General features: G+C 39.3%; 58 protein-coding genes and 1 riboswitch (1 of these 59 running past the window's edge). Of the genes, 6 read left to right on the top strand and 52 right to left on the bottom strand.

What is annotated here, in order from left to right:
* The 17 genes in view from HOD97_06245 to HOD97_06165 are tightly spaced (at most 56 nt apart) and all read right to left on the bottom strand, a layout consistent with a single transcriptional unit that may run on beyond the window.
* Window positions 1-371, bottom strand: the beginning of a protein-coding gene (locus HOD97_06245; GenBank protein MBT4281196.1) for an NADH:ubiquinone reductase (Na(+)-transporting) subunit F. The gene continues 859 nt to the left of window position 1, outside the view; only the first 371 of its 1,230 coding nucleotides appear in the window; its start codon is at window positions 369-371; its stop codon lies beyond the left edge, outside the window.
* Window positions 371-982, bottom strand: coding sequence for an NADH:ubiquinone reductase (Na(+)-transporting) subunit E (gene nqrE / locus HOD97_06240; GenBank protein MBT4281195.1), 612 nt, complete (start codon window positions 980-982; stop codon window positions 371-373). Before nqrE ends, HOD97_06245 begins: the two co-directional genes overlap by 1 nt.
* On the bottom strand, window positions 982-1,608 hold the full coding sequence (locus HOD97_06235) for an NADH:ubiquinone reductase (Na(+)-transporting) subunit D (GenBank protein ID MBT4281194.1): 627 nt from the start codon (window positions 1,606-1,608) through the stop codon (window positions 982-984). The genes nqrE and HOD97_06235 overlap by 1 nt, the downstream gene beginning before the upstream one ends.
* Complete coding sequence (gene nqrC, locus HOD97_06230) at window positions 1,608-2,324, bottom strand: NADH:ubiquinone reductase (Na(+)-transporting) subunit C (protein MBT4281193.1); 717 nt, start codon at window positions 2,322-2,324, stop codon at window positions 1,608-1,610. The genes HOD97_06235 and nqrC overlap by 1 nt, the downstream gene beginning before the upstream one ends.
* Entirely contained in the window at window positions 2,314-3,489 is a 1,176-nt protein-coding gene (locus HOD97_06225; protein MBT4281192.1) for an NADH:ubiquinone reductase (Na(+)-transporting) subunit B, read from the bottom strand. Before HOD97_06225 ends, nqrC begins: the two co-directional genes overlap by 11 nt.
* Window positions 3,490-3,492: 3 nt before the next feature.
* Window positions 3,493-4,839 (bottom strand): Na(+)-translocating NADH-quinone reductase subunit A, encoded by a 1,347-nt coding sequence (locus HOD97_06220; GenBank protein MBT4281191.1) that lies wholly within the window; start codon window positions 4,837-4,839, stop codon window positions 3,493-3,495.
* Between the two features lie 19 nt (window positions 4,840-4,858).
* Window positions 4,859-6,352 (bottom strand): NADH-quinone oxidoreductase subunit N, encoded by a 1,494-nt coding sequence (locus HOD97_06215; GenBank protein MBT4281190.1) that lies wholly within the window; start codon window positions 6,350-6,352, stop codon window positions 4,859-4,861.
* 9 nt (window positions 6,353-6,361) lie between these two features.
* On the bottom strand, window positions 6,362-7,912 hold the full coding sequence (locus tag HOD97_06210) for an NADH-quinone oxidoreductase subunit M (GenBank protein ID MBT4281189.1): 1,551 nt from the start codon (window positions 7,910-7,912) through the stop codon (window positions 6,362-6,364).
* Window positions 7,913-7,938: 26 nt separating this feature from the next.
* The gene (gene nuoL, locus HOD97_06205) at window positions 7,939-9,996 is read right to left on the bottom strand and encodes an NADH-quinone oxidoreductase subunit L (GenBank protein ID MBT4281188.1); all 2,058 of its coding nucleotides are present in this window, start codon (window positions 9,994-9,996) and stop codon (window positions 7,939-7,941) included.
* A complete protein-coding gene (gene nuoK, locus HOD97_06200; GenBank protein ID MBT4281187.1) occupies window positions 9,996-10,301 on the bottom strand; it encodes an NADH-quinone oxidoreductase subunit NuoK in 306 nt (101 codons plus the stop codon). Before nuoK ends, nuoL begins: the two co-directional genes overlap by 1 nt.
* Window positions 10,301-10,789, bottom strand: a complete 489-nt coding sequence (locus HOD97_06195; protein MBT4281186.1) for an NADH-quinone oxidoreductase subunit J — start codon at window positions 10,787-10,789, stop codon at window positions 10,301-10,303. The genes nuoK and HOD97_06195 overlap by 1 nt, the downstream gene beginning before the upstream one ends.
* Window positions 10,789-11,367, bottom strand: a complete 579-nt coding sequence (locus HOD97_06190; protein MBT4281185.1) for a 4Fe-4S dicluster domain-containing protein — start codon at window positions 11,365-11,367, stop codon at window positions 10,789-10,791. Before HOD97_06190 ends, HOD97_06195 begins: the two co-directional genes overlap by 1 nt.
* Before the next feature lie 4 nt (window positions 11,368-11,371).
* Window positions 11,372-12,448: an NADH-quinone oxidoreductase subunit NuoH gene (nuoH, locus tag HOD97_06185; protein MBT4281184.1), complete on the bottom strand. Its 1,077-nt coding sequence runs from the start codon at window positions 12,446-12,448 to the stop codon at window positions 11,372-11,374.
* Window positions 12,445-13,575, bottom strand: coding sequence for an NADH-quinone oxidoreductase subunit D (locus tag HOD97_06180; GenBank protein MBT4281183.1), 1,131 nt, complete (start codon window positions 13,573-13,575; stop codon window positions 12,445-12,447). Before HOD97_06180 ends, nuoH begins: the two co-directional genes overlap by 4 nt.
* A gap of 1 nt (window position 13,576) precedes the next feature.
* Window positions 13,577-14,212, bottom strand: a complete 636-nt coding sequence (locus HOD97_06175) for an NADH-quinone oxidoreductase subunit C (GenBank protein MBT4281182.1) — start codon at window positions 14,210-14,212, stop codon at window positions 13,577-13,579.
* A gap of 56 nt (window positions 14,213-14,268) precedes the next feature.
* Complete coding sequence (locus HOD97_06170) at window positions 14,269-14,760, bottom strand: NADH-quinone oxidoreductase subunit B (GenBank protein MBT4281181.1); 492 nt, start codon at window positions 14,758-14,760, stop codon at window positions 14,269-14,271.
* A complete protein-coding gene (locus HOD97_06165) occupies window positions 14,747-15,184 on the bottom strand; it encodes an NADH-quinone oxidoreductase subunit A (GenBank protein ID MBT4281180.1) in 438 nt (145 codons plus the stop codon). Before HOD97_06165 ends, HOD97_06170 begins: the two co-directional genes overlap by 14 nt.
* Window positions 15,185-15,252: 68 nt before the next feature.
* Here HOD97_06165 and HOD97_06160 point away from each other — a divergent pair, with 68 nt between their 5' ends.
* Both HOD97_06160 and HOD97_06155 read left to right on the top strand, forming a co-directional pair.
* Window positions 15,253-16,215: a proline dehydrogenase gene (locus HOD97_06160; GenBank protein MBT4281179.1), complete on the top strand. Its 963-nt coding sequence runs from the start codon at window positions 15,253-15,255 to the stop codon at window positions 16,213-16,215.
* Window positions 16,216-16,233: 18 nt separating this feature from the next.
* Entirely contained in the window at window positions 16,234-16,635 is a 402-nt protein-coding gene (locus HOD97_06155) for a CoA-binding protein (GenBank protein MBT4281178.1), read from the top strand.
* 65 nt (window positions 16,636-16,700) lie between these two features.
* Here the strand turns inward: HOD97_06155 and HOD97_06150 are convergent, their stop codons facing one another.
* The 13 genes from HOD97_06150 to HOD97_06090 form a co-directional block, all read right to left on the bottom strand.
* Window positions 16,701-17,591, bottom strand: a complete 891-nt coding sequence (locus tag HOD97_06150) for an NAD(+)/NADH kinase (GenBank protein MBT4281177.1) — start codon at window positions 17,589-17,591, stop codon at window positions 16,701-16,703.
* Window positions 17,588-17,818, bottom strand: coding sequence for an exodeoxyribonuclease VII small subunit (xseB, locus tag HOD97_06145; protein MBT4281176.1), 231 nt, complete (start codon window positions 17,816-17,818; stop codon window positions 17,588-17,590). Before xseB ends, HOD97_06150 begins: the two co-directional genes overlap by 4 nt.
* Window positions 17,819-17,844: 26 nt before the next feature.
* Window positions 17,845-19,056 carry an exodeoxyribonuclease VII large subunit gene (gene xseA, locus HOD97_06140; protein ID MBT4281175.1) on the bottom strand — a complete coding sequence of 404 codons (1,212 nt, stop codon included), beginning with the start codon at window positions 19,054-19,056 and terminating at the stop codon, window positions 17,845-17,847.
* A 172-nt stretch (window positions 19,057-19,228) separates the two neighbouring features.
* Window positions 19,229-19,516 (bottom strand): integration host factor subunit beta, encoded by a 288-nt coding sequence (locus HOD97_06135; GenBank protein ID MBT4281174.1) that lies wholly within the window; start codon window positions 19,514-19,516, stop codon window positions 19,229-19,231.
* A gap of 30 nt (window positions 19,517-19,546) precedes the next feature.
* Entirely contained in the window at window positions 19,547-21,178 is a 1,632-nt protein-coding gene (locus tag HOD97_06130) for a LysM peptidoglycan-binding domain-containing protein (protein MBT4281173.1), read from the bottom strand.
* Between the two features lie 53 nt (window positions 21,179-21,231).
* Complete coding sequence (gene rfaE2 / locus HOD97_06125) at window positions 21,232-21,705, bottom strand: D-glycero-beta-D-manno-heptose 1-phosphate adenylyltransferase (GenBank protein ID MBT4281172.1); 474 nt, start codon at window positions 21,703-21,705, stop codon at window positions 21,232-21,234.
* The gene (locus HOD97_06120) at window positions 21,683-22,780 is read right to left on the bottom strand and encodes a DUF2851 family protein (protein ID MBT4281171.1); all 1,098 of its coding nucleotides are present in this window, start codon (window positions 22,778-22,780) and stop codon (window positions 21,683-21,685) included. Before HOD97_06120 ends, rfaE2 begins: the two co-directional genes overlap by 23 nt.
* A 5-nt stretch (window positions 22,781-22,785) precedes the next feature.
* Complete coding sequence (locus HOD97_06115) at window positions 22,786-23,499, bottom strand: 1-acyl-sn-glycerol-3-phosphate acyltransferase (GenBank protein MBT4281170.1); 714 nt, start codon at window positions 23,497-23,499, stop codon at window positions 22,786-22,788.
* On the bottom strand, window positions 23,500-24,765 hold the full coding sequence (serS, locus tag HOD97_06110; GenBank protein MBT4281169.1) for a serine--tRNA ligase: 1,266 nt from the start codon (window positions 24,763-24,765) through the stop codon (window positions 23,500-23,502).
* A gap of 71 nt (window positions 24,766-24,836) precedes the next feature.
* Window positions 24,837-26,246: a sugar transferase gene (locus HOD97_06105; GenBank protein MBT4281168.1), complete on the bottom strand. Its 1,410-nt coding sequence runs from the start codon at window positions 26,244-26,246 to the stop codon at window positions 24,837-24,839.
* 192 nt (window positions 26,247-26,438) lie between these two features.
* Window positions 26,439-27,407: an NAD(P)-dependent oxidoreductase gene (locus tag HOD97_06100; GenBank protein ID MBT4281167.1), complete on the bottom strand. Its 969-nt coding sequence runs from the start codon at window positions 27,405-27,407 to the stop codon at window positions 26,439-26,441.
* A gap of 15 nt (window positions 27,408-27,422) precedes the next feature.
* A complete protein-coding gene (locus tag HOD97_06095) occupies window positions 27,423-28,547 on the bottom strand; it encodes a glycosyltransferase family 4 protein (protein MBT4281166.1) in 1,125 nt (374 codons plus the stop codon).
* A 78-nt stretch (window positions 28,548-28,625) separates the two neighbouring features.
* A complete protein-coding gene (locus HOD97_06090; GenBank protein ID MBT4281165.1) occupies window positions 28,626-29,015 on the bottom strand; it encodes an adenylyltransferase/cytidyltransferase family protein in 390 nt (129 codons plus the stop codon).
* A 415-nt stretch (window positions 29,016-29,430) separates the two neighbouring features.
* On the opposite strand from HOD97_06090, the gene HOD97_06085 reads away from it, so the two are divergent.
* Entirely contained in the window at window positions 29,431-30,171 is a 741-nt protein-coding gene (locus tag HOD97_06085) for a hypothetical protein (protein ID MBT4281164.1), read from the top strand.
* Between the two features lie 25 nt (window positions 30,172-30,196).
* Here HOD97_06085 and HOD97_06080 read toward each other — a convergent pair whose 3' ends face one another.
* The 16 genes from HOD97_06080 to HOD97_06005 all read right to left on the bottom strand — a co-directional run bounded on the left by HOD97_06080 (window position 30,197) and on the right by HOD97_06005 (window position 47,522).
* Window positions 30,197-31,414: an oligosaccharide flippase family protein gene (locus HOD97_06080; protein MBT4281163.1), complete on the bottom strand. Its 1,218-nt coding sequence runs from the start codon at window positions 31,412-31,414 to the stop codon at window positions 30,197-30,199.
* A 12-nt stretch (window positions 31,415-31,426) separates the two neighbouring features.
* Window positions 31,427-32,671 (bottom strand): phospholipid carrier-dependent glycosyltransferase, encoded by a 1,245-nt coding sequence (locus HOD97_06075; GenBank protein MBT4281162.1) that lies wholly within the window; start codon window positions 32,669-32,671, stop codon window positions 31,427-31,429.
* A 22-nt stretch (window positions 32,672-32,693) separates the two neighbouring features.
* A complete protein-coding gene (locus HOD97_06070) occupies window positions 32,694-34,019 on the bottom strand; it encodes a hypothetical protein (protein ID MBT4281161.1) in 1,326 nt (441 codons plus the stop codon).
* A gap of 6 nt (window positions 34,020-34,025) precedes the next feature.
* Window positions 34,026-35,051, bottom strand: a complete 1,026-nt coding sequence (locus tag HOD97_06065) for a hypothetical protein (protein ID MBT4281160.1) — start codon at window positions 35,049-35,051, stop codon at window positions 34,026-34,028.
* Window positions 35,051-36,370: a UDP-glucose/GDP-mannose dehydrogenase family protein gene (locus HOD97_06060; protein MBT4281159.1), complete on the bottom strand. Its 1,320-nt coding sequence runs from the start codon at window positions 36,368-36,370 to the stop codon at window positions 35,051-35,053. The genes HOD97_06065 and HOD97_06060 overlap by 1 nt, the downstream gene beginning before the upstream one ends.
* 34 nt (window positions 36,371-36,404) lie before the next feature.
* Window positions 36,405-38,177: a hypothetical protein gene (locus HOD97_06055; protein MBT4281158.1), complete on the bottom strand. Its 1,773-nt coding sequence runs from the start codon at window positions 38,175-38,177 to the stop codon at window positions 36,405-36,407.
* 318 nt (window positions 38,178-38,495) lie between these two features.
* Complete coding sequence (gene tsaD / locus HOD97_06050) at window positions 38,496-39,491, bottom strand: tRNA (adenosine(37)-N6)-threonylcarbamoyltransferase complex transferase subunit TsaD (GenBank protein MBT4281157.1); 996 nt, start codon at window positions 39,489-39,491, stop codon at window positions 38,496-38,498.
* The gene (locus HOD97_06045; GenBank protein ID MBT4281156.1) at window positions 39,488-40,432 is read right to left on the bottom strand and encodes a hypothetical protein; all 945 of its coding nucleotides are present in this window, start codon (window positions 40,430-40,432) and stop codon (window positions 39,488-39,490) included. The genes tsaD and HOD97_06045 overlap by 4 nt, the downstream gene beginning before the upstream one ends.
* Before the next feature lie 57 nt (window positions 40,433-40,489).
* On the bottom strand, window positions 40,490-42,430 hold the full coding sequence (locus HOD97_06040; protein MBT4281155.1) for a 30S ribosomal protein S1: 1,941 nt from the start codon (window positions 42,428-42,430) through the stop codon (window positions 40,490-40,492).
* An 8-nt stretch (window positions 42,431-42,438) separates the two neighbouring features.
* On the bottom strand, window positions 42,439-43,104 hold the full coding sequence (locus HOD97_06035) for a (d)CMP kinase (protein ID MBT4281154.1): 666 nt from the start codon (window positions 43,102-43,104) through the stop codon (window positions 42,439-42,441).
* A 73-nt stretch (window positions 43,105-43,177) separates the two neighbouring features.
* Window positions 43,178-43,918, bottom strand: a complete 741-nt coding sequence (locus HOD97_06030; protein MBT4281153.1) for an rRNA pseudouridine synthase — start codon at window positions 43,916-43,918, stop codon at window positions 43,178-43,180.
* On the bottom strand, window positions 43,905-44,471 hold the full coding sequence (gene scpB / locus HOD97_06025) for an SMC-Scp complex subunit ScpB (GenBank protein ID MBT4281152.1): 567 nt from the start codon (window positions 44,469-44,471) through the stop codon (window positions 43,905-43,907). Before scpB ends, HOD97_06030 begins: the two co-directional genes overlap by 14 nt.
* Window positions 44,471-45,202 (bottom strand): segregation/condensation protein A, encoded by a 732-nt coding sequence (locus HOD97_06020; GenBank protein MBT4281151.1) that lies wholly within the window; start codon window positions 45,200-45,202, stop codon window positions 44,471-44,473. Before HOD97_06020 ends, scpB begins: the two co-directional genes overlap by 1 nt.
* On the bottom strand, window positions 45,192-46,163 hold the full coding sequence (gene trpS, locus HOD97_06015) for a tryptophan--tRNA ligase (protein MBT4281150.1): 972 nt from the start codon (window positions 46,161-46,163) through the stop codon (window positions 45,192-45,194). The genes HOD97_06020 and trpS overlap by 11 nt, the downstream gene beginning before the upstream one ends.
* A 19-nt stretch (window positions 46,164-46,182) precedes the next feature.
* Complete coding sequence (locus HOD97_06010) at window positions 46,183-46,689, bottom strand: HNH endonuclease (protein ID MBT4281149.1); 507 nt, start codon at window positions 46,687-46,689, stop codon at window positions 46,183-46,185.
* Between the two features lie 35 nt (window positions 46,690-46,724).
* Window positions 46,725-47,522 carry a C40 family peptidase gene (locus tag HOD97_06005; protein ID MBT4281148.1) on the bottom strand — a complete coding sequence of 266 codons (798 nt, stop codon included), beginning with the start codon at window positions 47,520-47,522 and terminating at the stop codon, window positions 46,725-46,727.
* 110 nt (window positions 47,523-47,632) lie between these two features.
* Window positions 47,633-47,806: riboswitch (cobalamin riboswitch) on the top strand.
* Between the two features lie 74 nt (window positions 47,807-47,880).
* On the opposite strand from HOD97_06005, the gene HOD97_06000 reads away from it, so the two are divergent.
* Window positions 47,881-49,926 (top strand): TonB-dependent receptor plug domain-containing protein, encoded by a 2,046-nt coding sequence (locus tag HOD97_06000; GenBank protein MBT4281147.1) that lies wholly within the window; start codon window positions 47,881-47,883, stop codon window positions 49,924-49,926.
* A gap of 2 nt (window positions 49,927-49,928) precedes the next feature.
* Here the strand turns inward: HOD97_06000 and HOD97_05995 are convergent, their stop codons facing one another.
* Genes HOD97_05995 through HOD97_05985 form a run of 3 tightly spaced genes read right to left on the bottom strand, consistent with a single transcriptional unit; the run spans window position 49,929 to window position 53,037 of the window.
* Entirely contained in the window at window positions 49,929-51,548 is a 1,620-nt protein-coding gene (locus tag HOD97_05995) for a hypothetical protein (GenBank protein ID MBT4281146.1), read from the bottom strand.
* The gene (locus HOD97_05990; GenBank protein ID MBT4281145.1) at window positions 51,538-52,056 is read right to left on the bottom strand and encodes a hypothetical protein; all 519 of its coding nucleotides are present in this window, start codon (window positions 52,054-52,056) and stop codon (window positions 51,538-51,540) included. Before HOD97_05990 ends, HOD97_05995 begins: the two co-directional genes overlap by 11 nt.
* 12 nt (window positions 52,057-52,068) lie before the next feature.
* Window positions 52,069-53,037 (bottom strand): HD domain-containing protein, encoded by a 969-nt coding sequence (locus HOD97_05985; protein ID MBT4281144.1) that lies wholly within the window; start codon window positions 53,035-53,037, stop codon window positions 52,069-52,071.
* 66 nt (window positions 53,038-53,103) lie between these two features.
* On the opposite strand from HOD97_05985, the gene HOD97_05980 reads away from it, so the two are divergent.
* Window positions 53,104-53,580, top strand: coding sequence for a GNAT family N-acetyltransferase (locus HOD97_05980; protein MBT4281143.1), 477 nt, complete (start codon window positions 53,104-53,106; stop codon window positions 53,578-53,580).
* On the opposite strand, the gene HOD97_05975 is transcribed toward HOD97_05980, so the two are convergent.
* The 3 genes from HOD97_05975 to mltG are packed head-to-tail and all read right to left on the bottom strand — an operon-like array spanning window position 53,577 to window position 57,234.
* Complete coding sequence (locus HOD97_05975) at window positions 53,577-54,002, bottom strand: transcriptional repressor (GenBank protein MBT4281142.1); 426 nt, start codon at window positions 54,000-54,002, stop codon at window positions 53,577-53,579. The genes HOD97_05980 and HOD97_05975 overlap by 4 nt on opposite strands.
* Complete coding sequence (locus tag HOD97_05970; GenBank protein MBT4281141.1) at window positions 54,002-56,176, bottom strand: UvrD-helicase domain-containing protein; 2,175 nt, start codon at window positions 56,174-56,176, stop codon at window positions 54,002-54,004. Before HOD97_05970 ends, HOD97_05975 begins: the two co-directional genes overlap by 1 nt.
* A 17-nt stretch (window positions 56,177-56,193) precedes the next feature.
* The gene (mltG, locus tag HOD97_05965) at window positions 56,194-57,234 is read right to left on the bottom strand and encodes an endolytic transglycosylase MltG (protein MBT4281140.1); all 1,041 of its coding nucleotides are present in this window, start codon (window positions 57,232-57,234) and stop codon (window positions 56,194-56,196) included.
* A gap of 143 nt (window positions 57,235-57,377) precedes the next feature.
* Here mltG and HOD97_05960 point away from each other — a divergent pair, with 143 nt between their 5' ends.
* On the top strand, window positions 57,378-57,608 hold the full coding sequence (locus tag HOD97_05960) for a hypothetical protein (GenBank protein MBT4281139.1): 231 nt from the start codon (window positions 57,378-57,380) through the stop codon (window positions 57,606-57,608).
* The last annotated feature ends 63 nt before the right edge of the window (window positions 57,609-57,671 follow it).

Genomic DNA, 57,671 nt, shown 5'->3' with positions numbered 1-57,671 from the left:
ACGTGAATTTTTAAGTCTTGCTTAACCTTTACCTGACAAGATAATCTCCAATTTTCTATTGCATCTCCTCTGCTAATATGTCCCGTCTCAGTTGGAAGAATATCACCGCCACCCTCAAAAACTTGGCATAAGCACATGGCACAAGTCCCGCCGCCACCGCACGCTGAGGGAAGAAATATATTTTGGCTCGCAAGCGCTGAAAGTAGCGTACCGCCAGGATGAATTTTGATTTCATTAGCCACATCGTCATTTATGGTAATGGCAACTTCGCCTTGAGGTAATAAATATGCTTGAGCAACATTCAAGATGACAACCAAAAATAATATAACACCGGTAAATACCAGAACTCCAGAGACTGCGGTTTCGAACATTACAAATCGATCCCCGAAAATGCCATAAAAGCCATTGATAGCAACCCTGTTAATAACATCGTAATTCCAAGTCCTTTCAAATGAACCGGAACATTTGAATATCTCAATTTGTACCGAATAGAAGCCATCGAAGCAATCGCAAGAAACCAGCCAAGACCGGAACCAAAGCCAAAAACGGTAGATTCTAAAAAGGTATAGTCTCGTTCAACTAAAAATAAAGACCCGCCCAAAATAGCGCAGTTCACGGCAATCAGGGGAAGGAAAATCCCTAAATTATGGTATAGCTTTTGCGAAAATCTATCCAATACCATCTCCACAAGCTGCACCATGGCAGCAATAACAGAAATAAATACAATGAAGTTAAGATAACTTAAATCTACATTGGGTAATCCTGCCCACTTCAACGCACCTTTTTCAAGAAAATAGTGATGGATAACCCAATTCGCTGGCGCTGTTATAGTCAAAACAAATGTAACGGCAAAACCGAGTCCAATGCTGGTATCAACTCGTTTTGAAATCGCTAGAAAAGAACACATCCCCAGAAAATACGCTAGAAGGATATTTTCAATAAAGATCGCTTTAGTTGCTAAACTGATATAATGTTCTAACATCAAGATTCCTCAAGTTTCCCAAACGATCGTTGAACCCAAATAATCAGCCCAAGTATAATAAATGCACCGGGCGATAATACCATAAGCCCATTATTTTCGTACCCTATGCCATACAGCCACTCCGGAACGATAGAAAATCCTAAAAATGTTCCACTTCCGAGAACTTCTCGAAATGCGGCAACACCAATCAAAATAATACCATAGCCTAACGCATTTCCAAGACCATCTAAAAATGCCTTCCCCGGTGGATTTTGTGTTGCAAAAGCTTCTGCGCGCCCCATCACTATACAATTGGTAATGATTAGGCCAACAAAAACAGATAGCTGTTTGCTCATATCATACATATACGCGCGTAAAATTTGATCTGTTAAAATCACCAATGATGCAATCACAGAGAGCATAATAATAATCCGCACTCTTGCAGGTATGAAGGATCTCATTAATGATAAAATTGTATTTGACATGGTAAGAACAAACGCAACTGCTACTGTCATCACAAGTGCGGTGTCCATTTTTACAGTTACAGCAAGTGCGGAACAAATTCCGAGAACCTGAAATGTGATTGGGTTATTACTCATTAGAGGGTCGGAAAGTACTTGTCGGGATTTACGATCTAACAAAGCCATTATATTTTTTCTCCCGCTGCAATCCGTTTCAGGAATGGTTCATATTTTTTGAGTTCGCTTAACAGAAAATTAGTTAAGCCTTTCCCTGTCATTGTTGCGCCTGATATTCCATCAACTTGATGTTGTACCCTCGGAGATTCCTTATCCACCGATCCGCGGACAACAGCAATACTAACAAGTTCTCCGTTGTTCCCAAACAGGGATTTCCCTTTAAATTTATCAGTAAACCATGTTTTTTCAACTTCACCGCCAAGTCCGGGAGTCTCTCCATGTTTATAGAATGTGATTCCTTTCACAGTTTTTCCATCTGGTTGAATAGCCAAATACCCGTACAAAGTTGACCATAGTCCTTTTCCGGAAATGGGGATTGCATATCCTTCGCAAACATCGCCTTTAAATTTTAAAAAAGCAGGGAAAAAACGATCTTCCTCTCCATCCGGAATATCAGTAGGATACATTTCTTCAGCCACAGAACCATCTTTAGTGATGACAACTCCTCGAATAAATTGATTGAATAAATCTTGGACATCAACTGCCATCCAAGGGAATTCAGGATTTTCTTCAAACTCGAGCGCCCTTAATATATTTTTTTGAATGTCAATTTTCTCATTTAAATCTTGTTTCTCTTTCAACGTGGTGGCAGCCATTGATAACAAAATTCCGAGGACAATTGTAACAAAAGCGGTAAACATAAGTGTGTAGGTATTACTTCGCATATTTCATTCGCCGTTTTTTAATATGAGCTTGAATAACAAAATAATCGATGAGCGGAGCAAATGCATTCATGAGTAAAATAGCGAGCATTGTTCCTTCCGGGTATGCCGGATTAATAGATCGGATGATTACAGTCAGACTTCCAATCAAAATTCCATAGATCCATCTGCCTTTATTGGTATGAGCAGCAGTCACCGGCTCGGTTGCCATAAATGCAACCCCAAACATAAAACCTCCCATCACCAAATGATAATGTGCCGGCAAAGACAACATGGTGTTCGAAGATATTGGTGCCATGAGATTCGCCAATGTGGCAGTTCCAATTAATCCAATTAAAGCACCGGCCATAATTCGCCAAGATGCAATTTTGGTTAGAATCAGAAACAAGGCACCAACAAGAATAAAAATTTTATTTGTTTCTCCTATGGATCCCGGGATAAATCCCATTACCAAATTCCACCATGAAAAATCAAATTGGGTTACAGAACTCAAAAGTGAAACGGCATGCCCATTCTCGACAGCTGCCGGAACAGCAAGTGCAGTAGCGCCAGAAAATCCATCTTGCGCGGCAACCCAAACTTTTTCTCCAGAAATGTGAGTTGGATGCGAAAAGAAAATAAATGCCCGTGCGACAAGTGCAGGATTAAATATATTATATCCAACACCACCAAAGATTTCTTTCCCAATAACGATTCCAAATGTAGTCGCCAAAGAAACTTGCCAAAGTGGAATAGTTGGTGGCATTAGTAATGGAATTAAAGTACATGTTACTAGAAACCCTTCATAAATATCATGCTTGCGCGTGACAGCAAATAAAATTTCCCAAAATCCGCCTGTAATGAAAGCAACCATTAGAATTGGAAGAATGACTCCCAAACCAAAAATGAAGTTTTCAAAAAGGGACCTATCAAATCCTTGGGTAATTCCGGCCTGGACACCAATGTTAATTGCACCAAATATATAACAAGGGATTAAAGCAACAACAACCAAGACCATGACACGTTTTATATCAAGGCTGTCTCGAATGTGCGGGCCGTATTTCGTTCTTTCGGCAGTACTAAACATAATGGTTTCAGTTGCTTCAAAGATCGGATAAAATTTTTCTAACACACCACCCTTTTCAAAGGTTGGTCGAAGTCGGTCAAACATATTGGAAAATATTTTCATGAATTAGCTATCTTTCTCCATCATGTTTAGTCCTTGGCGAATGACTGATCCCACATCAATTTTACTGGGACAAGAAAATGAGCAGAGCGCAAAATCTTCTTCGTCGCATTCCAAAAGTCCCAATCCTTCCATTTCTTCAAAATCGCATGCGAGAATTGCACGATAAAGCGCATTGGGATAAATGTCCATTGGTAAAACGTTTTCCCATGTGTCAATGGGCACCATCGGTCTTAAGGCGCCAGATGCCTTCGTTGAAAAATGATATCCTTCAGTATTGGAAGAGCAAAAAGCATTTGTAAGGCTGTATCGACTATGCGAATTCCCCATCCGAAGGAGTCCAAGAAATTCCCTGTCATCAGAATTTGGAATCACTGATACGGAGGAATCATAATACCCAATGAATTCTAATGGTTCTATTTTGGTCCCCGTTAACACATCGCCAGAAACGATGCGAGAATCCCCATCATGTAGGCGATCCATAACAAGATCAGAAATTTGCATTCCCGTTCTACCATTGATATGAGTGGGATTTTTTACTGCCGGACCACCAATAGAAATCACCATGGATGGATCATACTTTCCGGTAGTAAAAAAACTTCCAAGCGTTACAACATGCTGTGCTGAAATCGTCCATATTGTTTCACCTGGATTCAATGGATCAATATGATGAATCTGAATTCCCACATTGCCTGCAGGATGAGGACCTTTTACATAATGGATTCTGACTCCCTCCGCATTGACAAGTGTTTCACTCACCGTCCCTTCTGGAACTGTGAGATGGACATATCCATCTGTCATTCTGCGCAAAACGTTGAGCCCTGTCTGGAATGGTCCAGTTTGTTCACTCAACGCTAAATCGAGGTCAACTGTGAGTGGTGCAGAATTATATCCGGAAATAAAAATTGCACGAGGTGTCGCTTTTGGATCAGCAATGGCGTTAAATGGTCTTTGCTTGATCACAGGCCAGAGACCACCCGCAAGAATTTTACTAATAATCGCGCCGCGATCTAAACTATAAATTTCATGGGATCGGACAGATTCATGCTGGATACTTTCATTTCCCTTCAACGTGATTTCAATAGAATTGATAATGCGCTTCGGCCCGTAATTAATTGCAGAAACAGCTCCACAACCCGGTGAAGCGAAGGAAACATCAGGATTCTTTTTATCAAAAAATAGTGGCTGCCCAGTTTTAACGGATTCTCCTTTTTTCACCAACAGTTTCGGTTTAATTCCTCGAAATTCCGAAGGTTTCAGTGCTACCTTTTCAAGATTTCCACTAGAAACGATTTCGCGTTTTGGAACGCCGGCAATTTGAATGTTGTGACCTTTGGTAAGTTGAAATTTCACGCTATTAACATAAATTTAATTACATGGCCGGCAAGGCAAATATTAGCGAAGATGAAACCCAATCGGCAATTGGGGACCAGTACACTCCAAAAATTATTGTTGGAACTGCAAGCGCCAAAATTAAAATGGTAGTTGACAAAGCAGGGGTTTGAATTTCCTCAGATCGTTCACCTTCGAAAAACATATGACGAATAATGCGGATATAATAATACAAAGAAATCACACTGTTAATTGCTCCGGCAAAGGCGAGCCAATAAAAACTTGGTCCTGCCTTAATTACAGCAGCAAATATATAATATTTCCCGATAAATCCGGCCGTTGGAGGAATACCTGTTAGTGATATCATAAACAGAGTCATCGCAATGCCCACGAGTGGCATTTCCCAGCCGAGTCCAGAAAAAGTGTCAAACGTTTCGCCACCTTTTTTATCACGTACATATATCACAATAAAGAAGGCACCAAGATTCATAAACATATATATCACAAGGTATAACATGACGGCGCCAATTCCATCTGCGGACAGCATTGGAATCCCCATTAACATATATCCCGCATGGGCGATGCTTGAATACGCCAACATACGTTTGACACTATTTTGCTGAATTGCAACCAAGTTACCCAACGTCATTGTGGCCACGGCAATAACCGCGAGGATTTGAGGCCACGGCATTGCATTGGAGACAGATACAAATCCTGCCAGCATTGCATCTCCCGTTCCGTAAACCGCATTGAAAAAGCGAATCAGCATTGCAAACCCTGCAGCTTTGGGAGCTACAGAAAGATATGCCGTAACAGGCGTTGGACTTCCTTCATAAACATCCGGTGTCCAAAAATGGAATGGAACTGCAGAAATTTTATATCCAAATCCTGCTAAAATAAATACCGCAGAAATCATGATGGCAAAATTGGCACTTCCATCTAAAGCAACTAATGCTGGAGCGATTTCAAACAGTTTTGTTGTGCCGGTTAAACCAAATAAAATGCTGAAACCGTAAAGCATAATGCCGGATGAAAATGCTCCGTAAATAACATATTTTAGTGAAGCTTCGCTGGATGATAATTCCTGTTTCAAATATCCCGCCAGTATAAAGGACATGATGGAAACAATTTCAATAGCAAGATATACCATAATCATGTCAATGGATGACACCATTAAGAACATTCCGAAAACCATGATTCCAATCAGGATATAATATTCTCCAATTCTGTGCCCCTTCAATTCATCACTTTTGGAACTGATAAACAAGATTAATACGGTTGCTAATACAATCACAATTTTAAAAAATTTTGCAAATGGATCTAACGCAATAGAATCCATAAATAAAGTGGTTACCAGCGTTCCGTCGGACATCCTCAAAGCGAATAGAGTTAGAATGAGACCACCAAAAACCCAGAAGCGTGTTTTTGCTGAATCACGAGGAGCATATACCAAATCCGCTATAATACTGATAAGAATAGTTGTTGTAAGAATTAACTCTGGCCAGAAATGGGGTAAACTTTGGAAATTACTCATGGATAAATCCTACATCACTCCAGCCAAAGAACCGACAGCAACAACCTGTTCAATAATTACATTTACCGTTTCGCCAATATATTTAAGAAATGGATAGGGATAAATGCCGAACAGAAGCGTAATAACAGCTAGTGGAATTACGGTAAACAATTCTCGTCCGTTAATTTCAGGAAGGTCCTTGTATTTTTCATTCATTTCACCCAGAAAAATCCTTTGGAAAGCCCATAAGAAATAGGCAGCATTTAACAAAATTCCAATCGTCGCAATAATGACAATACCTTTAAAAACCGGGAAAGCACCCAAAAAACACATTGCCTCGCTGACAAAGCCACTCAGGCTTGGGAGTCCGAGTCCTGCAAAAAATGCCAGCGCAACAATGCCGGTATATACCGGCATGATGGTTCCAATTCCACCAAAACCATTTATATCTCTGTGATGAGCACGATCGTAAATCACGCCCACTAAAATAAATAGCATGGCAGAAATAGTTCCATGATTGAACATTTGAAAAATGGCACCGTTCAGTCCTGCTTGCGCCGCAGCATAGTTGCTTCCATTCATTTCACCGGCAGCAATGACTGCAGCCATGCCAATCATGGCGTAACCCATATGATTGATACTCGAATAGGCGACAAGTTTTTTCAAATCCGTTTGAGCAAGCGCACACAGCGCTCCCCAAATAACATTAATCAAACCCAAAATTGCCATTGCACCGGCAAACCACCACACCGCATCCGGAAGCATAGAATAATTAACCCGAAGTAATCCATATGCACCGAGTTTTAGAAGAATCCCCGCAAGAATTACCGATATGGCAGTTGGTGCTTCTACATGCGCCAAGGGAAGCCACGTATGAAATGGAAAAACCGGAACTTTTATCGCAAACCCAATAAATAACAAAACCCAGATGACCTTTATAGCGTCCATTCCCCACCAACTAACGCCCACAAGATTGGTGGAAGCTGTTTCCATAATGGTAATCATATCAAAGGTATGCCCGCAGGTAAAATATAGAGCGAGGATTGCAATCAGCATCATCACCGATCCTACCAGCGTATAAAGGAAAAATTTAATGGCTGCATATTCCCGCTGGGGACCACCCCACATTCCAATTAAGAAATACATCGGCAGTAACATCACTTCCCAAAATACATAAAACAGAAAGAAATCCAGTGAAAGGAATACACCAACAATCCCTGTATCCAAAAGTAATAACAAGGCAAAATATCCCTTGGGTGCCTTTTCGATATTCCAGCTTACAAACACTCCAATGAAGAAGAGAATGGCGGTAAGAACAACCATCGGAAGGCTGAGCCCATCTACGCCAAGCTGATACGTGATATTCAGCGACGGAATCCATTCAGCAGATTCGTACATCTGAAAATCTCCCGTCGTTAAATCAAATCGCGCCAAGAGAATTACAGCCAATATGAGCTGAATCCCTGTTGCAATTACAGCCGTCCACTTAATGGCGTTTGATTGATCTCTAGGAATCAAGGTTACGGCGACCATCCCAATGATCGGAAGCCAAACAATCCAACTTAGTAAATGATTTTCCATATTTTATTTCTGTTGTTTTTTCATGTTTATATCGTCTGGAAGACAAGAATGATAATGACTCCCGCTAAAACGAATAGTAAGTAATTCTGTATTTTTCCAGTCTGGACTTTTTTCAAGCTAGATCCAAATCTCCCAATGGTTCGGCCCGTTCCATCCACCAAAGTTTGATCAATACCTTCATAATCTAATTTGCCGGTAATGCGAGAAAGCCAATCCGTTATACGACCGAATCCATTGATGAAATATTTATCGTACAATTCCCAATCAATGTAAGCAATTTTTTCTGCTAGCCTAAGAGTAGGTTGGATGAGATACTTTTGATAATGCTCATCAAAATAATATTTGTTAAGGGATAACTTGTATAGTGGTCCTGTTTTTTTTGCCCATTCATCCGCTGATAATTTTTTCTTGTAATACATCAACCAAGATAATCCGATACCTAAACTTGCAACCAGGATAGATAACGCCATTGCAGGATAATGCGCGTGATGGACTCTGTCTTCTATTTCATGTGCACTAAGAATATGTGCGTCTTGAACAAAGGAATCCTGCGGTACCACCAATTCCTTAAACCATCCGTGGTCCGAGATAGGATTAACATGTGGCAAAGTATAAAAAATAAAAACACTGAGAGTAGCCAAGAGGATTAGCGGGTAGGTCATCGCTTTGGGTGATTCGTGAATATCTTCTATTAATTCCTTTTTATTTGGCTCGCCATGAAATGTCATAAAAATGAGTCTAAACATATAAAATGCTGTAATCATCGCTGCACCAAACCCACAGACGGCTAAAAAGAAATGCTCAGGATGATGGGTGACAAATGAAAGTGTTCCTGCCAAAATAGCATCTTTTGAAAGGAATCCTGAGAACAAGGGAACACCAGAAATGGCCAATGTTGCGATTAGCATGGTTGTGTAAGTAACAGGCATTTTATCCTTAAACCCGCCCATGTTTCTCATATCTTGAGGATCTGTATCGTGATCATGTTTTTTATGAAGTGCATGATGCATTGAATGAATGACACTCCCTGAGCAATAAAACAGACATGCTTTAAACATTGCGTGGGTGACCAAATGAAAAAATCCGGCAATATATGCGCCGGTTCCTACTGCCATAATCATGTACCCGAGTTGGCTAACAGTGGAATACGCGAGGACTTTTTTAATATCATTTTGCGTTATTGCAATGGACGCGGCAAATAATGCGGTAAATCCACCAACATACGCTACAACGATTAGAGCATCCGGTGTAAAGAGTGGGAAAATCCTGACACTCATATACACACCTGCAGCCACCATCGTTGCTGCATGCATGAGCGCAGAAACAGGCGTTGGACCTTCCATTGCATCCGGCAACCAAATATGAAGCGGGAACTGTGAACTTTTGCCCATCGCGCCCAAAAATAGTCCGAGTCCTGCAAACGTAAGAATTGTTCCGCTAATGGATCCATCAGCAACCCCGGCAAAAACTTCTGAATAGGAAAATGCTCCAACTGTAGAAAAGATGAGCATAATGCCAATAAAAAACCCAATGTCACCTACTCGATTCGTAAGAAATGCTTTTTTTGCAGCATCCGCCGCAGAATCTTTTTCGAACCAATGCTGAATGAGCAAATAAGAGCTCACACCAACGAGTTCCCAAAACATATAAAGGGAAATCAGGTTATTCGCAAGGACGATACCATTCATACTGAATGTAAATAAACCGAGATAAGCATAATATCGAGAATAACGAATATCGCCTTCAAGATATTTCACGGAAAAAATATGGGTCATGCTGGAAATGAGCGACACCACCAATAACATGATAATGGTAATGTTGTCAACAAGGAAGCCAAGGTCCACCTGAAATGCAGATAAGTTAATCCATTGAAAAGATGCTTCGTGCTTAAAACCAGGTTCATACTCTATTAACATAGACACAAACATACTGACCGATAATGCAAGTGTGGTCAGAATAGCGGCAATGCCGAACCAATCTCCCTGCCGGGGCAATCTCTTCCCTACAAAAACCAGCACGAGAAATGATATGAGCGGTAGAAAAAGAATCAGCAAACTAAAATCGATGAAGATATTTTCTGTCATTACTGCCTCAGCGCGCTAACCTCATCCACATTAATGGAATGGAAATTTTTATAAATATTAATAACAATCGCAAGTGCAACCGCTGCTTCGGCTGCGGCCAAAACAATAACAAACAGAGCGAAAATATGTCCCGATAAATTGGCACCGCCAAATCGAGCAAATGCCAGGAAATTCAAATTGGCAGAATTTAAAATGAGTTCAACGCCCATCAATACAGCAATTCCGTTTCTGCGGGTAACCACAGCGAATAGTCCAAGCACAAACAGTACGGCCGAGACGAATAAATAGGATTCGAGTGAATGCATTAATCTTCTCTCCGTGACAGTGTAGCTGCACCAATTAACGCACCGAGTAACAATACGGAAGCCACCTCAAATGGAAGCAGATAATCCATCATGAGAAGATGACCAATGGTTTCTACTGTTTGAATAGGTTCATTTGTATTTTGAACCAACCATGGCGTTTTAGTTATCATTAATCCCAACGAACCGAGAACACTTGCTACAAGTAATCCACCAACACCTTTTTGCAAACTAGGTTGAGAAATACTCACAGATGATATATTGTGGGTAAGCATAATTCCAAAAATAACCAGCACCAAAATCCCTCCAATGTAAATCACAATTTGAACGGCTGCTAAAAAATCCGCCCAGAGGAAAATGTACAATCCTGCCACGCCGAATAGGGTAAATAGCAATGCAATTGCAGAATACAAAAGTTTTTCATGATGCACAACAACGACGGCGGACCCTATCGTAAGTAAAACAATCATCCAAAATGCAACGTCAGCCATTATGCCTTTTCTCCATTTATGCCGGTTGCTTTTGCAACTTGTTCATCGGATACTTTTTTCGCAAAACGGTACACCATGTCATTTCTATCATATTGCGAAAATTCATAATCAATATGATGTTTTTCGGAATTCGGACCACCCGTCATAAAAATACATTCTTCAGGACAAGGATAAGTACACAGGTTACAATAACAACATTCGGTCATATCAATATCAAATCGGGTAATTAGTAGAGCTTTTTTTGTTTCATTCGATGTAACTCCGGTATGCTTTATTTCCGGAATATCTTCACCCTTCGTCACTCTTTCAGTGGAAATTTTAATGCAATCAACCGGGCAGGCACGTTCGCATTTTAGGCAGCCGATGCAGTCGTTGATATCCACATGCAAACGGGATCGAATAATATTGTAGTCTTGTTGATCAAAACCAATATTTCTTTCGGGGCGTGGCCATCTTTCTTCTGGATACTGAAGGGTAACACTCCCTTTCCTGATATTAACCATGTGGCGCCAAGTAATTCCCATTCCCGTTACAAGGGTTGAAACCGATTCTCTGATTGTTCTAAAATAAGCGCGCATACATTTACCCAATGATCAACTTCCAAAGTCCAATGCCAAAGATATTAAAAAAGGCGATTGGAATGAATCCTTTCCAGCAGACACTCATCAGCTGATCCACGCGAAGTCGTGGCCAAGTCCACCTAAACCACATCATTACAAAAATAAGGAATAATGATTTTGACATAAACCAAAACAGTCCCCAACCGGATGAATCCATCAGCCCGGGTATTGGGCTTTGCCATCCGCCAAGAAACGCTGTAACAGCCACTCCACTTACCACAAACATATTGGCATATTCACTTAAAAAGAAAAATGCATACCGCATACCGGAATATTCTGTAAACGCCCCGGCAACAAGTTCAGATTCTGCTTCGGGAATATCAAAAGGTGTTCGGTTGCACTCTGCTACGCCGCTCATAAAAAAGATGAAAAAAGAAAGAAAGGTGAATGGATTCTGAAAAATGATCCAATTGGGTAAAATTCCCCACACAAATCCTGATTGATGCTCAATAATGCCCTGCATGCTTAATGTACTGGTAAGCATAATGACACCAATAATGGACATTGCTGCCGGAATTTCGTAACTGACAATTTGTGCAGCGGATCGCATCGCGCCGTACAGCGACCATTTATTATTCGAACTCCACCCTGCGAGAATCAGTCCAATAATTCCCAGCGAACTAACCGCAAGAATGTAAAAGATACCAATATTCATATCGGCAACAATTATCGTTGGGCTGAAAGGCAGCGCTGCCATGGTAATAAAGGCTCCAATGAAAACAATAAAGGGCGCCATAATAAAAAGTTTCCGATCCGCTGTGCTTGGAATAATGTCTTCTTTTAAAATGAGTTTCAACGCATCGGCTACTGGCTGAAGCAGTCCCCATTTTCCTGCGTGTAGTCCAACGCCCTGCCCCATCGGTCCGACTTTATCCTGCATAAAGGATGACACTTTGAGTTCAGCATAAATAGCTACCAACGCATATACCGCAATAAACATAAAGATGGGAACTGCGCAGGCAATTATAACAGCAATAAACACAAGTCCCGGGAAATCAGTGGCGAAGGGAATTAAATCAATGAGATAATCAACAGTCATCGGTCAATTTCTCCCAAAACAATATCTAGACTTCCTAAAATAGCGATTACATCCGAAATCATCCATCCGGCGGAAATCTCATCCAGCACACTCAAAGATGTTAATGCCGGTGAGCGCATTTTTAGCCGGAAAGGCGTCGGCGAACCGTCGCTAATGATGTAATACCCAAGGTCACCACGCGGACTTTCTGTTCTTCGGTAAATGGATCCTTTTGGCGGTCGGATTTTTTTGGGGACCATGGCGTGCACATCGCCATTGTCCGGAATGGCTTTCAGGGCTTGGCGAATGATGTTACAACTTTCCTGCATTTCGAGCATACGAACCCAATAGCGATCCCAGCAATCTCCGAGGGTTCCATGATCGCCAGTACCAACAGGAATTTCAAAATCAAATTTATCATACACAGAATATGGTTCATCTTTTCGGACGTCCCATTTAACACCGGATCCGCGAAGATTCGGGCCGGATACGCCATAACTAATTGCCACTTCAGCTGGCATTACACCCACGTCGGCTGTTCGTTCAATAAAAATTTTATTGGTAGTCAGCAATTGGTTGAATTCTGGAATATTTGGTTCAAAATAATCGAGAAAATCAATGCAAATGGTTTCGAAATTTCGAGGAAGGTCATGCGAGACACCGCCAACCCACATATAATTATACAGCAAACGGGCACCACAAGTCAGTTCAAAAATATCTAAAATACGTTCCCGATCGCGAAACATATGTAAAAATGGTGTAAAAGCGCCAATGTCCAATCCGTACACACCCAACGCCAAAAGGTGACTTGCAATGCGATTTAGTTCTGCCATGATTACGCGAATATATTCCACGCGTTCCGGAACTTTGATATCCATGAGTTCTTCCATTGCCACCACGAACCCGAAATTATTGTTCATCGATGCGATGTAATCGCAGCGATCGGTAAAAGGAATCACCTGTTCGTATGTGATATTTTCAGCGTGTTTTTCGAAACATCTATGGAGATATCCAATGATTGGAATAACCTCAGAAACGATTTCGCCGTCCGTTTTTACTTTCAATCTTAGAACGCCATGCGTGGATGGATGCTGAGGTCCAATATTTAGAACCATTTCTTCAGCACGAATTGAGCCAATTTCTTTCATGCTATTCCCATCCTTCTTTCACCTTTGGCACCATAATGCCGTGGTACGTTTCGGGTTCTTCATAATCTTTCCGAAGCGGCCAGCCTTCCCAATCTTCAGGACACAATAACCGGCGGAGATCTCGATGGTTCGTGAAAACTATTCCGTACATGTCATACGCTTCACGCTCGAACCAATCAGTCATTCTCCATATAGTTTCAACAGAAGGAATTTCCGGTTTGTCTCTATTCGTATTTATCCGAATTTCAATTTTATGGCGATGCTTCATAGAATGCAGATTATAGCGCACTTGGAGAGCATCTTCAGTTCCCAAATCCACGCCTGTAAGGCATTCCATCTGATCGAGCAGAGCTTCTGGATGATCTCGAAGAAAGGTGGCAATTTCGTTCCATTGTTTTGGATGAAGTTGAATGGTTTTCCCTTCATCTAAAACTTCAATAATTTCATCCGGATACGTGGAATTTAATAAAATAGATAAAGGGGATTGGGTTTCCGCCGTTTCCTGCTGATTAGGTGAATCTGATTCTGCAGGTGCATCAGATTTCTGTTGGGCCTTTGCTGCGCGTTTTGCTTTAACAAGTGATGCTTTTGCTTTGGCGCGAACGGAACGATCTTCAATACTGTTAATTGCATCCATATCGCCGGCCAGCGCTTTTTCAACGACGTCGGCTATGAATTTTTCTTGATCAGCTGTCATGCGATTTTCTTTGTCAACGGACGTTCAGCTTGAATTTTTTCTTGAAGTTTTAATAATCCTTCAATCAGCGCTTCCGGTCGTGGGGGACATCCGGGAATGTACACGTCAACCGGAACGACAAGATCCACGCCTTTAAGAACATGATATCCGTATTGCCAATACGGTCCGCCGCTGGTAGCACAACTTCCCATGGAAATAACGTATTTCGGTTCCGCCATTTGTTCGTATAATTTTTTGACTCTAAGCGCCATTTTTAAAGTAACCGTTCCGGCGACAATCATCACATCGGCTTGCCGCGGTGAGGATCTTGGAATCATTCCAATGCGCATGAGGTCGTACCGGCTCGCGGCGGTTGCCATCATTTCTATTGCACAGCAGGCCAACCCAAATTGAAAAAACCACGGCGATGTTGACCGAGCCCATCCAAGCAATTTATCCATGGATGCGACGACCACATTATCTTGAAATTTATGTTCAAGAAGTCCCAACAGCGTCTCCTTCCGGTTCGTCTTCCATGATATTTCTGTATCTTCCGCGACCGTATTTTACGCGGTATTTCACCCAATCTAAGTCCTTCTTTTTCCAAACGTAGGCAAGTCCAACAATGAGAATTCCCAAAAATATTGTCATTTCTATAAATGCCAAAAGACCCAAATCTTCAAACACTACAGCCCACGGAAATAGGAATACAACCTCTACATCAAAAATGAGAAATATAAGCGCTATAACGTAAAAACGAATGTTAAACTGAGCCCAGGCCGATCCTTCAGGTTCTTCGCCGCATTCGTAAGTTGAAAGTTTATCCGGGGTAGGATTGCTGGGTGCGACCAACCGCTGGATCAGCAGTGGCACATAGACCAGCACAATCCCCAAAAGGGCGAAAATAAATATGGTTCCAAAATCTCGATACATGACGAAAAGGGTTTATTAAGAGACAACGAAGTTAGCGAATTGACTTTTCAGGTGTCAAGGCAAACTTGGTGAATTTTCCCTCGGGAAATCTCATTGAAGCAGACCGTACAATTTTCCTATATTCCCCGCTCATGTCTATGCTCAATTTCGTCCTCGCTCAAATATTACCCGTGATTCCAAAGGTCATGATTAAACCTTTTTCTAAACCATATGTCGCGGGCGAAACCGAAGATGACGCCATGAAAGTTGTGCAACATTTAAATGAAAACGGGTTTTCTGTTACGTTGGATATTCTTGGTGAACATGTAGAATCAGAACTTGAATCCGGTGCTGTCACCAATGCATATGCACATCTCTATGAACGAATCTCTGCAGACCATCTGGATTGTAATCTATCCATTAAATTGACACATCTTGGTCTATGCATCGGCGAAAACATTGCAATGAAGAATTTGGAATTTTTAATCAAACGAGCCGAAGCATCCGGTAATTTCCTGAGAATTGATATGGAAAATTCCCCTTACACAGACAACACGCTCGTGATTTATAAACAATTACTGCAAGATTATCCCCGCGTGGGGGTGGTGCTTCAAGCATATCTAAAACGGACGACCAATGATATTGAACTACTGAATTCTTCCAGCTTCAATGCACGGATTTGCAAAGGCATTTACAAAGAATCCCCGGAAATTACCTATCAAGATCATCAAGAAATCAGGGATCATTTTTCTGACGCAGTAAAGGATATTTTATCCGGCGAAGGCTATGCAGCTATTGCCACGCACGATTTGGAATTGATTGATACTCTTGAACATTGGATTCTTGAGAATAAAATTGAACAAAGCCGGTACGAATTTCAGGTGCTGTACGGCGTTCCCATGAGCGGACGACTTGAACGGCTCAAAGAAGCAGGGCACAGAGTCAGGATTTACGTGCCATTCGGACCGGACTGGTATGATTATTCTATTCGGCGGTTAAAGGAAAATCCTCAAATAATTTCTTATGTCATGAAAAACTTTTTTCGAAAATAATATGCCATAAATTCAAGCATGAACGAAACTCAAACGATCAAACAAATTTACGATTTGAAAACCATCGCAGTCGTGGGAATGAGTCCAAATCCGGAACGGCCCAGCCATTATGTCGCATTGTATTTACAGGAAAATGGTTTTCGGATCATTCCTGTCAACCCCGGTCAAAGTGAAATTGCCGGCATTCCCTGTTTTTCTTCTCTTAAAGATATTCCATATCCGGTGGATATTGTAAACGTTTTCCGCCGGCCGGAACACGTATTGCCGATTGCAGAAGCAGCAATTGAGATGGGTGCCAAAGCGCTATGGCTTCAGGATGGAGTCATCAATGAAGATGCCGGAAAGATCGCAGAAGATGCCGGTTTGATGGTGGTCATGAATGACTGCATGTTGAGAAGGCATCGAGATATGAGATTATGAAAAATTAGCGGAATGGATTCTTGAAAGAAACTATATAAATTAAAACTATAAGTGTGAAAGGGTTTCTACCCTTCACCCCGTTTTCCCCAACCCATTTTCGTTCTGAGTGTGTGGAAATAGTTGGAATCGTCGAATTCAATCAATTTTATTTTATAATCTGCAGCTTTTATTGATACTGCAGAATCTTTTCCGAGGGATTCGGTAATCTGACCATCAACAGCAAGGTCAATTGTGGAATCTGTTGTTTCGCCCGGGAATGAAATAGATAACGTTTCACCGGCAGGAAAAACTATCGGACGAAAAGTGAGAGAATGCGGACAAATGGGGGACACAACCATCGAGTCTAAGCCGGGCACAACCACCGGTCCGCCGGCAGCAAGCGAGTACGCTGTAGAACCCGTTGGCGTAGCAATAATTAGTCCATCTGCTTTGTAGTTGGCCACAAATAATCCGCCTGCTTCAAGTTGGGCATTTAGCATTCGGACTGACGGCCCATTGTTGATTACAAAATCGTTAAGCGCAAACAAAGTCCGGGATCGAGAGCCATTCGAAACAGAACACTGAAGTACATTCCGCTCGGTTATGCGGTATTTTCCTTGCGCAACCAAATCCAGACGCTGAAACATATCCTTATCAATCACTTCCGCTAAAAATCCAAGTTCACCAAGATGGATTCCAAGAATGGGCGTTCCACGGTCAAAAACAGCGCGAGCCAATGATAGCATGGTACCGTCACCCCCAAGTGAAAGAATGAAGTCCAGCTTTTTAAAATCTTCAGCAGTTTCTATAATAGGACATTCAAACGACACAGATTTCGGTTTATTTTTTTGGATTCGGGTTGTTAGCCACGTTTCCAAACCGGCGCTTTTTCCCCAATTCAAAATTTCGGGAAGCATCTTCCAAACAGCGGCCTTATCTGTATTCGCCCAGATTCCGAATGTTTTTGGTTTTATCAATTCAATTTATCCAATGTTGGTTCTTCATCCGAGGACGATACAAGTTCTTGAATTCTATGTTCCGCATCTTTGAGTTTTCCCTTCAGGGATTCTGCTAATTTCAAACCTTCCTCAAATAAATGAAGGCTATCCTCCAACGATTCGCTTCCCTGTTCAAGTGCCGATACAATTTCATCTAAACGCGTAAAAGATTCTTCAAAGGAAATTTTTTTATTTTGTTTAACCATAGTAGAAGTTACACATCTTCAAAAAGTTATGAAGTCTTTTTTCCTGTTTTCTGTGCAGCCATTCTGCCACCTGCCAGCCGGACTTCAAACCGTTCGTTATCTTTTAATTCATTTGGGTGTTTTAAAATTTTATTTCCGGGAACTGTCATTGCAATGGCATACCCTCGTTCGAGGATACCTTCTGGATTTAGGGCATGCAATTCTTGCATCCTGCCATTGAGCTTGGACATAGATAAAGTGAACCATTCTTGAGACAGTCTGGATAGTTGATGCGTAATCGAATCTACCCATTGAATTTTTTGTGAAAGTTGAACTTTGGGATCTACAATAGATTGACGATTATTAACCCTATCCAAATCTTGCCAGCATATCCGGAGACGATTTCCAATAGATCGATTCATATCAGCTGAAATCATTCCCAATTTTTGAAAAATTTCGTCTGATGATCTGGCAACAACTTCTGCCGCTGTAGATGGCGTCGGAGCTCGAAGGTCGGCGACCATATCGCAAATAGTTGCATCCGTTTCGTGGCCCACTGCCGAAATGATTGGGGTTGTACACTCATAAACTGCTTTGGCAACGGATTCTTCATTAAAAGCCCATAAATCTTCCAAAGAACCCCCTCCCCGTCCGACGATTAAAACATCCGTTAGATTTGATGCATCCAATGCCCGAATTCCTTCTGCGATACTTTCTGCTGCACCAATTCCCTGAACACGTGCATGTTTGACAATGATATTCAGGTAGGGAGCTCTTCGCAATAAAATTTTTAGCATATCTTGGAGGGCAGCCCCCGTTTTAGAGGTAACAATTCCGATTGTTTCCGAATAAACAGGAATCGGAATTTTCAGATCTATATCAAACCACCCTTTTTCTGTGAGCGATTTTTTGAGAGCTTCAAACGCAAGATATAATGTGCCCAAGCCGGCGGGTTCCATCCGTTTAGCAATAAGTTGATACGTACCACGGTTCTCATAAACCGTTAGTTTTCCATTCAAAAGAATCTGCATTCCATTTTCCGGTTTAAATCGAAGGAATTGATTCATTCCCTTAAACATCGCACATCGAATTTCAGCAGATTCATCCTTGAGCGTAAAATATAGATGTCCGGAGCTTGGTTGGCTCAAGTTGGATAATTCTCCTGAGACCCAAAGCGCCGGGAATGCGCCATCCAGCGTCTCTTTTATAAGGGACGTTAGTCCGGAAACACTTAGGGTGGTGTCAGTGGATGGTTCCATAGATGAAACGCGCCCAGGAGGCAGCCCATAATCATAAGTCGCCTCGCCCTGCATTTATAATAGGCTATATTTTCTTTTTCTTATGGCGGTTAGAACGCAGGCGTTTTTTTCGCTTATGCGTATTCATTTTCCGCTTTTTCCGCTTTTTACCACAGGGCATATAGGGGTCCTTTTATTGGGTTAATGATTGGTTAACAACGGTGCGCATCCGTTTGGACGGCTTAAAAGTTGGCACATGTCTTTCGGGGAGATAAATTGCTTCTCCCGTGCCGGGATTCCTTGCTTTTTTGGGCATTCTATGTTTCACACCAAATGTTCCAAATCCCCTTAACTCAACACGTTGGTTCTGAGATAAAGATTCTATGATTGTTGCCATTACACCGTTCATAACAGCTTCAGTTTCAACTTTTGATAAACCGGTTGCTTCCGAAACTGCGTCAACAATATTTTGTTTTGTCATAGTTTTTGCTCCAATTAAATGGTTATCCAATTATCCTTTGATCCATAATACAAGTTTTTGTTTTGGGTGAATGTAATCACCATAATTGATATTATTCCAACGGCGAATGTGGTTAGTTCGAGTGCCATAATCTTCTGCTATTTGACCCAAAGTATCTCCGCGTTTCACCTTGTACACTACTTTGTAATGCCCGGGTGGACCACCATCCACTCCTACTCCGCCTTTAATAGGTACTGTTAATTTTTGACCAATTTGAATTTTATGCCTGTTTCTAATTTTGTTAACGGCGGCAAGATCATGGATGGATACTTTGTACCGAGAGGAAATCGTCCATAAACTTTCCCCGCGTTTTACTTTGTGAATCAAATTTTGCTGCGCAAATTTTTGATCATTCGGTAACGCAGTAAAATTGGCAAAAAATGTTTCCTTTCTACCTTTTGGAATCCGAAGCGAATAGGAGCCTTCAGATGGTGTTGCAGACTGCCTAAGCTCCGGATTAAATAATTTTAATGTCTTTAAGTTTATTCCGGCAGAGCGAGCAATAACTGTCAGGTCTGCACTTTGATTTATTTTCACCAGATCAAATTCAAATGGCTTAATCGAAGATGCATTCGATGAAAAACCATATTGATCCGGCGCCCTTCCAATGATGGCAGCAGCTAAATAATAAGGGAGATAATTTCGTGTTTCCCGCGGAAGAGAATGTAATTGCCAAAAATCAGATGTCTGATGCAAACGAATGGCACGGCGAACGCGACCCTCTCCACAGTTGTACGCTGCCATGGCGAGATACCAATGATCAAATTCTTGATACAGTCCTTTTAAGAAATCTGCAGCGGCGTGCGTGGATTTTATCGGATCTCTTCTTTCATCAACATACCAAGTTCTTTTCAGTCCAAAACTTTTCCCGGTGGAATAAATAAATTGCCAAATGCCAGCGGCATTTGCTTTCGAATAAGCACGAGGATTGAGTCCAGACTCAATCATCGCAAGGAAAATGAGTTCTTGCGGCATGTCTTCTTCCCGAAGAATTTCGCCAATCAATTCACCATATTCAATATATCGGTTCAGCCAAATCTGAAATTGTTTTTTCCCTTTTGTCTGGAAAAACTCAATGAATTGGTCAACTTGTTTATTTCGTACAAGAGGAATATGTCCATCACGGTCATCAATAACTGTGAATTGACTAGAACCCATTTCAACTTCAAGTGGTTCCACAAATTCGGTAATATTGTTTCTCAGCTTTTCTGCCGTAATGGATGCATCTGTTACTTCAAGCGTTTCAAATCTATGCGTATATAAATCCATCAGCGATTGTTCATAGCGATCGAATTCCTCACGGTCTTGAGGTCTCATTTCCCCAAATTGATCTGCTTCTGCAAGTAATTCAAAAATACGATCCAACGAATACAAAACCTCTAATGTATCCTTATTAACGTCCGCAATCATCGCTTCAGCAAGCAATACTTTTACATCTCTGAGAAGAAGTGGAAGCCGATTGCCCGTTTCATTGATTCCATTTACGGGAGTGGCTTTTTGGGCGACAGCGGTTAAAATAGTTGCACCTACCCCGTTGGAACCAACGGATCCTTTAACATCTTGTGCCGGCGTCCAATCTAAGATGGGACAAAACACAATGATAATCGATATAATTCGTAACATCAATAACTTACAGGCTTTTCGGGTGGCGAAGTTATACGGAACCTCATGGGGTGTCAAGCCTTTTCATCTAAAGTGTCTTCTATTATTTTTGTGGTACTGAATCCTTCCACTAGCGGAATAATCAAAATCTTCCCACCATTCTTTTTAACATCCTGTGCTCCTACAATTGATTCTTCAGTATAATCACCTCCCTTAACGAGAACATCCGGCTTCAGTTCCCGAATCAAACCCAGAGGTGTATCTTTTTCGAATATCACCACTCCATTCACACTATCCAATGCATCCAAGGATGCTGAACGTTTCTGATCCGAATTGATTGGACGATTCGGTCCCTTTAATCGACGTACCGAAGCATCACTGTTTAACCCAACGATAAGACGGTCGCCTTCTTTGGAAGCTTGATTTAGAAGTGTTAAATGTCCTTGATGAAGGATATCAAAACATCCGTTTGTAAACACCACTTTCAGACCACTTTCCTGCCAGTCTCGAACTTGGGAACTTGCCTCAGCTCGCGTCCAAACAGTCATGCTTTTTCAATGGACACACAATACAATGACGCGGATGGCAAAATTCCTCATCCATCTTTTTCAAACCCTGTAACACCTTAATAGATTTGAGCTGTTTTGAAGACAACACATGAGAAAATCGTTTGGAATATTTTCCATAAGAATAGGGAAGTGTTAATACCATCCATTCGGATTTCCAATAGGATAGACCTACAAATTTCCCTTCATAAATCGCCTCTGCCGCCATCGCGGGGAAAAAAACATTTGCCATCAGTTCTGCTCGGATTCCACTACCAGAAACATCCGAAAGAGCCGTTTTCATGGTCCTAAAATATTGCTTTGGGTCAGACCAATATTCATCAGACCATTTGGAAATAAAATGAACCAATGCTTCGGCTAATTCCACCCGTTTTTTCGGGCGATGCGAAGGACGCATTCCAAGGACTTTCCAAGGCATTTTAAAATATGATTGTTTAAATCGTTCGAATATTTCGAAATCAATGCGGTTGGCAAGGCAGACAAATGAATCTTCATTACCACCTTTCCCAAGCATTTTGAAGCTCGAAACCAACAATAACCGACGCCAATCATTGCTGTTATTGCGGTTTTTGCAAAAGGATTGAACAAGTTCGGACCATCGAATTTGTGCAAAATTTGATAGTACTTTTCCCGGATCGCCTACTGCATTTCTTAAGGTGCAATCTGGTTTTTTGGATTGAGGGACTTCTAAGATTGCAACACAACCCGGAAGCAATGCAATTCCGTTTGATTGATTCCCTAATACATGAAGAAGGATGTGATCGTATTTCGGATTGTGCTGGTGCCCATGGTAAAACCAATCTTCCGCTTTTAAATGGAATTCGACATTCCCTTGTTGAATACTTCCATGAATAAGCAACCTTGCATTTAAAACATCCGGACCTTCATTTCGATTTAATATTCCATGATTAATGAGGGTCAAATGATCCCCTGTTGATGTAATTATTGTCGTGCCCGGCAATAGAGCAAACCATGCCTGTTCCAAAGATCGTTCGCTTTGGAATCCGGAGTCAGAAATGCACAATGACCTTTGTAATTCTACAGGATAATACATCATCTAATTTAAGTTCCGTTCTCTATAAGAGATTGGACTGATTCCCGAACTTTTACGGCAAATTCTTTTCGGGTATCAAATGAAAATTGTGCAGGATCAATCGGTGGGCCAAATCGAAGTTCCACCGGTTTTCGTTTAATGTTGTAGGATCCTTTTTTGTTCGCATCAGCCGTCCCACAAAATGCCATAGGAATCACGGGAATCCCTGTACCAATTGCCAACATAAGACCGCCTCCTTTAAACTGTTTTAACTCCCCATCAACCGATCGGGTCCCCTCCGGGAAAATGAGAACAGACCTCGGAAAAGTTATGAGAGATGCCTGTGCTTCCCGGATAGATTCCATAGATTTTTTTCTGTTTTTTCTGTCCACAAAAATATGACCCGCCATTGTCATTCCCCAACCCATGATTGGAATTTTTCTTAATTCGATTTTAGAAACTGGAACTAATGTTTTCGGGATAACTGCAAAGGCTAAGGGAATATCTAAGGACGATTCGTGATTGCCTGCAAAAATGTATTCTTGATCTAGCTGAATATGGGATAAACCCCTTGTAGAATAATGAATACGGGAGACCATCATAATCGTTTTTCCCCACCATCTGGCAACATGCCCCATAAAACCGCCTTTATTTTTTTCAAATAGGGAACCAATTAATCCGACGCTTCCAAACAGCCCAGTCCATACACCGACATTCAATATAAGCCAACCTTGGCGGATCACTTAGCTAATGACCTCTTTTCCCATGTACGAAATTAGCGCATCAGGAAGTTGCACGGTACCATCCTCAGTTTGATAGGTCTCCAACAATGCAACCATGAGTCGGGGAGTCGCAACTCCGGAACCATTCAATGTATGTAAATAATCTACCTTATTATCAGAGGATCGCCTATAGCGGATATTTCCCCGGCGAGCCTGGAACGACTCAAAATTGCTACAGGATGAAACCTCTAGCCACCGATTTTCACCGGGTGCCCAAATTTCTATATCATAACATTTTGCTGCAGAAAAACTGAGATCTCCTGTGCACAATTCAACCACTCTATAATGAAGATTGAGAGTCTGCAAAACAGATTCCGCTTGAAGTGTGAGGGATTCAAGTTCATTATAGCTGGTTTCAGGTAACACAAATTTGACAAGTTCTACCTTATTAAATTGGTGTACCCGTAACAAACCACGGGTATCTTTACCGTACGAACCGGCTTCACGGCGAAAACAAGCAGAGTATGCTTTATAATATTTCGGAAGACTCTCTTCCTCCAAAATTTCATCCTTATGAATATTAGTCAAAGGGACTTCGGCTGTTGGAATTAGCCATAAGTTACCATCTTCGGTTGTGTACATATCATCGGCAAATTTGGGAAGTTGCCCGCATGTCATTGGCGCCGATGATTGGGTCAAGAAAGGAGGAAACACCTCAGTATAACCTGACGACTCATGATGGTCTAGCATGAAATTGATTAATGTTCTTTCTAATCGTGCACCTTCGCCCAAATAAAGAGGAAATCCAGATCCTGAAATTTTTGCACCTCTATCCATATCAAGGATATTTAAATTTTTCCCAATTTCTAGATGGGTTTGGTATTTTTTATCCGGATCCGGTTTCTTACCCCACTCTCGCACAACTCGGTTTTGACTTGGATCTTTTCCTATGGGTACAGTTTCATCAGGTAAATTGGGGATGTCTATTAGTTGAGTGTTGAGTTCGCTTTTTATTTCTTGAAGGGAAGATTCTAGATGATCAATTTTGGTTCCAAGCGTTTGCATGGCTTGAATGTCTTCCTCAGGATTTTCACCATTTCGTTTTAATTCTGCTATGGTTTCCGAAACTTTATTTTTTTTTGCTCTAAGTCCATCCAGTTTTGTAATAATAGATCGAAGATCTTGATCCAATTTAAGAATCAATTCTAAGTTAATCTTAGCACCTTTGGATTCGAGGCTCTTTTTAACTGCGTCGGGGTTATCCCGTAGAATAGAAATAGGTATCATGGTTAATTGGGTGTTTTAAGAGAAAAGAAAGTAGAGCAGATTGGATATATTTCCAACCGTAGACGTATCTATCATCTACCTTTGCCTGAAAGCATAACCCAAGCAGTATTCAGCAGAATTTTAATGTCAAGATTGAGGGTTAAACTTTCAATATAGAAAAAATCATATTTTAATTTTTCTCTTACATCCTCAATACGCTGGTCGTAAGGATGTTTTATCTGAGCCCAACCAGTGATACCCGGACGCACAGAATGACGCCGGTAATAAAAAGGATATTCCAAAATTAATCGTTCTATAATGGATGGTCTTTCCGGTCGAGGTCCAACCAAACTCATTTCCCCTTTAATCACATTGATGAGCTGAGGGATTTCGTCAAAACGAAATCTACGGAGCCACCGACCGACCGTTGTAATCCGGTTGTCACCTTCCATAGCCCACACAGGACCCGTTTCTGTTTCAGCGTCCTGAACCATAGATCTAAATTTATAAATAGTAAAAAGTTTTTGCTTTTTACCAACCCGCACCTGTTTATATAATATAGTGCCTTTGCTATCAAAAGCAATAGCCATACTGATACCAACCCAAGCGGGAAGAAATAAAAGAAAAGCTGGTATGGCCATAAGAAGATCTAAGAGACGTTTCCCATGTCGATTGTATAAAGTCTCCAGTTCAGGATTAACTTGAATTAATGGGAGACCATATAATTGCTGCGTTCGGGCCATTCCACTAATGGCTTCGTAAAGATCAGGTACAATTTTAATGGATGTCGGTACGCCATTTGCCTGCGTTAAAAGAGACATCAACCTAAAATGATCGGATTTTTCAGGCGCTAAAACAACATGAGCAATTTGATTTTTGACTATAATATTTTTTAGGTCAGCATCGGTTCCAAGAACGTTCCCGAATTCATCTGTATTTTCTTCTTCCTTAATCTGTACAAAGCCAACCAAATCATACCCAAAATCAGGATGTTTTTCAATATCTCTGGCAACTTTTTCTCCTCTCGGATTATGACCAACAATGATCATTTTTTCTAGCCCAATCCCTTTTCTTATCATGGCTTTCTGTAATGATCTACTACTAAATCGCACCAAACTGAAACATAAAATAAAAAATAACCAGTAATTGAGTACCACAGCCGGTTCATAGGGTAGGGTTACGATTTGCACCGCTTGAAGAAAAATCATTAAGACAATACAGGAAAATGAAGCAATTATCGCCCGTTGAATTTCACCAAATCGGGATACATCTGATGTAGCCTTATATAAACCAAGAATAAAAAACAAACAAGCCCAAGCAACCGTAATGACAACGAAAATTCCAACTACAAACATCGGATCCAATTGCAATTCCTGGGAAGCAGGAAGAAAAACTATATAAAATGCAAGGATGCCCGCTATAGTATCCGAAATCAGGAACGCCCAAGAAATAATCCACTTGGGGACTCGAATGCGCAATGAATGTACAAATTCAGATGTCATAATTGAATATACTATACCGGAATCAATCTACCGCGTGGTGGCGGTCACATCTGGTGTTGGGGAAACGCTATGCAGACTATCCATGTTTTGGCTCCTGTTTAACTGGAAAAACTGTTAGCGTTTAATTTCGATAATACTCCTTGAGGGTTACCCGAAGTTATGATTTGATTTTTGGTTAATCAAGAAATTCTCTCAATCCCAACCATGTTTTCTATTCCACTCAATGGTCTTCCTAATTCCATCTTCTGTAGATGCGGGTTGCTTAAAACCCAAATTTCGTATTTTCTGTCCATCAAATTGACTTGAAGAACCGAATTTATCTAGGCGAGAAAAAGATAATGAACGAGATCGTTTTTTCATCAATTGCAGTATTCCATATATTGGCAGTAGGCATTTTAATAAAAGTAATGGAACATGTATTACGCTCCTTGATTTCCCGGATGAAGATCGAATAATCGCTACGAGTTCATTCAAGGGAATGGACGGTTCATCTACTAAATTAAATTGACTTATCCCGGGAGAAAAGTGATCTAAAAGAAATAAACAGGAAGCGACAACATTCTCTACATAAACAACAGATTTATGATGTTTACCATCACCAGGCATAATAAACATTCCTGTAGATGCTTGTTTTATTAAACGATAAATATTCGCTCGGTTATCCGGGCCGTACACAGCTGTTGGCCTTACTATCAATCCCGATCGGCCAGCTGATTCATTCGACCAATTTAGAATTATTTTCTCCGCTGCGACCTTGGATTCGCCATATGGATTGATCGGTTTCAATTGCGATTTTTCATCTGCACAAATTTGTTCTCCATAGACTCCTACCGTGCTGAAAAATAATATCTTCTTTACGTGATTTTCTATTGCTGCTTTGGTAATATGGCTGGTACCCAATTCATTTACACGAAAGTAATCTTTAACTGAAGGACCTTCATCTTTATGTTCTGCTGCAAGATGAATAATTAAATCTGTATCTGAGGGAATAGATTCAGTTAAATGCTCATAATCAAGAATATCTCCTTTGATGACGTTATTCTTTTTTGTTTTGCCTGATAGATTGGTATCAAACCCAGTCACCTGATGATTTAAATCTACCAATGCCTTACAAAGTTGACGGCCAATAAACCCCGCACTTCCTGTAATGAAAATGTTCATCGTTTGAATGTAAACCTAACAATCAATTCCATATACAGCCGAAGTAGAAGTAATAACCGGGCCATCTCCGAATTCCTTTTCAACCAATGTTCTTCCTTGTTTCCCCATCTTCTCTCTTAAAATTTGATCCTGCCCAAGATGAATCATTGCCTTAACCAATGCTTCCACGGAATTCGGTGGAATTAGCAATCCGTTATAGTGATCAATCACAATTTCACGGCATCCTGCAATATTGGTTGTAATAATCGGTTTCGTTAAAGCAGCAGCTTCAATTAGAGATTTTGGAACTCCTTCTCCATAATATGTTGGAAGGACCACAACATGGGACCCAGCAATCCATGGACGTATATCCTCAACATGATTTACCCAATGAATAAAGTCATGAGTTTGAAATTGTACAAGCCACGATTTTGGAACCTCATTTGGGCTACCGGTTTCAATTCCGCCAATTAAATGAAATCTAGCATTGGGAATATGAGTTTTTACTAATTCTGCGGCAGACACAAATTCTTGGACTCCCTTATCCCAAAGCATTCTACAAAACATAATAAAATGAATTGAATGATTATCCAATTCAGATGGTGGTTTAAGCCCATCTAATAGGAAAGATTCCAAGTCAACGCCTGATCCTCTAATTAAATGTATTTTCGTTGTTTGAATTCTTGAAAACGATTGAAATAGTTTTTCATCATCTGGATTCTGTAAAATGACATCTACTCGGGATGAAGTCAATACGCTCCTATACACCGTTTCCACAATTTTTCTTAATCGGCTACCGCTGGTAAAAATATAGCCAAGCCCAGTTATGGAATTCACAATTTTTGGGATGCCGGCTAAACGCGCTGCTATCGTCCCTAAAATAACGGGTTTGATGGTAAATAAATGAATAACATCTGGTTTCTCACGCTTGAAAATTTTGTAATACGACTTTACGGTAGCCCATGCGTGAAGTGGACTGAAACCATATCTGTCAATTGGTAATCCAATATATTTTATTCCGGGCATTTTAATTTTCCAATAGTACGCATCTTGAGGTGCAACTAATATGACATCCCAACCGCGAGATACCATGGATTCAATCAATTTTTTTCTAAAATTATAGAGATACCAAGAAGTGTTTGCCGAAAATATTATTTTCACTTATCTAACAATCATTAAGAATGAAATGGGATCAACTTTCTTATCGTTTTTTTGGTGAATAAGCATCTTATATCAGAATTAGTTTTTTATAATTTCAATGAGTTCTGTTGTTGAAATAGATGGGGTTCTTTCTAAATAAACAACATGACATAACGATTTGAATTCATCAAATTTCCCTTCCCAGTCATTTCCCATCACGAGGATATCTGCATTATATTTTTTAATATATTCTCCCTTTAATTCTAATGATTCCTCCTTAAATACTTCATCAACCACTTGTAAAGCACTAAGAATCCGCAATCTGTTTTCCTCCGAACAAACTGGGTATTTTTGTTTTTTATTGTAATTCAATTGATCGGTTGAAACACCTACAATTAAATAATTTCCTTCAGTCCTTGCTCGCTCCAGAATGTTTAAATGACCTACATGAAATAAATCAAAGGTCCCAAATGTTATAACTTTTTTCATTTATCAGTTGATAATGTATTCATTGCAGAAAGACTATGCACTTTCTTTATTTTATCTCTAAAATTCATTTTATTCGGTTAGGATAATTTTACATTTTTGGAAATTATTTTGTTTAACCACTTGAAGACTTATCTAATATCAAGCAAACTTAATTGTTTCCTATTTAATTTAGAGATAATAATATCTCTTCTTCATATGACAATATCCTTAAAAATGAGATATTCGTTTGAAAAATAATACGAAGGAAAGAATAAAATTGAACCAACCACAAATAGCACACAATTCATCAATATAAAAGATGCAAAATAAACCTCAATTTTATTTACCAATGGGCAGATTTTTCGACTCATTAATTTCATATTTAAATAGTTCATATAGACTGAAATATTTTCCAAATATCTGGAATCCAAAAAAAATGAATGAAATTCTTCTCTCAGAAAAAATATTTAATTATAATTTTTACTCAAAACAAGGAAGGGTAACTGATAAAGAGGATATTCAGGATTGGATTCTTGAACTTGGGTTAGGTCAATATCTAAATGAAACCGTGATTGTTGTTAATGAACCAAATGAGCTCTTAGGAAAAAAATTCGATATGGATGTTATTATTAAACCTACTCATTCAAGCGGATATATAAAAATAATTCCAAAAGACCAAATCCTAAACTCTAGCGATATTAAAGAAATGAGTGATTGGCTTTTAGAAGATTATTATATTCGTAGCAGAGAACCAAATTACAAAGGATTAAAAAGAAAAATTATCGTGGAAAAAATGTTATATAATGTGAACAAAGAACCGGTAAGAGATTATAAATACTTTTGTAGTAGCGGAAGAGTAAAAGCCATTCAACTTGATCTTGGGAGATTCAAAAACCATACTCGGCAATTATACACTAAAGATTGGAAACTTTTAAATATTTCTATGGGTTACCCACATGACGAACGCCAAATTGAAACACCAGAATGCCTATCAGAAATGATTTCAATTTCTGAAAAAATATCCGAAAATATTAAATATTGCAGGGTTGATCTTTATGTGCAAAATAATAATAAAATATTCTTTGGTGAATTAACTTTTTTCCCAGGAAATTGTGCAGAGCGGTTTTCCCCACCTGAGGGGGATCGACTTATGGGGAATTTTTTGCTAAATCAATAATACCAACTTCTTAGAAAGAATAATTTCATTCGAATAACACCTTTTCTTTTATCAAAATTTTTCCCAGCAGTATGGCGCCCACAAAGTTTCTAAATAGCCAAGCAACAATGCATCCCATTATAATCCCTACAAGACCATGTTTGGCAACCAGTATAAATGATAGAACAAACAATAATAATAATGAAAATAATATTGTTCCCAAAAATAATTTTAAGCTCCTTTCACTGCTGAGGCCTCCAAGAGAAAATTCGATAAGATTGTGGTAATATTGCATTAATCCTAAAACAATGGAAAGTTGAAGTAACTGATTAAATCCGGAATATTTTCCGTCAAATAATATTGTGTTCAATTGTTCAATGCTTAGAAATGCAAAAATTATTAAAAAAACGGGAATGATGAAAAAATATAATAAAAATTCGATAAGTTGGATTCTTTTCCCTTGGGCTAAATGTGGCATTAATACATTGCCTATTGTGGTACCGGCAAGATTGAAGACGGTAAGAGCTACCAAAGAAACTCCAGTATAAATTCCAACCGAAACTGTCCCTAAAGTCATGGATACAATGAGTTTGTCCATTTGTGTCATCAAAATAGTAATAATGTTGATGACAAATAATGTAGAACCATAATCGAAAATCTTTTTTAACCGGACTGAATTTTTACCAACTTGAATATTTCGATCTATAAATTTCGCAATCACAAACATAACGACAAATGACAAGAAAAAGAGTATTAATACAAATTCCAATTGAAGCTCAAACCAAATTGCTGCTACCACAAGAAAAATGAAAAATATGTACCGCCATACAATAGATGTGAATTGACCTAAAACCATTTTTCGCATGATCCGCAGGATGGAATTAGTTATTAGGGATCGAGCGAATAACCATGCCGCGATTCCCAACAACATCGACTCGATGAAAGAAAATGGATATATTCTTTGAATTACTAAAACAGCCAATAATAAAACACCAGCAGCAATAAAATCCATCTTTCTGAGAGGCAACTTCCAATTGATGTTAGAAAATTCATTTTCCCGGGAAAACCTTATCAAAGCATTTCCAAACCCAAGGAAAGCAAAAATAGGCAGATAAAACATGACTGACCGGAAAAGTGAAAAAGTCCCAAATGCGTCCTGAGGCAAGGATCTTCCTAAGATAACATTTGCCCCAAAGGAAGCCAATGAACCTAGAATGACTAAAATGGAAGCACCGCCTATATGGTGGATTAATTTAAATTTCATTCCAAATCATTTTTATATTAATAAACTATCATTATTTTGCTTCAATATAATTCTCTGCTGTCGTAACCACAAAACAGCCATAAAAATAAAAGGCATAAATACCATACGATGGCGCATGGCTGTTCCATAATTAGAGTCGATAATGCTGGCCGCAGCAATATTGATTAATGCGAATACTATTAAAAGTATAATACCCAAACGATTGCTATTGTTACTTTTAAATAAGGTTGGTGAATAAAAAACCAGCAGTAAAAAGAATATTGTTCCAACTAGGGCTTCCATTGCACTAGCCATCATTTGAATCGAACCGCTATTCCATAAAAAAGGACCAAATGTAAAATGAATAAATCTTAAGGGGAAGAACCACACCACATCCAATAAATTGGTGAATTCTTGATCGATTAAATAGGCTGCTCCACCTTGGGTTCTCCAATGATGCTGGCTAACCAAGTAGTCCAGAACATCAGAATTTTCCCAACGGGCAATTTCAGATAATATCAGAAAAATACTCCCAACTAAAACTACGGATAAAAAAATAGAGAATAATATATACTGTAATCCGGGTAAGGATATTTGCTTCCATTTAAATCGTAATCTCTGAGCATAACTAAAAGCAATAAATCCAAGAATTATCGCGAAGACCGGTGCATATTGAGGTCTCAAAATTGTTAGCATAGCAACCGGTATAAAAGCAATCCAGAATGATTTTGAGTCGAGATCTTGAATAAACTTCACCCAAAGGTATAGCAAAACCAACAACAATAACCAAATCAGCATATCCCGCATAATCAAGGCTGAATACAAAATATAACTTGGTGTAAATCCGACAATCGTAGCCATTAACAAACAATACTTATTTTTTAAACCAACTAAGGCGGATAGTTTCCAAGTCAAGAATACAGCACCGGTTCCAAAAAGAACATTTAATATCCGAGGTAAAATTGTATCCACTTCATAGAGATAAAAAAGACCTCCAAGCAATGATCCGTAAGCTGGTACCCCGGCAAGCGTTCTAAATGGTAGAGACGAACGGGACCCATCTAAAAAATGTTTTACCTTAATTCCCATGGTCATAAATAATCCTTCATCCCACGTATAAGGTGCAATTTGAAATAATTCCTGCAAAAGAACAACAATCGCACGTAAAGCAAAACTAACAGCAAGGATTGTGCCTAAAGTAGGATTTATTTTAAACCAGGATACGATGAAAATCCCAGCAATAAGAAAAATTGTTATAATTCCAATTACACTTAACATACCACAATAGAAATCATTGGAATCAAATTTGGTATTTGGTTTTAAAGTCCTTTATATAAACCCAAAAGTAAGCCAGAAAAAATCCAAGGATGAATCCTCCTACAATGATTAAGATTTTCCGAGGACGTGCTTCATTTTCAGGTCGTATTGCCCAATCTAAAACCTGAAGTGTTGGAATGTCCTTTACCTCATCAATTTTTGACTGTTCATATTGAGGCCCTAAAAATTCTAGAAGTTTTACATGATATTCAACTGCGCGTTGGAGTCTTGTAAGCTTTGTCGCCAGCTTTGGCACTTTTGAAAAACTCGGCAATAGTTGATTGTTAGAATCACTTTTGAAAAATTCATTAAAATCTTTTTTTAACTGACTTAACTCATGGCGCCATTGTTTCAACTTGGGTTGATTTGTATCCATCATCTGTTCTGCAACTGACAATGCCACTTCTTTCGACATAATTAGTGCCTGCAACTCTGCTGCTCTTTCCACTCCAACCGACACCTGATCCTCAAGACTGAGTACACCTTCAGTTTCCATAAATTCAGTCAATTGAATTTCAAGACTTTTGAGCGAATCCAGTACCTCATTAACCCGATCTTCAATAAACAATCTCGATCCTCGCGCCTGTGTGTTACTTAAAACAATATTTAGGGAATCGAGTATACGAACAGTTCCATTGGTAATATTTGCAACTTGATTTTGTTCTGGATCCAATACCGAAATGACTATTTGATTTTCATCTTCAATTATAATGGTTATTTTTTTACCTAGTTTATCAAGTGTTGCCTCTAAATCATCCGTTCCGTATTTGGATTGAAAATCATATTTTTCCTCAAGTATTTGTAATAATCTATCGCTCTTAAGAATTGCCAAAAACCTATCTTGACCTCCACCGGTGTTCGAGAATACATCAATCAATCCCCCCATTCCCAGTAATCCTCCAAGTCCGCCAGTTCCAAACTGAGACGATTCATTAGATGGAGGAAGAATAACCGCTCTTCCCTCGTACCATTTTGGCAATACAAAGGCAGTTGATCCCAAGATAAGTGTTATAGTTAACCAAATGTTTAGGAAAACCTTTTTATGCCTCATTATAGAGGCAAATGCATTATCTAATTCAATCGTTTGAATCCCCAAATTAGATCTGTGTTTTTGTTTATAAACGGATGAGGTCGGTTCTAATTCTTCAATTAAATTAAGTCTTCTCAATTCACCTATTCTGTTTCTAAGTGTTTTTTCGGACAGGCCAATTTTATTAGCGAAATGTTCTCTTGACTTTGTTTCTGAAAGGATTTCAGGATGCTTTTGAATCAGCTCAAGGATTTTTTGTTCGTGATCTGTTAATTTCATAATTAATCAGCGTAACGTTGCTTCATAGGCTAAATAAATGGATAAAAATGCTGAAATAATTTGCGTAGCACTCGTTTTCCCGAACAATCGATATTGAAAAGTAGCAGGTACTTCAATAATATCCCCAGGATATACCGATTCATTTAATGCGCCTGACAGCACCGTCCCATCCTTTCTTACAACGCGAGCTCCCGTTAAGCTTCCTGATTCTGTAGGGCCACCCCGAAGTGCAATATAATCTCGAACTTTATATCCAGGTATATGCCGAAAACCACCGGGAACTTGTACAAAACCTATCACCAGGACCTGACTCAAATTATAGTCTGATAAATCCTCATTCTCGGTATCAAAATTTCTGTCAAACGATACATGAATTATATCTTTTTCTTTTAATACTGGATTATGTTTTAAATCTCCTGTGATTAAGAATTTACCTGGGTGATATTGCGAAGAATTACCATCTCGAATCACTGTAATCAAATTAGATTTTGCATATTTTTGTACACCGCCAGCTAATTCTACAGCATCCAACAATCTCGACACTCCGGTAACTTCAATAAACCCTGGAATATGAACTGCACCAGAAATTTGAACTTTGAATCGTTTGATATTTTCTAGGGAAATCGAAATCTTTGAATTTGGAAATGCATTCTTTTGGATATACGAATGGATAATTTGAATAGACGTTTGAAGTGTTTTACCATGTAGCGATAACGAACCGACGGTTGGGATTAAAATGTCACCGGACGGCAGAATTCTAAGTGAATAACTCATAGATTTTGATGAAATGATATTAATTCCAAGCACATCACCCGGACCTAAAATATATGTATTCGGATCAATGGCTTTCTCCAACGATATATATTCGTAATCAACTTGGTTTTGCAATTGATTTTCTTCGTCCAAATCTTCCTGCCATCCATATTTTTTTGGATCAATTGTGCCTTTGTAATTATTGTCATCCTGCGCATTTGATTTAGAAATAAAAAAGATGAATCCGATTAAAATAAATTTTATATATTTATACGTCATCACTTTGCCCTGGGCTTCCGGCCAACATTATCATACACTATTCCGTTTTCATCTAATTCAGTAATATTTAAGATATTTCTCGTATCTAGAATAACCGCAGTTTTCATCAGTGATTTAATACGAGGAATATCCATACTCCGAAACTCGTTCCAATCGGTCATTACTACTGCAGCGTTAGCATCTTTTACAGCGTCGTATACTGAATTTTGATAGGACACTTTGGAAAAGAATGATGACATATTATCATTAGATACAGGATCATATGCACAAACCGTAGCGCTTTCATTCAATAGTGCAGATATCATCGAAATAGAAGATGATTCGCGAACATCGTCAGTCTCGGGTTTAAAGCTAAGACCGAGAACTGCAATCCTTTTTCCATTAAAAGAGTCATCTAGTAATATTCTTAATTTATCAACCATTCTGGATTTTTGATTGGTATTTGCATCAATCGCGCCTTGAATAGTTTTAAGCGGGACACCGGCTGATTCTGCCTGAGAAGCAAGAGCATTCGTATCTTTTGGGAAACAAGATCCGCCATAGCCTGGACCTGGATGTAAAAATTTAGGACTAATTCTACCGTCCAAACCCATCGCCTTGGCAACATGAAAAACATCTGCGTTTACTTCTTCACAAAAATTTGCTATTTCATTGATGTAACTTATTTTGAGTGCAAGAAAAGCATTGCTCGCATATTTTATCATTTCTGCAGTCTCAATATTCGTGTGAATGATAGGAGTTTCGTTAATGTAAAGCGGATGATACACATCTTTCATGAATTCAAACGCTTTTTGAGTTTCCGCACCAATAACCACGCGGTCCGGATGGGTGAAATCCTGTACCGCTGCACCCTCCCGTAAAAATTCAGGATTGGAAACATAGTCAAACATCGCAGATGAGCCTGCATTATTTTTTATTGCCTCAATGACTTTTCGTCCGGTACCAATGGGAACCGTGCTTTTGGTGCATATGACTTTATATCCATTCAAAGATGAACCAATCGTTTCGGATGCTTTTAACACCGCGGATATATCTGCCGTACCGTTGTTATCTTGAGGGGTTCCCACAGCAATAAACACAACATCTGCTTTTTCAACTTCCGCAGCTACATTGCTCGAAAAAAAGAGTCTCTTTGCTTCAACGTTTCGTTTTACTAAGGATTCTAAACCTTGCTCATAGATTGGAATTTTACCATTTTCTAATGATGAAATTTTTGATTCATCAATGTCAACACAAGTTACGGAATGCCCAAAATCCGAAATACCTGCGCCGCTCACCAACCCAACATAACCTGTTCCGATGACTGTAATTTTTTTCATTTATTGTAATATATATTTATAAAAATATTTTTATCTAAGGGAGGCCTGAAAATCTCCGAATTGTCCATTCAAAGCATAATAAAAGTAGCAATAAAACAACCACCCAAGGGTTTTGACTGAATTTAATGTTTGCCCGATTGGTAATATTTTTTGATTGATTCATATCAAGTTTAGACACATCTGCCCGGGATGCCCATGGAATATACTTTCCACCAGAATTTTTTGCCAGCTTCTTCAACAATAGTCGGTTCACAAAAACTCGATTTAGTTCAATTTGGCTTTCTTTAACAATAAATTCCCCTCTATGAATCGATGTAATATTTCCATGTTCAACACCTATTTCATACGAGTAATCCCCAGGACTCGATGCCCAGATATTTCCTTCCCATCGGGAATGACTTAGGTTGAAGTGAAGTTCCGCAGAATTCACATTTTTTCCATCTTTTATTACAGTTATAAATGCCCGGGCTGACGCTGGGTCGTCGATCCCTTTTTGGGTTCCTGTTATATGAATTTCTTCGCCCTGTTGAAAAGATTTTTTATTCAATCTAAAATATAATTCATTTTCAGCACCAGATTTCAACAACCAATTAAACACACTGTGCCAATATTTTTCGAGGAAATTACTATTCTCTAATTCGTTCATGGAATAATGAAGCTTATACATGTCAGATGCACCAAAAATAAAACTCCGTAGTCCGTTTATTTCACTTCGAATAAAGATTGGATAAGTTTTTTCATTATCTAACGTAGCTAAAATTTCCACTTCTTGTTTTGTTGGGGTGATTGAAAAATCAAGCAGTCTAAGCGGTGGAAAAACCGAAGATGTGTTAGCGGATAATTGAATAAAAGAATCCACATTGACATCATCCGTAAAAGACCATTCGGATGGATCTGTTTTTGTTGTCAATTTATGTCCCTTTATATGAAAAAAGGGGAATATAGATTCAGCAGTATTTTTACTCATATTTGGACCAAAAGCCCACGCCAAAGATGATTGTTCTTTAATGACTTTTTTACCAAAAACCCGTTGCAAAGATTTAGGAATCGGAGTCGAAGGAAAATTATCCAGTATAATTAAATCATAGGATGATTTCCAAAAGTTGTCTAGGGATGGATAAAATATTTGTTCACTTTTTTGTACATAATGGTCCAACTTTATCCGAGGATACGACTTAATATATTTTTTGATCAAAGATGTATGATAATTTGGCGAACCCGTGATTAAGGCAACAGGATAGCGATCCTTTAAGATATTTATTTCGAATAGTTGCTGATTGTTTTCAATATTTATTTCTTCACTAGTTGAAGATACTTTTGCTAAATATTTCCAAGTACCGATTTGTTTTGAACGAAATTGAAATGAAATTGCTTTTTCTGAACCACCACCTTGAATTTGAACTCTTTTTGAACCCAATAATTTTAATCCTTGGTAAAGTGAAACATTTACAGGTTTTTTCAACTTGCCAGCTGCCTGTACAATTACATCTGCCTTTATGGATTCCCCTTTTATTGCTACCGTTGGTGCATCAATAGATTTAATGGCAATGTCAACCATGGGAATAGAATCTCCTACAGCAATTATATGAATTGGACTCTCAATTACTCCAAATGAATTCGGGTGTTTCCCTTGAGTTAATTGGCCATCTGTGATGATGATTGATCCCGCTAAAGTATCTTGTTCTGATAATATATGATCTAATACTATTCCTAAATCCGTCGCTGAACCATCGGCATTTAAAGAAAAATTGCGTACCTCATTCAACTCTCTGGAAAACTGAAATAATGAATAGCTTGTTTCTTTCATTCTTATTTCATTCTCAACAAACTCAACCCCATTTTTTATGGATTGTAATGAAAGAGATTGATGGTATCTCATACTAACGGAATTGTCAAGATATACATTCCATTTAAGTGGAATGTGTGATTGGGTTTTCCAATGAATAACCGGCTGGAACAATAAAAAAACCAAAAGAAAAAGACTTAAAATTCGGAGACAAACTAGAATAGTAAATTTAGGATGTCCTCTCAAAGAATGAAATCCAAAAGCCAATGATAGGATTGCACTTATAATCACAATTCCGAACAAAGGGTCCAAACCCCTTAGAATTTCAATATGCAATGGTTAAGCCAATGAGAGGTTTGGATAAATAGGGAATTCCAAGGGAGTTGTTTTACCTGATATCAAAAGTTTTTCACCTAAAAATGCAACCATAGCCGCATTGTCTGTGCACAATGAAAGATCGGGGTACAGGACCCGGCAATCATTTAATGACCTGGCAACCATTTCCCTTAACCTCAGATTCGCCGCTACCCCTCCAGCTATGACACAGGATTTAGATTTAGTCTGTTTAATCGCTAGAACGCACTTTGAAATTAAAGCATCAATGATGGCCTTTTGATAACTTGCAGCTATATCGTTTTTAGAAAGTCCCTCCGATTTTGAACTTTCTTCGGATTTCATTTTATATAAAAGTGATGTTTTTAATCCGCTGAAACTGAATTCAATTGTATCTGAATGGATAAAAGCTCGAGGAAATGAAATAGCATTTTCATCACCTGTTTTTGCGATGGATTCGATTTCCGGACCACCGGGATAACCAAGCCCTAAAATTCGAGCACCTTTATCAAATGCCTCACCGGCAGCATCATCTCTTGTTTCACCCATTAATATATATTTTTTCAATTCTTTCACATGCCAAAGTTGTGTATGTCCACCAGAAACAAGAAGGCAAACGAATGGGTATTCTAACGTAGGGTCTGCAAGAAAGTTCGCAAAGATATGTGCTTCTAAATGGTTGACCCCCACAATAGGCAATTCCAAACCTTGCGCAAGTCCTTTAGCAAAACAGGATCCCGTTAATAGAGTACCAGCGAGTCCCGGACCTTGGGTGACTGCTATGCCTTCGAGATCTTTGAGGGTTAATCCTGCCGCATCCAATGATTCCTTAATGAGTGTATTCAGTAAGCGCTCGTGTTCTCTTGAAGCCAATTCCGGCACGACTCCACCAAACTTTTTATGAATTATTTGCGAGCTAACAATAGATGATAAAATAGATCCATCTCTGCAAAGTGCAGTAGCCGTTTCATCGCACGAAGTTTCAATTCCTAATACGGTCATTGACGTTTGCGAGTAACAACAAGCTCAATGTTACGAGGTGATAAATCCATCCATTCAATGACATGTTCAGGTACGCGAACATCCGGTTCATACCATGTTTGCCCCGGGTTCCACCGTTTATTAAAATCAATGGATACCTCAATGTCTTCCGGTTGAATATTTGCAATATAATCAGCGCCACCTATAACAGTAAGTGATACAGTTTGGGGGCTTGGAAATACACGGACATCCGGACGTATATTATTAATGAGAACCTGTACATCGCTGATAATTCTTTCCGTAATTGGTTGAATTTTGGCTGAAACAGCAACTTGATTGGGTGTGTATTCTACTAATTTATTTGGAATGAGTTCAAACTTCAATATTCTAGTCGCAGAAGAAACAGCATTATTCAGTGTGTCTGATATAGTTGAAATGAATTGGATTGATTCAATTATTTTCCGTGATCCCGCAATTTGTACTTGCGATGGTTCTACGATAAGGTCGCCAACTAACGTGTATCCCGGTGCTGGCTGTACCATTAAACTTGGTTTTACAGTCACAATTTTTTCTTTGTATGCATCAAGGCTAATATGAATCGAATCAGGATAAATGACTTCTACATATTCCACTTCCAGTGATGGAGCGATAACTACTTTTTGGGGATATCGTTCAAAATAGTCATTCAAGTAAAAATCATATTCTTCCGAAATACGTTCTAAATCGAGAACGAGTTTAAAATCAGAAAGAAAATTTTTCAGGACCAATGTTTTAAAAAGAGCTCTGCCAGTTCCTTTTAATTTGATGAGAGCATTGTCCGGCATTTCTGCTTTTAACGCTTTCTTGGCTGGAAGATTGCGGCCTTCAATGGGAATTTCAACATCCAGAGAATAGATGTTGCCACTAACAACAAATACCCAGAGTAATGATGCTAGTCCAACAGAACCAAGGACCAGAATCATTTTCTGTTTATCGAAAAAGGCCTTTATATTAAGCATTCATAAGGCCCATACGGTTAATTATTCCTTTTTGTTATCTTCGGTAGATTCGTCAGTCTCATCAGGTTTAATTGGGTCTGAGTCATCATCCTGTGGTATTTCGATTTTTTCACCAGCAGGTGCGTCCTGAGATTTAAGAAAAGATTGAACATCATCTAAAACATCTTCTTTGTTCGTTGATCCTATTTCTTCGGACAATAGTACAATCTTTTTATCATCCGGTCTCACTTCCATCACCACACCCTTTAAGGTACCGCCTTTTTCAAATTTCCCCATCAATTCTTTGCGGTCTTTTTTGTTTTTTCTAGAAAAAGGAATAATACCTTCAATGCCGTTTTCAAGTTTGAGAATAATCCCCTTTTCTAATATATGAAGAATTTCTCCTGAAACTTCTTTACCAGATTGATATTCTTTGATTATATCAGGCCATGGATCCTCTTGCACATGTTTGAGCCCGAGAGATATTCTTCTATTCTCTCGTGAAACTTCTAAGATGCGGACTTCAATTTCCTGATCTTTTTCTACAATCTCCTTAGGATGCCGTAATACTTTGGTCCAAGATAAATCAGAAATATGCACTAAGCCTTCAATGCCTTCTTCTAATTCGACAAATGCGCCAAACTGGGTTAAATTAATTACCTTGCCTTTGCTAACATCCCCAACGGTGAATTTATCTTCAATGGCGTCCCAGGGATCGTCCTGGAGTTGTTTTATGCCAAGGCTAATTTTCCGTTCATCAGCATCCACGCCTAACACAACAGCTTCCACATCATCGTTCATGGAATAAATTTCAGAAGGATTTTTAACATGTCGCGTCCAGGACATTTCTGATACATGGATCAAACCCTCAACACCGGGCTCAAGTTCTACGAATGCACCGTAATTTTTCATGCTGACAACTTTACCATTAATTTTCGTTCCTTCGGGATATTTGCTTGCAACTTGTTCCCATGGATGCGGAGTAAGTTGCTTTAGACCCAAAGATATCCGTTGTTTTTCACGATCATAGTCTATGATTTTAACCGTAATCGAATCGTCTAAGGAAACCACTTCAGACGGATGACCAACCCGACCCCAGGTAAGGTCTGTAATATGAAGCAATCCATCAATTCCGCCAAGGTCAATGAAAGCACCAAAGTCTGTTATATTCTTAACTCGTCCTTCCATAATTTGATCAATATCCAAATCTTCAAATAAGGCATCACGTTGTTCTTTCATGCTCTCTTCCATAATCACTTTATGTGAGACCACAATATTTTTCCGCATTTCGTTTAATTTGACAATTCTCAAATTAATGGTTTTGCCAACAAATTGATCAAAATCACGTACGGGTCTTAAGTCGATTTGCGAACCAGGTAAAAAAGCTTGAACCCCTTCTAGGTCCACTGCCATACCACCTTTTATTCTTTTTGTAATGGTACCTTCTATGATTGTTTCATTATCAAAAAATTCACGAAGGTTTTTCCAGCGACGCATAAAATCAGCTTTTTCTTTCGATAAAACTGTTCTCCCGGTTCTATCTTCCAGATATTCTAAATATACTTCAAGCGTTTCGCCAACTTTCGGCAATTCTTCATCAGAAAATTCATTTCGGTCAATGATTCCCTCAGATTTAAATCCGATATCAATCAATATTTCTTTTTCGTTCATCCCAATTACACGACCCTTGATTAATTGGTTTTCGGAAATGTCCGATATCGTTTCCAAATAACTGTCTAAAAGTTTTTGCTCAAGATGGTTATCATCGGGTTCGGTGGTTAAATCATCCACATTAATGCGTTTGATATCCTTAAATAGATCGTCGCCTAAATAATTATAATGAATGTCGTTTCCTCCATTGGATGACAAAGGTGTCTCTTCCAAAGATTCGGAATCAACACTGACGTCCGATGCTGATTCATCTGTAGGTGATTCTACAGCAACATCTAACGTCTGTTCTAATGTCTGTTCTTCTTTGCTCATAATATTCGTTATTTTCTCTTTTTTTGGTTAACAATTTCAATTATCTCTGATACCTGCTCATCGATTGTCACATGACTTGTATCGATTACAAAAGCATCCTTTGCTTTTTGAAGTGGTGAATGTTCTCGAGTGGAATCAAATGCATCCCGTTTTTCGATTTCCTTCACCAATTCATCTACCGAGTTCATTTCACCTAAAGCCAGAAGGTCTTTTTGCCGTCGCACAGCTCTTACATTTGCATCGGCTACCAAAAAGATTTTTACTTCTGCATTTGGGAAAACTACCGTTCCGATATCGCGACCTTCCATTACACAATTTGAATTAGATGCAATTTTTCTTTGCATCCGAACCATTGCTTTCCGGACTTCTCGGATGGCGCTTACAGCACTCACATTAGATGTTACCTCAGCTGAACGAATCTTGTCAGTTACATTTTTTTTATTCAAATGAACCATAGGATTTCCATCATCTTCTGAGAGGTTCACATCTATTGATTCCAACAGGTTATTAACCGCCGATACATCTGAGATCGAAATATGTTGATCTAGAAGAGCCAACGTCACGCATCGGTACATGGCGCCCGTATCGAGATATAAAAATTCCAATTGCTGAGCCACTTTGCGAGCAGTTGTACTTTTTCCGGACGCAGCCGGACCATCGATAGCGATAATCATAGTTTTAGATTCTCAAAAAGCCAAGCAATTTAGTTTTAGAACTATTGAAAATCAATAGAAGTACTCCATACCCTTATTTACGTTTTTCACTCGATTTATTATTATTAAGCCCGCAAATCGCCTGTAAATTTTCCTTTTCACTGTCGGTGAGTTTTCGTGCTTCTCCTTGCTTTAAATTGCCCAATGAAAGGGATCCAAAATGCGACCGGTGGAGTGAAAATAATTTTATCTTCAATCGATCCATAATCCTCCTGATTTCCCTCTTTTTTCCCTGCCGAAGTTCTAATTCAATGGTTGTACGTTTTTTAACCGTTTTTTGATGGTTTACTTTAGCCTTCCCTTTAATGTTATCCCAAATATGCATGCCTCTTTTTAGCTTTTGAATTTCCTTTGGCTGAATTGGACGATCTGTCACAGCTATGTACTTTCGAGGTATTTTATACTTTGGATGTAACAGTGCTTGAGAAAGTTCGCCATCATTGGTTAATAATAACAATCCTGTAGTATCTTGATCCAACCTACCAATCGGAAACATTCTTTCCTTGACAGGAACCAATTCCATAACTGTTCGGCGGCCTTCCGGATCGCTGACAGAGGTAATGAAACCTATCGGTTTGTGAAGCATCAACACAATCATTTCATCCGATATTTTTATGCGAGATCCATCAAAATAAATATCATCCGTAGAATTCACATCAAGAGCAGGATCTGTTACCATTTTCCCGTTAACCGTAGTGGTCGCAGAGCGAATTAGTTCATCCGCTTTTCTTCGGGATGCTACTCCGGCATGCGCAAGGAATTTATTCAGACGCATCGGTATGGTCAGAATTTGGTTCTTCTGTGGCAGTTAATTCGGTGATTTCACGAAGTCGCGGTAGATCGGAAATACGATCTAAACCAAAATGTTCTAAAAATTCCCTAGTCGTTCCGTACAAAAGAGGCCTGCCCGGACCTTCGGCCCTTCCAGCAATTTTAAGCAACTGACGAGACAATAAAGTTTTTAGTACACCCGAGCAATCCACGCCACGAACAGATTCAATTTCAAATCTACTTAAAGGTTGCTTATAGGCTACAATCGCAAGCGATTCAAGCGCTGCGCCTGATAATTTTAATTGTGAAGGATTTTGAATTAATCGGCGAACCCATGGGCTGAAATCTGCACGGGTTGCGAATTGATAGCCACCCGCAACTTTTCTTACTTCGAATCCGTGTTTTTCCTTTTCATATTTATCCCGGAGCTTTTTAATTAAATCAGATAATTTTGGCGGGTCAGCTTCAAACGCATTATTCATCCGTGTTTGATTCAATGGCTCCGGACTTGCAAATAATAGTGCCTCCAATATTTGAAGTTGTTCGTTTTGGCGCATCAGGTTATAATTACTTTATGAATTTCCAGATCCTCAAATAATTCATTTTGATACACGACAACTTCTTTTAAGCGAATCAAATCTAACAATGCAAGAAATGCAACAATCATTTCGATTTTGGATTTAAATTTGTTGATAAGGGTAGAAAACCTGAGCTTCCCTTCACCATCTAAAGAGGCAAGAATATTATTTTTTTGATCATCAAAACTTGCAATTTCTCGATGGAGTTCAACCGGGTTCATCACAGGACGATTTTCTATTGCCGTTTTGAAATGCGTTGCAAGATCAAACAATGAAACAGTTTTTAAGTATAATCCGGGGATTGCTTCAGCTTCATCCAAAAGTTCTCTTGTTGTCCGCTTGAATAATTGATTTTCTTCATTGGCAAGAATATCCAAATTTGAGGCTGCATCTTTAAACCGGGTATATTCCTGAAGCTGAAGCATAAGTTCCGTTCTTGGATCAATAAGTTCTCCTTCATCATCCAATTCCGGGCGGGGTAAAAGCATTTTTGCTTTTACTCGCATCAGCGTAGCAGCCATGACTACAAATTCACCGGCAATGCCCACATTAGATGAACGAGCCTGATCCAGTGTGGTCAAGTATTCCTCAGTGATTTTGGCAATAGGGATATCATAAATATCCATTTCATCGCGGCGAATAAAATAAAGCAATAGGTCCAGTGGGCCCTCATAATTATTCAATCGGACTTGAAAGGGGTTAACGGCCATAAGAAATTCCGGTAGATTCTCTAGCCTTATCCAGATATTCATCTGCAATCGCAGATGCTTTTTTTGCTCCGGTTTTAAGCATATCCTTTACATCGTCCTGATGAATGATTAAATCTTCTCTTTTCGTACGAGCGTCTTCAAAATAAGTCATCATTTTTTCAAAAAGAGATGATTTAACTTCTCCCCACCCAAGTCCGGGTTGCGAAGCTTTTGTTTTCCATTCTACAACTTCATTTGAATCAAGAAAAAGAGAGAAAAGTTGGAAAATGGGTGATGAAAAATCCTTTGGTTCCTCAATCTGAGTTGAGTCTGACACCATGGACATCACTCTCTTTTTTATCGCTTTTTCATTCCCAAATATGGGAATGATATTATCGTAGGATTTGCTCATTTTTTGACCATCCGTTCCCGGAATCATCTGCAATTCTTCCGCTATGTCAGGTTCGGGGATAACAAAAACATCGCCAAAAGTCCGATTAAACTTCTTGGCAATATCGCGAGTCATTTCTAAGTGTTGCTTCTGATCTTTTCCTACCGGAACAAGTTCACCGCCAAATAGCAGAATATCCGAGGCCATTAATATCGGATAATTGAAAAGCCCCATATTAGGCGTTAAACCCTGCGCTATTTTGTCTTTGTAAGACGTTCCACGTTCCATGAGACCTACGCCTGTAACATTAGAAATCAGCCAAGTTAATTCTGTGACCTGCGGCACGTCGCCCTGAACCCAAAATGTAGATGCTTCCGGATCCATCCCCAAAGCAATAAAATCGATAGCAGCTTGAAGAGTGTTTTTACTTAATGTTGAAGCATCTTGAACCGTTGTCAATGCATGATAATTCACGATACAGCAAAAGAGATCATTCTCTTTTTGGTACCGAATCATGCGTTGCATCATGCCAAAATAATTTCCGAGATGCAATTGACCGGAAGGCTGGATTCCGCTGAGGATTCTTTTCATATCAAAGGTTTCGCTTTCATTAAAATGGATCTAAAAATAAATAAGGGCGCCAAGACACCTGTTTGTCCTTAATGAATTGTTGAAAGTAATGTATTCTATTCGGTTTTCTAGGGTTCCTGTTTAAGGGCATTTTTGCTTCTTCGGGTGTACGGTTTCCCTTTGTTCTATTGCAAGGTTGACAAGCTGTGACCAAATTTTCCCATGAATCTGAACCTCCGCGTTCTTTCGGGACAATATGATCAATCGTAAACGGACCGGATTTTGTTGAACAATATTGACAATTATGATCGTCCCTAAGAAGGATATTTCTTCTACTTAAGGCAACACTCATGCTATTGAAATTCACAAAATCTCTTAATTTTACAATGCTTGGCAGATGCAGAGAAACAGATGGAGAATGAACTTCTTCTCCATAGGATTCCAGAATTTCCACCTTATTTAGATAATCTAAACAAATCGCACGCCGTGCTGTGCAAATCGTCAAGGGGGAATAGTTTGTGTTCAGCACCAAAACTGCTTGATTCAATAATGAACCATTCTTCTGATATCCATTTTGCAATGTCACGCCAGTAATACCTCTGCAATTGAACAGGTTGCTATTCGTTTTTCGATTAAAGTCATATTTGCCATTGTGGAATGCGCATCCAGAGACTCTTCCTTTACATACCCTTGAGTATGGATAAATGTATTTCCTTCCACGACCATCCCTACATGAGTGATCGACTCTTCTGTTCCAAAAAAATGAAGGTCGCCCAATAAAGATTGATTTAACTCAACAGTTGCTACCTTTAAACATTCGTACTGTTGGATGGCATCTCTGGGCAAATCAATTCCTAAAGAGTGGAAAACTGTCTGAACAAATCCGGAACAATCAAATCCTTTGGGAGACTTTCCGCCCCAAATATAAGGAGATCCCAAAAATCGTTTTGCCGTAAGCACCAGTTCCTCCCGCGTGGGGTCGGGGAAATTGTGCATTAAATCGCCTCGGTAATACCCATCAGACCCATCGGGTAATTGGACCGAATAGGTATTTGCTTCATCCAAAGGAACTGCATCCAACTTGGAGCCAAAGGTCACATCGCGAATTGGAATGGTATGAGCGATATTTTGGAATACAATTCCATGCAAATCCATAACGAAATGCGAACCTGAATAATGTTTGGTATTCGCAAATCCAGAGAATCGATTCATCCAGCTAACATATTTATCCCATTGACGGATTTTAACCCAATTATTTTTTTCATCAAGGATATCACACTCTTCCCCTAAAAGTCCCTGTGTTACAACCGGAGAATTGAAATCAGGTCTCTCATACAGGTTTGCTACGGAAACATTGATAGTATAGAGGTTGGAATTCATATTATTTCATCTCAAATATAGACGTTAAATTTATTGCGGAGATCTCTGGAAACACAAGCCTTCTTCCAATGGGGTATGCAATTAGTCCTTGCGATAAATTGAAGTAAATCCGTAACATTTGAGGATTAATTGACACGGTTGAACGTCAGGGAAGTCGGTGGAAAACCGACACAGTTCCCGCTACTGTAATTGTCGTGGAAACCCAAAGTGCCATCCGAAAGGAGAAGGCTGGGATTTCCTAGACGGCATAAGTCAGGAAACCTGAGTAATATCGTGTATCCACTAACTTTCGGGACAAAGGTTATGATACGATTGAACTTTCCTTCGGTCATAACCCCTTTTTGAAAGGGTTTTTTTTATGCTTAAACCAGTGATGAATCTTCTTCTCTTTGGGATGGTGCTTTCAACATTGACTGCAACCCAGAAACTTACAGGAGTGATTTTAGATATTCAAAACTACCCCATTGATTATGCAATGGTACAGTCTGTTAAAACCCAAACATGGGTTCTTTCTGATGAGAATGGATTTTTCATTTTTCCATCGAATTTTAGTCAAGGCGACAGCTTAGTTGTTTCGAGAATTGGTTTCAAAACAATGATCAACACACCTGAAAAACCAAATGCCATTACTATTTATTTAGAACGAGATGTCATTTCTTTAGATGCGGTAAATGTCGAAGGAGCCTTCTCGCTGAAAAATGCGAATTGGGGAAAAGAATCAATTTCCCCTACCAACCAAATATCTCGGAATTCTATGCTTCAATCTATTCCCGGATCCCTAATCAAAACCTATGGTGGAAAAGCCGGGGTAACATTGTTAGCAATAGATGGAGGAAAACCTGAACACACTAAAATAGTATTAGATGGCATTGAACTCACGAGCCCACAAAATGGGTTGACAGATTTATCGGAAATTCCAAAATTATTTTACCAACAAGTCTTTTTATCTAAAAATCCCGGCATTGATTTTGGATCCGGTGCAATGGATGGCGTTATTCATTTGCGTCCATGGATGGATGAATCCAGAATCATGTTTAGTATGGGATCTTTCGGAGAAGAGAATCAAGCCGTTATTTATTCCTTCCCATTTTCAAAAACAACCATTCATCTTGTTGGTGGGCGCTCAACAGAAAAGGGCAATTATACTTATCCAAGTTTTGACTCAACCGCAATCCGAAATAATAACGACTTTAATCAAAATTTCGGTGGAGGCCAAATTCGATACTTACATAATTCAAACACCATCATAAAAGGGTCGCTTTTCCTTTCGAATTCTGATAGAGGCGTTGCAGGTTCGGTCGCTTACCTTTCACCCAATGCAAGACGTACGAATGAGCTTATTCTTGCCAACGCAAAAGTAGTGCATCTGTTTTCTTCCGGCTATTTTACCACGCATTTGAGTCATCGGTTTAATGATGAGCAATACAACGATGGCCTCTCTGATCCAAGCGGACATCAAGTTTCTACCGATAAATTATCTGTGGATTGGAATCAAAAATGGACCCATTTTTTAATCACCAATTCTACACTTAGCGTCCGTCAGGAATCTATTATAAATAGTACCGATATCGGGTCTCAGAATCGCAAACACTTGGAAGGTGCAATCGTTACACATCTTTCACCAATTCCTCTATTTTCCATACAGTCCGGAATTCGTTTTGATAAGTCTTCAAATCAAAATTCTGCTTACCATATTCAAGGTTCAATGCATTTACCATTTGGTGGAAATTTAATAGCAGAAATAGGCACTGGATTTCACCTTCCTACCTTTAATGATCTGTATTGGCCAAGCGATCTTTACTCGGAGGGAAATCCGTCCCTTCAACCGGAAACAAGTTTAATGAAGTCTATTAGAATTGATTTTCCTTTAGCCAAAAAAGGTTCCATTGGAATACATTGGCGATTACGAAACAGCAAGGATCTTATTACGTGGACTGCAGGATCAGATTGGATTTGGCGGCCGGTAAATCTGGACAAAACTTCCCGGGAAACGGCGACAGTTTCTTTCGCAATTCCTCAATTTTTTCATGGACTTTCCATTTCAGGGAATACATCTAAAATCAACACAATAGACGAATCAACCGGGAAAAGTTTAGACTATGTACCAAATCAAACCGGATTTATTAAAATCGGATACTCCCGCAATTTCATGAGTATAGATATTCAAGGTCATTTTACCGGAGAAAGAACTTATGCCGGATACAACTCGGATTTTAATCCAATTGAGAAAACCATTGATCCCATTTCCAATGTTACTCTCGGATTTCATGCAACAATTCCGTGGTTAAAATCAGCTCAGTGCCATGTTGTAATCAATAATGTGGTGGATCGGGATATTTCATTTTTTCCGGATTATCCGGAACCAGGACGAAGTGTTACCGCAGGACTTTCAATCAATTTTTAGGCTTAATCCAGAAACTGCCACGTAATGGTAATGCTCACTCTGCGTCCCATTTGTGGAAAATAGGGGTTGGGGCGAAAAAGCGTGGATGCTTCAGTAGCATCCGGAAACCATTCGCTAAATATCGGATAAGCTGCATTCATTAGATTTAAAATTTGATATCGAATTCGGACGGATGAAATCACAGCATCCATTCGAAAATTAAAAATTCTATAATCTTCCACAGTCGTTTCATCCCCAATAGAAATGGGTTTTTGAAACATCGGATGAAACACAGAAGTTTGGTTGCGCATTCCAGCGGTTTCCGCCCAAATAGTAAGTGTCGTTTTCATGTTATCTTTAAAAAGCCATTCCGTCCCTTGAATTCCTATGTTCATTCTCAACCCAATTCCATCGGATTCACGGATTGGATCCGGTGAATAATTGATATTCCCGTTGAAAAACCACCGACGAAAAGGTTCCCATTTCCACGCAGGTCCAAGCGAAAGGAACGGAGATTCAAATCCATCCTGTTCCCGAATGCCGGCGGATAGAGTTCCATTCAATTCAAACGATTTCCAAGATTTGGCAATTGAAAATCCACCCGTGTACCACGTTTCATAATCCAGCCGTCTGTCGTCAATCCAATCAAAATAATGACGCGGGGCTAATTCGATCAATGCATGGGTGGCAATATGCCAATTATTTAAGGAAAATTCATGATTGAAATTCGCATACATTTGCGATTCTGTTAAATTATTTGGCAATGTGATTCCGATATTTCCATCCCAATGTTCACTTTGCCAACCGGCATAAATGGTGCTCCATTTTAATGATCGTATTAACGAATCATTTACCGTTTGCGATTGGGAAACAAATCCCAAATGATCCATAGGAAAAATCGGTTTGATTGAACTCAATCGGCCATGCCAATCCGTACGATTCAATCGCACCGATCCCAAGTCCGGAAAAGCTAAAATGTCTGTCTTCAGCTTTTGATTGAACTCGCTTACTTGCATAGTCCACAACCATTTATCCGTTCGGGAACTCCACAACATTCCTCCGGAGAGTATTTCATCTTTATAACTGCCAACCTCTGTTGAAGAATCATCAGGCATTCCTATATTCGAAATAAGTCGAATAGCAGACACATCTAAATCAGTATTTTCATCATCAGATCTATAATCCAGCTTGTAAGATTGTTGAATAGGAAGATCAGAATATGGCACCAAAAACTGCCCCTCTCTTCCGGCAAAATCGCGTTTAAATGCTCCAATAGAAATGCTAGAATGTTTGCGCGCTGATTTGATTCCGATTTCAAGTTCGTCCAGAAGGAAATCTCCTCGGGTGTAATCAATATAACTGCTAACAATTTCTGAATCCGGTTGGGCTCTAAATGTCGGAAAAGATCCGTTTATTACCGGTTTATAATCGTCAGAAATAAATTTTCCATATCGTTGAGGGAAATAAGCAAAAGTTCCATCCATGACGATCGGGCCGGATGTCCATGCCCGATTCCAAAGCAATCGTCCCCCTTCTGTTTCTAGACCAAATTGCCCGGACCAATCAAAGGCTAGTGATTGAGAAAAAACAGTGCCCGACACACCGAGAATCAATACACAGGCTCGAATTAATTTATGAAACAAGGTGTCGTGTAACTTTCGGAATGCCAATTAAAAACACAATCGCATTGGACACTTGATGAAGCAGTGTCATTCCCATTCCGGAAATATACAACGCTATAGTTTGTGGCCAATCAAATCCAGCAGTAATGGGATAACTGAGAGTGGTAAGTGAATCATAAATAAAGGTGATCAAAAAGCCACAAATTCCAAGCGTAATTCCCTGCATTAAAGAAGGAATTTTTTTAAATAAAAACGGTTTCAACAAGCCTCCCATCAGTCCGGCGAACCCCATGGAAATTAGCTGAGCAAAAAATAATGGTGGAAATGCAAGTCCGGAACCCAGCGGATTCATTCCTGAATAAATCGATTCAGATGTGATGCCAACCAATACGCCCCAACCTGGTCCCAGTGTTAAGCCTGATAAAAAAATGACAACCGTTACAAGTTCAACATTCGGAATAAAAACAAGAGCGAATCCTAATCCGGCCGCCAATGCAGCAAAAATTGCAGCCTGTACCAATCGTTCCATTGTCATGTAATCTTATTTTGAGGAGGGTTTAGGTCCCCGATAAAGCGGCAATCGAAAATAATTCCGCCTATCTGTCCAATCACCTTCGTCCGTTTCATCATCAAGAATGCTATCCATCATATTCACCTGCGAATCCATATAATCAATTAAATGCAACAATAGCGCCTCCTTAAACATGGGTCGTCTTGGGCTTTGCCATTCAAATTTTCCTTGATGGGATAAAATTAAATGTTCCACCTTTTTTGACAAATCTTTTGGAAATCCTGTCACTTTTTTTATAGCAGCAAGTGTCATATCTCGACCAAGAATAATATGCCCAATAAAGTGACCTTCATCCGTGTAATCAAATTCCAATCCATCGGATAATTCTTTCAGCTTTCCAATATCATGCAGGAGTACGCCGGCCATCAACAGATCTGGATCAGCTTTATAATGCGGACCAATCGTTTGTGCAAGTTTGGCCATCGAAAGTGTGTGTTCCAACAATCCGGATCGGTAAGAATGGTGTAAAGATGCAGATCCGGGATGAACAAGAAACCTATTTTTATATTCTTTATAAATGATACTTATCATCTGCTTTAAATGGCTAGATTTTATTCCTTTTATATGTTTCATCAAAGATTTCCACATTGCCTGGGGGTCTGCTTGAGATGCTGGAACAATCATGGCGGGATCATAACCATAGCGACCATAAGATTGAATAGATGCGCGATTGATTTTTTTCACAACAAGCTGAGGTCTATCTTGAAATGTATCCACTTCGCCGGCTACTGCAACAGGATCGCCCGGATTGAATTTTTCGTGAAATTTGGGAATATTGTCCCAAACTTTAGCACTAACTTGCCCGGTCTTGTCACGGAGAACGATATCTAAATACAAATCGCCTCCTCGGGTGTGGCGCAAATGTTTCTCAACACAAAGAAAAAAACCTTGAATGGTTTTCCCTTCTTTAAAATCAGAAATGGTTGATATTTTTTTCATAATGCCTCATACATTTAACGGATACTGTTTTGCCTCCGAATACTCAGCTTCGTAAACTTAGGTGTTATGCAATCTACGATTCAAACCATTTCTTATGATCATCCGGAAGACAGGCGGATATTAAAATCATGCCTTTCTCAATGGTTTCAAAATCCAAAAGACCTCAATTTGACTGACCCGAAGATGAAGTTTCCATTCCATTTTGACATGTGGGTGAAACGATCCTATTCAATGACAGACAACATGACTTTTATTGCAAAAAATATGGAATGGATTATCGGATATATAAGCCTACGCATGATGCGAACAAAACAGGCAGGGCATCTTTTTCATTTGATTGTTGACCGTAATTACCGCAAGCAGGGTGTTGGCACAAATCTGGTAAAACATATAGAACTGTTTGCTAAAAATGAAAAATTAGTTAGTCTTACATTAAACGTAGCAAAGAAAAATAACGACGCGATCAGACTATATACAACATTGGGCTATGAACCGGCAGGGGAAACTGCCTCAGGAAGTTTTATCTATAGAAAAAAACTTTAACGGCATTCACTGCAAATTCCAAATAGTTGGTGAATGTGCCGAATCAACTTAAAGTTATGCTTTTTTGCTATGCGGTCCTGCAATGATTCTATTTCTTCCATCATAAACTCTTCGATTCGTCCGCATCGTATGCAAACCAAATGGTCGTGGTGAGTCGGATCAATTTTATGTTCGTATAATGATCGGCCATCACCCAAATCCAGTTTTCGAACGAGGTTATTCTTCACCAAAACGTCAATTGTTCTGTACACTGTTGCGCGAGATACCTTGATTCCAGCCTGACGAATTGAAATAAACAACTCTTCTACATCGCGGTGTTCATCACTGGAACATATTTCGTCCCAAATTGCCTGCCGTTGAGACGTATAACGAAGTCCTTCTTTTTTCAGGGCTTTTTTGAGTTGTCTACTTTTTTGGTTCATTATTCCGATTTAACTACTTTTTTTAGGTTAGCAAAACGGACAATAAGTTTTTTCTTCAGTCCATTCTTAAAAACGACTCCTACTCTTTGGTTTTCGCCCGAGCCGCTTAATGCCATTATTTTCCCCAATCCGAAAATTGTGTGTTCAACGGGGTCGCCTACTTGAAAATCATCAAAAATGGTAACGGTTCGTTTCAATTCCATGCGAACCTTACCTTTTGAGGTTACAAGCTTTCTAGTAACAGCAGAAGAAAAGTTGATTTTTTCTAGGCTTTCTTCGGGGATTTCGCTAATAAACCTGGATACCAAGCCATAGAAACTTTCACCTCCATAGCGACGACGATTTTTCGCATAGAGTAAATATACTTTATGTTGTGCGCGAGTTAAACCTACATAAAAAAGCCTGCGCTCCTCTTCCAATTGATCAACAACTTCCAAAGATTGGAACATCGGAAACAAACCATCTTCCATTCCGGCTAAAAATACAACCGGAAATTCTAATCCTTTTGCCGCATGAACCGTCATGAGCGTTACCCTATTTTCTTCATCATTCCATTGGTCAATATCTGATAAGAGAGATACTTCTTCTAGGAACTCTTGAATGACTGCATCCGGATTGCGAGCCATGAATTCATCCACACCATTTAAAAATTCCATGATATTTTCGAATCGATCTCTGTCTTCAACTTGGTCACCGTCTTTGAAGTACCGAATCAATCCTGTATCTTCCGCCAGTGCGCGAACTAGTTCACCGGCACTAAGTTTTTCAAGTAAATCTGAATATTTAGTAATAATACTATGGAAATTCAGGAGCGCTTCTCCCTGTTTTCCGCGAATATCCATACCTTCCGGATCATTTAATATATCTAAAAGATCCGACTTCTTTTTCTCCGCATATGCAACACATTTATCTAAAGTTTTACTGCCAATTCCTCGTGGAGGGAAATTGATTACTCGCCGTAATGAAACTGTATCTTTTTGATTCACAATAAGCTTAAGATATGCCATAATGTCTTTGATTTCTTTCCTCTGGTAAAACCGAATTCCTCCAACAATATTGTAAGGAATTCCGTTCCGTCTGAAACTGTCTTCCAAAGCACGAGATTGAGCGTTGGTGCGATACAGCACTGCAAAATGGTTAAATGCGCGCTTTTTCAGCTTGATTTCTTTTTCTAACGCATTCACAACAGCGTCGGCTTCTTCTCCCTCATCATTGGTTTCGATTAGACCAAGTTTTTCACCTGCTCCATTATGCGCTTCTAATTCTTTTGTTGCGCGTTTTAAATTGTTTTTAACAACCGTAGTAGCGGCTTTCAAAATTTCAGCCGTAGAGCGGTAATTCTTTTCGAGTGTATAGGTTTCGCACCCGGGAAAAGCTTTCTCGAAATCAAGAATGTTGCGGACATCGGCACCGCGCCATCCATATATTGATTGATCATCATCCCCTACAACGCAGATTTGTTTGTGTCCTTCTGCAAGCATTTTTATCAAGAGAAATTGTGGACGGTTGGTATCCTGATACTCATCCACTAAAACATATTTCCACTGTTCACGATATTTTTTTAAAACGTTGGGATGTTTTTCAAATATTTGCAATGGCAATAAAAGCAAATCATCAAAATCCACAGCATTGTTCTTCTTTAAACTTTTTTCATATGCTTTATAGATCTCAGCCAATCGTTTGTCCAAAACTGTCCGCGCTTTTGATCCAGCTTTTTTCACAGGAATCATCCTGTTTTTTAACAGGCTGATATGCTGTCCTGCACTCGCAGGTGAAATATCTGTCTTTGGAATATCAAATCCGTCTAAAATAGTTTTTAATAATGCATTTTGATCCTGAATGTCGTAAATCACAAAGTCACGTGTGTAGCCAATTTTATGAATCTCATTGCGCAGGAGTCGAGCGCAAACTGAATGAAAAGTACCAATTGAAATAGCCGAGGATTTAGATTGGAGCAGTTTGTGAACTCTTTCCCTCATTTCTTTGGCAGCTTTATTGGTAAATGTAACCGCTAAAATGTTTTCCGGATTTACAATATTTTCATTAACCAGATAGGAAATTTTATGGGTTAACACGCGGGTTTTTCCGCTTCCTGCTCCAGCGAAAATAAGAACCGGTTTACCTACTGCTTCTACAGCAGCTTTTTGAGATACGTTTAATCGACTACTTTTCATGAAGTTTCCTTATTTTATTATTTACCTCGTTTAGAATTTTTTGCTTGCCGCCGCACTTGTTGAAATTTTCGTTTTGCCCGATTATGCTCTTTTTCTGTTCTAGAAAATGTATGATATCCATCACCACGTGCTACAAAATACAAATATGCATTTTGCTCCGGATAAAGCGCAGCTATAATGGATGCTTTCCCGGGACTGTTAATTGGACCCGGGGGAAGTCCTAAATTTAAATAGGTATTGTAAGGCGATTCAATTTTTAAATCCACGTTCAATAACCGCCGTGGACTATCCTCAATAATGTATTGAATGGTTGGATCTGCCTGCAATTTCATTCCCTTAATTATCCGATTATGATACACGCCTGAAATTGTGGCTCGCTCTGCATCGTAAATGGCTTCTCCCTCAATAATAGATGCAAGTGTAACAACTTCAAGTTCAGTAATTCCCATTTCAATTATACGCTCTTTCAAATACGGTAAAAGGGTACCCCTAAACTCTGATGCCATGGCCTTTACAATGAATTCCGGGTCTTCGTCCTCGGGGAAAAAATAGGTTTCAGGAAATAGATATCCTTCAAATGAATCTGCCTGAATTTCATATTCATTCAATAAACGACGGTTTCTACATGCTTTTAAAAAATGTTTCTTGTTGACGCCAAGTTTCTTATGAAGTTCTGCAGCAATATTTTTCAACGTCCAACCTTCAAGGATAGTAACTCTTTTTAGTACCGGAGCACCGTTAACGAGTTGGTCAATAATTTTGTAATTGCTATTGGCATGAATAAGTTGGTAAGACCCGGCAGGTATTTCAGTTTCTACCCAGAGTGCCCTTACAGCAAAAAGGAAAGCTCTTTCACTGCGAATCACGTTTCGATCATGTAAAACTCTACCTATTTCTTTCACTGAACTCCCTTTTGGTATATCAATGGTAGTTGTATTGTAAGGGTTCCCCTGAGGCCAAAACAGGATGAGCACATAAAATGCGAGCATACTGCCGACAATAACCGCAGCGACAACTCCTACAATCTTGACTGTTGGCTTAAGATGGTGAGAATACATAGAATAATGGGGGCGAATTTAATGTATTGATCTTACGTACTCCTAATGATAAAGAAATCCCTTACTCTCAATAAAGCACACCTTTAACAGACCGGAAAATTGATTGGTTTCCGGCGATGGCATGCAGTAATTTTGCCGTCGCTATGGGCAAAGAAAATCCACAGGATAAAACCCACCTCTTTGACGGATGGGCCTTTACTAAACCAAATTATCTGTTATTTGGACTAGGTCTGATGCTAGTCGCTGGAGGATATTTGGTGATGTATTCTGGCACAGTTAATAGCTTTCGCAGTTTATCTCTCGCCCCTGTGATGCTTTTTCTTGGCTATGTGGTCGTTATACCGGCTGCATTGATTTATCGGGATAAAAAGTAATTATTCATATATTGGGATCGTAGTTCAGTTGGTTAGAACGCCGGCCTGTCAAGCCGGAGGTCG

The sequence above is a fragment of the Candidatus Neomarinimicrobiota bacterium genome (assembly GCA_018651745.1).
Taxonomy (GTDB): Bacteria; Fidelibacterota; Marinisomatia; order Marinisomatales; family TCS55; genus JAAZYX01.
Note: the sequence above shows the minus strand (reverse complement) of the source record. Positions and strands in the feature narration are given on the sequence as shown.

Coding starts and splice junctions, on each gene's coding strand:
- tsaD (MBT4281157.1), bottom strand. CDS start 39,491: ATGACCGTATTAGGAATTGAAACTTCGTGCGATGAAACGGCTACTGCA.
- HOD97_06210 (MBT4281189.1), bottom strand. CDS start 7,912: ATGGAAAATCATTTACTAAGTTGGATTGTTTGGCTTCCGATCATTGGG.
- HOD97_05975 (MBT4281142.1), bottom strand. CDS start 54,002: ATGAACCAAAAAAGTAGACAACTCAAAAAAGCCCTGAAAAAAGAAGGA.
- HOD97_06055 (MBT4281158.1), bottom strand. CDS start 38,177: ATGAAAGAAACAAGCTATTCATTATTTCAGTTTTCCAGAGAGTTGAAT.
- HOD97_06180 (MBT4281183.1), bottom strand. CDS start 13,575: ATGAAAGAAATTGGCTCAATTCGTGCTGAAGAAATGGTTCTAAATATT.
- nuoH (MBT4281184.1), bottom strand. CDS start 12,448: ATGACTGTTGATTATCTCATTGATTTAATTCCCTTCGCCACTGATTTC.
- rfaE2 (MBT4281172.1), bottom strand. CDS start 21,705: ATGACTGTTTGGACGCGAGCTGAGGCAAGTTCCCAAGTTCGAGACTGG.
- HOD97_06105 (MBT4281168.1), bottom strand. CDS start 26,246: ATGACATCTGAATTTGTACATTCATTGCGCATTCGAGTCCCCAAGTGG.
- HOD97_06085 (MBT4281164.1), top strand. CDS start 29,431: ATGAATGAAATTCTTCTCTCAGAAAAAATATTTAATTATAATTTTTAC.
- nuoL (MBT4281188.1), bottom strand. CDS start 9,996: ATGACAGAAAATATCTTCATCGATTTTAGTTTGCTGATTCTTTTTCTA.
- HOD97_06130 (MBT4281173.1), bottom strand. CDS start 21,178: ATGTTACGAATTATATCGATTATCATTGTGTTTTGTCCCATCTTAGAT.
- HOD97_06020 (MBT4281151.1), bottom strand. CDS start 45,202: ATGGCCGTTAACCCCTTTCAAGTCCGATTGAATAATTATGAGGGCCCA.
- HOD97_06000 (MBT4281147.1), top strand. CDS start 47,881: ATGCTTAAACCAGTGATGAATCTTCTTCTCTTTGGGATGGTGCTTTCA.
- HOD97_06165 (MBT4281180.1), bottom strand. CDS start 15,184: ATGTATCGAGATTTTGGAACCATATTTATTTTCGCCCTTTTGGGGATT.
- nqrC (MBT4281193.1), bottom strand. CDS start 2,324: ATGCGAAGTAATACCTACACACTTATGTTTACCGCTTTTGTTACAATT.
- nuoK (MBT4281187.1), bottom strand. CDS start 10,301: ATGCATTCACTCGAATCCTATTTATTCGTCTCGGCCGTACTGTTTGTG.
- HOD97_06090 (MBT4281165.1), bottom strand. CDS start 29,015: ATGAAAAAAGTTATAACATTTGGGACCTTTGATTTATTTCATGTAGGT.
- HOD97_05960 (MBT4281139.1), top strand. CDS start 57,378: ATGGGCAAAGAAAATCCACAGGATAAAACCCACCTCTTTGACGGATGG.
- HOD97_06100 (MBT4281167.1), bottom strand. CDS start 27,407: ATGAACATTTTCATTACAGGAAGTGCGGGGTTTATTGGCCGTCAACTT.
- HOD97_06065 (MBT4281160.1), bottom strand. CDS start 35,051: ATGACGTATAAATATATAAAATTTATTTTAATCGGATTCATCTTTTTT.
- trpS (MBT4281150.1), bottom strand. CDS start 46,163: ATGAAAAGAATCCTCAGCGGAATCCAGCCTTCCGGTCAATTGCATCTC.
- xseA (MBT4281175.1), bottom strand. CDS start 19,056: ATGGAACCATCCACTGACACCACCCTAAGTGTTTCCGGACTAACGTCC.
- HOD97_06045 (MBT4281156.1), bottom strand. CDS start 40,432: ATGATTCTGGTCCTTGGTTCTGTTGGACTAGCATCATTACTCTGGGTA.
- mltG (MBT4281140.1), bottom strand. CDS start 57,234: ATGTATTCTCACCATCTTAAGCCAACAGTCAAGATTGTAGGAGTTGTC.
- HOD97_06070 (MBT4281161.1), bottom strand. CDS start 34,019: ATGAAATTAACAGATCACGAACAAAAAATCCTTGAGCTGATTCAAAAG.
- HOD97_06155 (MBT4281178.1), top strand. CDS start 16,234: ATGAACGAAACTCAAACGATCAAACAAATTTACGATTTGAAAACCATC.
- HOD97_05985 (MBT4281144.1), bottom strand. CDS start 53,037: ATGAAAAAAATATCAACCATTTCTGATTTTAAAGAAGGGAAAACCATT.
- HOD97_06035 (MBT4281154.1), bottom strand. CDS start 43,104: ATGATTATCGCTATCGATGGTCCGGCTGCGTCCGGAAAAAGTACAACT.
- HOD97_06175 (MBT4281182.1), bottom strand. CDS start 14,212: ATGGATGCAATTAACAGTATTGAAGATCGTTCCGTTCGCGCCAAAGCA.
- xseB (MBT4281176.1), bottom strand. CDS start 17,818: ATGGTTAAACAAAATAAAAAAATTTCCTTTGAAGAATCTTTTACGCGT.
- HOD97_06195 (MBT4281186.1), bottom strand. CDS start 10,789: ATGGCTGACGTTGCATTTTGGATGATTGTTTTACTTACGATAGGGTCC.
- HOD97_06225 (MBT4281192.1), bottom strand. CDS start 3,489: ATGAAAATATTTTCCAATATGTTTGACCGACTTCGACCAACCTTTGAA.
- HOD97_06005 (MBT4281148.1), bottom strand. CDS start 47,522: ATGAATTCCAACCTCTATACTATCAATGTTTCCGTAGCAAACCTGTAT.
- scpB (MBT4281152.1), bottom strand. CDS start 44,471: ATGCGCCAAAACGAACAACTTCAAATATTGGAGGCACTATTATTTGCA.
- HOD97_06235 (MBT4281194.1), bottom strand. CDS start 1,608: ATGGCTTTGTTAGATCGTAAATCCCGACAAGTACTTTCCGACCCTCTA.
- HOD97_06190 (MBT4281185.1), bottom strand. CDS start 11,367: ATGCGCGCTTATTTTAGAACAATCAGAGAATCGGTTTCAACCCTTGTA.
- HOD97_05990 (MBT4281145.1), bottom strand. CDS start 52,056: ATGGAACGATTGGTACAGGCTGCAATTTTTGCTGCATTGGCGGCCGGA.
- HOD97_06080 (MBT4281163.1), bottom strand. CDS start 31,414: ATGAAATTTAAATTAATCCACCATATAGGCGGTGCTTCCATTTTAGTC.
- serS (MBT4281169.1), bottom strand. CDS start 24,765: ATGATACCTATTTCTATTCTACGGGATAACCCCGACGCAGTTAAAAAG.
- nqrE (MBT4281195.1), bottom strand. CDS start 982: ATGTTAGAACATTATATCAGTTTAGCAACTAAAGCGATCTTTATTGAA.
- HOD97_06120 (MBT4281171.1), bottom strand. CDS start 22,780: ATGATGTATTATCCTGTAGAATTACAAAGGTCATTGTGCATTTCTGAC.
- HOD97_06215 (MBT4281190.1), bottom strand. CDS start 6,352: ATGAGTAATTTCCAAAGTTTACCCCATTTCTGGCCAGAGTTAATTCTT.
- HOD97_06135 (MBT4281174.1), bottom strand. CDS start 19,516: ATGACAAAACAAAATATTGTTGACGCAGTTTCGGAAGCAACCGGTTTA.
- HOD97_06075 (MBT4281162.1), bottom strand. CDS start 32,671: ATGTTAAGTGTAATTGGAATTATAACAATTTTTCTTATTGCTGGGATT.
- HOD97_05980 (MBT4281143.1), top strand. CDS start 53,104: ATGCAATCTACGATTCAAACCATTTCTTATGATCATCCGGAAGACAGG.
- HOD97_05970 (MBT4281141.1), bottom strand. CDS start 56,176: ATGAAAAGTAGTCGATTAAACGTATCTCAAAAAGCTGCTGTAGAAGCA.
- HOD97_06040 (MBT4281155.1), bottom strand. CDS start 42,430: ATGAGCAAAGAAGAACAGACATTAGAACAGACGTTAGATGTTGCTGTA.
- HOD97_06060 (MBT4281159.1), bottom strand. CDS start 36,370: ATGAAAAAAATTACAGTCATCGGAACAGGTTATGTTGGGTTGGTGAGC.
- HOD97_06030 (MBT4281153.1), bottom strand. CDS start 43,918: ATGCGTCTGAATAAATTCCTTGCGCATGCCGGAGTAGCATCCCGAAGA.